The organism is Pseudomonas sp. P110(2024) (genome assembly GCF_057480795.1).
The window spans coordinates 567,438-625,108 of record NZ_JBLIYT010000001.1; the positions used below are offsets into that span (position 1 = coordinate 567,438).

The 57,671-nt window shown below is 65.2% G+C and carries 48 protein-coding genes; 35 read left to right on the forward strand and 13 right to left on the reverse strand.

All coding sequences use genetic code 11. From position 1 onward, the window contains the following. Positions 1–34 precede the first annotated feature (34 nt). The 4 genes from ligA to AC25ND_RS02720 form a co-directional block, all read right to left on the reverse strand. A complete protein-coding gene (ligA, locus tag AC25ND_RS02705; RefSeq protein ID WP_186596114.1) occupies positions 35–2,377 on the reverse strand; it encodes an NAD-dependent DNA ligase LigA in 2,343 nt (780 codons plus the stop codon). A 100-nt stretch (positions 2,378–2,477) separates the two neighbouring features. Then, entirely contained in the window at positions 2,478–3,368 is an 891-nt protein-coding gene (gene zipA, locus AC25ND_RS02710) for a cell division protein ZipA (protein WP_028692857.1), read from the reverse strand. 205 nt (positions 3,369–3,573) lie between these two features. Then, positions 3,574–7,062, reverse strand: a complete 3,489-nt coding sequence (gene smc, locus AC25ND_RS02715) for a chromosome segregation protein SMC (protein ID WP_186596112.1) — start codon at positions 7,060–7,062, stop codon at positions 3,574–3,576. A 3-nt stretch (positions 7,063–7,065) separates the two neighbouring features. Then, positions 7,066–7,725 carry a GntR family transcriptional regulator gene (locus tag AC25ND_RS02720; RefSeq protein WP_062574696.1) on the reverse strand — a complete coding sequence of 220 codons (660 nt, stop codon included), beginning with the start codon at positions 7,723–7,725 and terminating at the stop codon, positions 7,066–7,068. Between the two features lie 272 nt (positions 7,726–7,997). On the opposite strand from AC25ND_RS02720, the gene xdhA reads away from it, so the two are divergent. The 4 genes from xdhA to guaD all read left to right on the forward strand — a co-directional run bounded on the left by xdhA (position 7,998) and on the right by guaD (position 14,069). Then, positions 7,998–9,452: a xanthine dehydrogenase small subunit gene (gene xdhA / locus AC25ND_RS02725; protein WP_028692854.1), complete on the forward strand. Its 1,455-nt coding sequence runs from the start codon at positions 7,998–8,000 to the stop codon at positions 9,450–9,452. Then, complete coding sequence (xdhB, locus tag AC25ND_RS02730) at positions 9,445–11,844, forward strand: xanthine dehydrogenase molybdopterin binding subunit (protein WP_069017289.1); 2,400 nt, start codon at positions 9,445–9,447, stop codon at positions 11,842–11,844. The genes xdhA and xdhB overlap by 8 nt, the downstream gene beginning before the upstream one ends. 64 nt (positions 11,845–11,908) lie before the next feature. Beyond that, entirely contained in the window at positions 11,909–12,754 is an 846-nt protein-coding gene (xdhC, locus tag AC25ND_RS02735) for a xanthine dehydrogenase accessory protein XdhC (protein ID WP_186596102.1), read from the forward strand. Between the two features lie 10 nt (positions 12,755–12,764). Then, positions 12,765–14,069, forward strand: coding sequence for a guanine deaminase (guaD, locus tag AC25ND_RS02740; protein ID WP_062362535.1), 1,305 nt, complete (start codon positions 12,765–12,767; stop codon positions 14,067–14,069). Here guaD and aqpZ read toward each other — a convergent pair. Both aqpZ and AC25ND_RS02750 read right to left on the reverse strand, forming a co-directional pair. After that, positions 14,066–14,764, reverse strand: a complete 699-nt coding sequence (gene aqpZ / locus AC25ND_RS02745; protein WP_028692850.1) for an aquaporin Z — start codon at positions 14,762–14,764, stop codon at positions 14,066–14,068. The two genes, guaD and aqpZ, sit on opposite strands and share 4 nt — an antisense overlap. 149 nt (positions 14,765–14,913) lie before the next feature. Next, positions 14,914–15,669 carry a GntR family transcriptional regulator gene (locus AC25ND_RS02750; protein ID WP_028692849.1) on the reverse strand — a complete coding sequence of 252 codons (756 nt, stop codon included), beginning with the start codon at positions 15,667–15,669 and terminating at the stop codon, positions 14,914–14,916. Between the two features lie 358 nt (positions 15,670–16,027). Here AC25ND_RS02750 and AC25ND_RS02755 point away from each other — a divergent pair, with 358 nt between their 5' ends. Continuing rightward, a complete protein-coding gene (locus tag AC25ND_RS02755; RefSeq protein ID WP_062362540.1) occupies positions 16,028–17,377 on the forward strand; it encodes an NCS2 family permease in 1,350 nt (449 codons plus the stop codon). A gap of 153 nt (positions 17,378–17,530) precedes the next feature. After that, a complete protein-coding gene (locus tag AC25ND_RS02760; RefSeq protein ID WP_082750470.1) occupies positions 17,531–18,307 on the forward strand; it encodes an RHS repeat-associated core domain-containing protein in 777 nt (258 codons plus the stop codon). A 72-nt stretch (positions 18,308–18,379) separates the two neighbouring features. Here the strand turns inward: AC25ND_RS02760 and uraH are convergent, their stop codons facing one another. Then, a complete protein-coding gene (gene uraH, locus AC25ND_RS02765; RefSeq protein WP_028692847.1) occupies positions 18,380–18,733 on the reverse strand; it encodes a hydroxyisourate hydrolase in 354 nt (117 codons plus the stop codon). A gap of 378 nt (positions 18,734–19,111) precedes the next feature. Between uraH and puuE the strand changes: the two genes are divergently transcribed. The 7 genes from puuE (at position 19,112) to AC25ND_RS02800 (ending at position 26,136) form a co-directional block, all read left to right on the forward strand. Beyond that, entirely contained in the window at positions 19,112–20,038 is a 927-nt protein-coding gene (gene puuE, locus AC25ND_RS02770; RefSeq protein WP_486976090.1) for an allantoinase PuuE, read from the forward strand. After that, positions 20,038–20,553, forward strand: a complete 516-nt coding sequence (gene uraD / locus AC25ND_RS02775) for a 2-oxo-4-hydroxy-4-carboxy-5-ureidoimidazoline decarboxylase (protein ID WP_062362542.1) — start codon at positions 20,038–20,040, stop codon at positions 20,551–20,553. The genes puuE and uraD overlap by 1 nt, the downstream gene beginning before the upstream one ends. A 104-nt stretch (positions 20,554–20,657) precedes the next feature. Continuing rightward, positions 20,658–21,161 carry an ureidoglycolate lyase gene (locus AC25ND_RS02780; protein ID WP_011532943.1) on the forward strand — a complete coding sequence of 168 codons (504 nt, stop codon included), beginning with the start codon at positions 20,658–20,660 and terminating at the stop codon, positions 21,159–21,161. Positions 21,162–21,206: 45 nt separating this feature from the next. Continuing rightward, a complete protein-coding gene (locus tag AC25ND_RS02785) occupies positions 21,207–22,526 on the forward strand; it encodes a urate hydroxylase PuuD (protein WP_028692844.1) in 1,320 nt (439 codons plus the stop codon). 194 nt (positions 22,527–22,720) lie between these two features. After that, positions 22,721–24,076 (forward strand): nucleobase:cation symporter-2 family protein, encoded by a 1,356-nt coding sequence (locus AC25ND_RS02790; RefSeq protein ID WP_028692843.1) that lies wholly within the window; start codon positions 22,721–22,723, stop codon positions 24,074–24,076. Positions 24,077–24,217: 141 nt separating this feature from the next. Further along, a complete protein-coding gene (locus AC25ND_RS02795) occupies positions 24,218–25,003 on the forward strand; it encodes an outer membrane protein OmpK (RefSeq protein WP_028692842.1) in 786 nt (261 codons plus the stop codon). A gap of 350 nt (positions 25,004–25,353) precedes the next feature. Beyond that, positions 25,354–26,136, forward strand: a complete 783-nt coding sequence (locus AC25ND_RS02800) for an outer membrane protein OmpK (RefSeq protein WP_028692841.1) — start codon at positions 25,354–25,356, stop codon at positions 26,134–26,136. A 167-nt stretch (positions 26,137–26,303) separates the two neighbouring features. Here the strand turns inward: AC25ND_RS02800 and AC25ND_RS02805 are convergent, their stop codons facing one another. Next, the gene (locus AC25ND_RS02805) at positions 26,304–27,218 is read right to left on the reverse strand and encodes a DUF808 domain-containing protein (RefSeq protein WP_486971109.1); all 915 of its coding nucleotides are present in this window, start codon (positions 27,216–27,218) and stop codon (positions 26,304–26,306) included. A 149-nt stretch (positions 27,219–27,367) separates the two neighbouring features. Here AC25ND_RS02805 and AC25ND_RS02810 point away from each other — a divergent pair, with 149 nt between their 5' ends. Together AC25ND_RS02810 and AC25ND_RS02815 are read left to right on the forward strand one after the other, a co-directional pair. Continuing rightward, positions 27,368–27,805: a DUF3757 domain-containing protein gene (locus tag AC25ND_RS02810; RefSeq protein WP_028692839.1), complete on the forward strand. Its 438-nt coding sequence runs from the start codon at positions 27,368–27,370 to the stop codon at positions 27,803–27,805. A gap of 107 nt (positions 27,806–27,912) precedes the next feature. Next, a complete protein-coding gene (locus AC25ND_RS02815; RefSeq protein ID WP_028692838.1) occupies positions 27,913–28,524 on the forward strand; it encodes a TetR/AcrR family transcriptional regulator in 612 nt (203 codons plus the stop codon). 120 nt (positions 28,525–28,644) lie between these two features. On the opposite strand, the gene AC25ND_RS02820 is transcribed toward AC25ND_RS02815, so the two are convergent. Further along, positions 28,645–29,085, reverse strand: coding sequence for a GlcG/HbpS family heme-binding protein (locus AC25ND_RS02820; RefSeq protein ID WP_028692837.1), 441 nt, complete (start codon positions 29,083–29,085; stop codon positions 28,645–28,647). A gap of 257 nt (positions 29,086–29,342) precedes the next feature. Between AC25ND_RS02820 and gcl the strand changes: the two genes are divergently transcribed. The 8 genes from gcl to AC25ND_RS02860 all read left to right on the forward strand — a co-directional run bounded on the left by gcl (position 29,343) and on the right by AC25ND_RS02860 (position 39,031). Further along, positions 29,343–31,118: a glyoxylate carboligase gene (gene gcl / locus AC25ND_RS02825; protein ID WP_011532933.1), complete on the forward strand. Its 1,776-nt coding sequence runs from the start codon at positions 29,343–29,345 to the stop codon at positions 31,116–31,118. A gap of 54 nt (positions 31,119–31,172) precedes the next feature. Next, on the forward strand, positions 31,173–31,955 hold the full coding sequence (hyi, locus tag AC25ND_RS02830) for a hydroxypyruvate isomerase (RefSeq protein WP_028692836.1): 783 nt from the start codon (positions 31,173–31,175) through the stop codon (positions 31,953–31,955). A 180-nt stretch (positions 31,956–32,135) separates the two neighbouring features. After that, positions 32,136–33,029, forward strand: coding sequence for a 2-hydroxy-3-oxopropionate reductase (locus AC25ND_RS02835; protein WP_028692835.1), 894 nt, complete (start codon positions 32,136–32,138; stop codon positions 33,027–33,029). A 242-nt stretch (positions 33,030–33,271) separates the two neighbouring features. Next, a complete protein-coding gene (locus AC25ND_RS02840) occupies positions 33,272–34,546 on the forward strand; it encodes a glycerate kinase type-2 family protein (protein WP_186600399.1) in 1,275 nt (424 codons plus the stop codon). After that, positions 34,543–35,958, forward strand: coding sequence for a pyruvate kinase (gene pyk / locus AC25ND_RS02845; RefSeq protein ID WP_062574708.1), 1,416 nt, complete (start codon positions 34,543–34,545; stop codon positions 35,956–35,958). Before AC25ND_RS02840 ends, pyk begins: the two co-directional genes overlap by 4 nt. Before the next feature lie 208 nt (positions 35,959–36,166). Next, a complete protein-coding gene (locus AC25ND_RS02850; RefSeq protein ID WP_213883625.1) occupies positions 36,167–37,042 on the forward strand; it encodes an urea transporter in 876 nt (291 codons plus the stop codon). Positions 37,043–37,087: 45 nt separating this feature from the next. Then, on the forward strand, positions 37,088–37,909 hold the full coding sequence (locus tag AC25ND_RS02855; protein ID WP_062574710.1) for an ion transporter: 822 nt from the start codon (positions 37,088–37,090) through the stop codon (positions 37,907–37,909). 123 nt (positions 37,910–38,032) lie between these two features. Further along, positions 38,033–39,031 carry a sulfate ABC transporter substrate-binding protein gene (locus AC25ND_RS02860; protein ID WP_028692830.1) on the forward strand — a complete coding sequence of 333 codons (999 nt, stop codon included), beginning with the start codon at positions 38,033–38,035 and terminating at the stop codon, positions 39,029–39,031. 15 nt (positions 39,032–39,046) lie between these two features. Here AC25ND_RS02860 and AC25ND_RS02865 read toward each other — a convergent pair whose 3' ends face one another. After that, positions 39,047–39,976, reverse strand: a complete 930-nt coding sequence (locus tag AC25ND_RS02865) for a class I SAM-dependent methyltransferase (protein ID WP_463402414.1) — start codon at positions 39,974–39,976, stop codon at positions 39,047–39,049. 161 nt (positions 39,977–40,137) lie between these two features. Between AC25ND_RS02865 and AC25ND_RS02870 the strand changes: the two genes are divergently transcribed. The 4 genes from AC25ND_RS02870 (at position 40,138) to AC25ND_RS02885 (ending at position 46,451) form a co-directional block, all read left to right on the forward strand. Beyond that, on the forward strand, positions 40,138–40,791 hold the full coding sequence (locus AC25ND_RS02870; protein ID WP_349739020.1) for a DsbA family oxidoreductase: 654 nt from the start codon (positions 40,138–40,140) through the stop codon (positions 40,789–40,791). Next, positions 40,788–41,891 carry an efflux RND transporter periplasmic adaptor subunit gene (locus AC25ND_RS02875; RefSeq protein WP_051555770.1) on the forward strand — a complete coding sequence of 368 codons (1,104 nt, stop codon included), beginning with the start codon at positions 40,788–40,790 and terminating at the stop codon, positions 41,889–41,891. The genes AC25ND_RS02870 and AC25ND_RS02875 overlap by 4 nt, the downstream gene beginning before the upstream one ends. 36 nt (positions 41,892–41,927) lie before the next feature. Further along, positions 41,928–45,005, forward strand: coding sequence for a MexW/MexI family multidrug efflux RND transporter permease subunit (locus tag AC25ND_RS02880; RefSeq protein ID WP_028692827.1), 3,078 nt, complete (start codon positions 41,928–41,930; stop codon positions 45,003–45,005). A gap of 78 nt (positions 45,006–45,083) precedes the next feature. Further along, positions 45,084–46,451, forward strand: coding sequence for a TolC family outer membrane protein (locus AC25ND_RS02885; RefSeq protein WP_088851692.1), 1,368 nt, complete (start codon positions 45,084–45,086; stop codon positions 46,449–46,451). Between the two features lie 40 nt (positions 46,452–46,491). Here the strand turns inward: AC25ND_RS02885 and AC25ND_RS02890 are convergent, their stop codons facing one another. From AC25ND_RS02890 to AC25ND_RS02900, 3 genes are all read right to left on the reverse strand, one after another. After that, positions 46,492–46,698 (reverse strand): DUF3077 domain-containing protein, encoded by a 207-nt coding sequence (locus tag AC25ND_RS02890; protein WP_038705692.1) that lies wholly within the window; start codon positions 46,696–46,698, stop codon positions 46,492–46,494. Positions 46,699–46,730: 32 nt separating this feature from the next. Next, positions 46,731–46,970, reverse strand: coding sequence for a hypothetical protein (locus tag AC25ND_RS02895; protein ID WP_036986827.1), 240 nt, complete (start codon positions 46,968–46,970; stop codon positions 46,731–46,733). Between the two features lie 554 nt (positions 46,971–47,524). Next, positions 47,525–48,421: a LysR family transcriptional regulator gene (locus tag AC25ND_RS02900; protein WP_052896062.1), complete on the reverse strand. Its 897-nt coding sequence runs from the start codon at positions 48,419–48,421 to the stop codon at positions 47,525–47,527. 579 nt (positions 48,422–49,000) lie between these two features. Here AC25ND_RS02900 and AC25ND_RS02905 point away from each other — a divergent pair. From AC25ND_RS02905 to AC25ND_RS02940, 8 genes are all read left to right on the forward strand, one after another. Next, the gene (locus tag AC25ND_RS02905) at positions 49,001–50,188 is read left to right on the forward strand and encodes a hydroxymethylglutaryl-CoA synthase (RefSeq protein ID WP_062360730.1); all 1,188 of its coding nucleotides are present in this window, start codon (positions 49,001–49,003) and stop codon (positions 50,186–50,188) included. Positions 50,189–50,193: 5 nt separating this feature from the next. Next, positions 50,194–50,976: an enoyl-CoA hydratase-related protein gene (locus tag AC25ND_RS02910; protein WP_028692824.1), complete on the forward strand. Its 783-nt coding sequence runs from the start codon at positions 50,194–50,196 to the stop codon at positions 50,974–50,976. An 80-nt stretch (positions 50,977–51,056) separates the two neighbouring features. After that, on the forward strand, positions 51,057–53,000 hold the full coding sequence (gene asnB / locus AC25ND_RS02915) for an asparagine synthase (glutamine-hydrolyzing) (RefSeq protein ID WP_028692823.1): 1,944 nt from the start codon (positions 51,057–51,059) through the stop codon (positions 52,998–53,000). Beyond that, a complete protein-coding gene (locus AC25ND_RS02920) occupies positions 52,997–54,121 on the forward strand; it encodes an FAD-dependent oxidoreductase (RefSeq protein ID WP_028692822.1) in 1,125 nt (374 codons plus the stop codon). Before asnB ends, AC25ND_RS02920 begins: the two co-directional genes overlap by 4 nt. A 10-nt stretch (positions 54,122–54,131) precedes the next feature. Continuing rightward, positions 54,132–55,208, forward strand: coding sequence for an acyl-CoA dehydrogenase family protein (locus AC25ND_RS02925; RefSeq protein ID WP_028692821.1), 1,077 nt, complete (start codon positions 54,132–54,134; stop codon positions 55,206–55,208). 11 nt (positions 55,209–55,219) lie between these two features. Next, positions 55,220–55,657, forward strand: a complete 438-nt coding sequence (locus tag AC25ND_RS02930) for a PaaI family thioesterase (RefSeq protein ID WP_028692820.1) — start codon at positions 55,220–55,222, stop codon at positions 55,655–55,657. Between the two features lie 206 nt (positions 55,658–55,863). Next, positions 55,864–56,511, forward strand: a complete 648-nt coding sequence (locus tag AC25ND_RS02935; RefSeq protein WP_051555769.1) for an FMN-dependent NADH-azoreductase — start codon at positions 55,864–55,866, stop codon at positions 56,509–56,511. A gap of 1 nt (position 56,512) precedes the next feature. Further along, positions 56,513–57,373 carry a glutathione S-transferase C-terminal domain-containing protein gene (locus AC25ND_RS02940; protein ID WP_051555768.1) on the forward strand — a complete coding sequence of 287 codons (861 nt, stop codon included), beginning with the start codon at positions 56,513–56,515 and terminating at the stop codon, positions 57,371–57,373. The last annotated feature ends 298 nt before the right edge of the window (positions 57,374–57,671 follow it).

Here is a 57,671-nt window from a genome sequence, read left to right on the forward strand (position 1 = left end):
GGGAGCGGGCTTGCCCGGCGAAAGGCAAGCGGGTTCAGACGCCGATACCACGCTCCGCCAGGAAGCCCACGAACGCCTCCTCGTCCATCACCGCGACGCCCAGCTCGGCGGCCTTGGCCAGCTTGGAGCCGGCGCCGGGCCCGGCGACCACGCAGTGGGTCTTGCCGGACACGGAGCCCGCCACCTTGGCCCCCAGGCTTTCCAACTTTTCCTTGGCGATATCACGGCTCATGCGCTCCAGGGTGCCGGTCAGCACCCAGGTCTGCCCCGCCAGCGGCAAGCCCTCGGCGGACTTCTTCTCGCACGACCAGTGCATGCCGAAGTCCAGCAACTGGGCCTCGATGGCACGGGCCAGTTGCTGGTTGGCCTCGACCTTGAAGAACTCGCGTACGCCTTCGGCCTGCTTGGTGTTCAGGGCCTGGCGCAGGTCGATACCGTCGGCGGCGATAATCCGCTCCAGGGTGCCCAGCTTGTCTACCAGTTTCTCGGCGCCGGTCGGGCCGACCGAGGGGATGTCGAGCTTGGCCAGCATTCCGGCCAGCGTGGTGCTGGCAGCGAACTCGGCGCCCAGCTCACCCTCGTCCTGCAACTGCATGCCGCAGGCCAGCAACTGCGCGATGACTTCGCGGTTGTGCGCGTCCTCGAAGAAGTTGTGGATCTCGTGGGCAACTTCCAGGCCGATGTCCGGCAGGTAGGTCAGTACCTGCGGCAACGCCACCTGCACTCGCGCCAGGCTGCCCAGGGACCGGGCCAGGACCTTGGCGGTCTCCTCGCCGACATCGGGGATGCCCAGCGCATAGATGAAGCGCGCCAGGCTCGGACGCTTGCTCGCCTCGATGGCAGCCAGCAGCTTGTTGCTCGACACCTCGGCAAAGCCTTCCAGCGCCACCACCTGGTCGAAGGTCAGGTGGTAGAGATCGGCCGGCGAGCGGATCAGGTTCTCGTCGACCAACTGCTCGACGCTCTTCTCGCCCAGGCCGTCGATGTCCATGGCCCGACGCGACACGTAGTGAATGATCGCCTGCTTGAGCTGGGCGGCGCAGCTCAGGCGCCCCACGCAACGGTACACCGCGCCTTCGCTGGTGGTTTCCTTGCCCTTGCTGCGCTTGACCAGCTGGGTGCGCTCGACCTGCGAGCCGCACACCGGGCACTGCGTGGGCACCTCGACCGGCCGGGCGTCCTGCGGACGGCGGTCGAGCACCACCTGCATCACCTGCGGGATCACATCGCCGGCGCGGCGGATGATCACCGTGTCGCCGATGCGCAGGCCCAGCCGGGCGATCTCATCCATGTTATGCAGGGTGGCGTTGGACACCGTCACGCCGGCCACCTTGACCGGCTTGAGCCGCGCCACCGGCGTCACCGCGCCGGTGCGCCCGACCTGGAACTCGACGTCGAGCACCTCGGTGAGCTCCTCCATGGCCGGGAACTTGTGGGCGATCGCCCAGCGCGGCTCACGGGCGCGGAAGCCCAGTTCACGCTGGGAGGCCAGGCTGTTGACCTTGAACACCACGCCATCGATTTCGTAGGGCAGGCCGTTGCGGCGGGCGCCGATGTCGCGGTAGTAGTCCAGGCACTCTTCGATACCGGCGGCATGGCGCAGCTCGCGGCTGATCGGCAGCCCCCAGGTCTTGAGCTTCTCGAGGATGCCGATATGGCTGTCGCCAAAGGCCTCGGACACCTGGCCAACGCCATAGCAGCAGAACTCCAGCGGGCGGCTGGCGGTGATCTTCGAGTCCAGTTGGCGCAGGCTGCCGGCCGCGGCGTTGCGCGGGTTGGCGAAGGTCTTGCCGCCGGCTTCGGCCTGCGCGGCGTTGAGCCGGTCGAAGCCGGCCTTGCTCATGTACACCTCGCCACGCACCTCCAGCACCGCCGGCCAGCCCTCGCCCTGAAGCTTGAGCGGGATGTTGCGCACGGTGCGCACGTTGGCGCTGATGTCCTCGCCGGTGGTACCGTCGCCGCGTGTGGCGCCCTGCACCAATTGGCCATCACGGTACAGCAGGCTCACCGCCAGGCCGTCGAGCTTCGGCTCGCAGCTGTAGTCCACCGCCGCCTGATCGCCGCCCGGCAGGTCCAGGCCTTCCACCACGCGACGGCCGAAATCACGCAGGTCGCCCTCCTCGAAGGCGTTGCCCAGGCTGAGCATGGGCACTTCGTGACGGACCTGGCTGAACGCCGCCAACGCCGCGCCACCGACGCGCTGGGTCGGAGAGTCCGGGGTCACCAGGTGCGGGTGCTCGGCCTCCAGCGCCTTGAGCTCGTTGAACAGGCGGTCGTATTCGGCATCGGGCACGCTGGGTTCGTCGAGCACGTAGTAGCGGTAGTTGTGCTGGTCGAGTTCGGCGCGCAGGGCATGGATTCGGGATTCGGCGTTCATGGGTCGTCTTCTCTTGCAAAGCAAAAGAGCAGCCCCAGGCTGCTCTTTTGCTTGTGTCAGTGCGGCGCGGATCGAGGCTGGATCCGCCCGCTCGTAAACATCAGCGTTTCTGGGTCAGGGCGCGGCGCTCGAACTCGACGATGCGCTGGCGATAGTGCTCGATGGTCTGGGCGGTCAGCACACTGCGCTGGTCGTCCTTGAGTTCACCGTTGAGCTCGTGGGCCAGCTTGCGCGCGGCAGCCACCATCACGTCGAAAGCCTGCTTGGGATGGCGCGGGCCGGGCAGACCGAGGAAGAAGCTCACCGCTCGGGTGCTGAAATGGTCGATGTCGTCCAGGTCGAACACGCCGGGCTTGACCGCGTTGGCCATGGAGAACAGCACTTCACCGTGGCCGGCCATGCTCTCGTGACGGTGGAAAATGTCCATCTCGCCGAAGCGCAGGCCGCTTTCGAGGATGTTCTGCAGCAGTGCCGGGCCCTTGAAGCCACTCTCGTCACGGGAAATGACGCTGATCACCAGCACTTCCTCGGCCGGTGGCAGCTCCTTGGCCGGCGTGCTCGGCGCGGTAAAGCCGTTGGCGCGGGTGTTGTCGGCGGCGAAATCGTCGTCGCCCCCCTCGAACAGGTCGGGCTCGCGGGGCTCGGCGGCCAGGTTCAGGTCACCCTGCTGCGGCTCGCTATGGTTGCGCTTGCCGCGCTTGGCCTTGGCCGGCTTGGGTTCGCGCTCGCGCTCCCGTTCGCGCGCGGGGGCGCTCACCGACGGCAGGTCGGACTCGTCCAGCTCGGGCTCTTTGTGGGTTTCCAGCACACGCGCAGGGCCGAGCACCTCGGCGCTGCCGCTGTCGTCGTCCGGGGCGTTGGCGTAACTACGGTCCAGACGGAACTTCAACTTGCCCTTGCCGCCGCGCATGCGGCGCCAGCCGTCGAAAAGAATACCGGCGATGACAATGATGCCGATGACGATCAGCCACTCGCGCAGACCGATTTCCATGTAATCCCGTGCCTCTATAAAAAATATGCTTGAAAACAAAGGCTTCAAAGGCCTTTAACACGTGGCGCCAACTCTATGTTCTGACAGGCGTTTTACCCACGCAAAAAACAAGTGACATTAAGCTAGCACGACCAAAGGCAACTTTACACCGTCTGTCGCGTCTGCTGAGGCTTTTGCCTACATGTTCACACCCTTTCTTTACCCCTTACGCATCGACCATGGCCATAGCCTCTTCCACATCAACTGCTACAAGACGTGAACAGCCCGGCTCATGCATGGTCACCCCCATCAACTGGTCGGCCATTTCCATGGCGATCTTGTTGTGGGTGATGTAGATGAACTGCACGGTCTCGCTCATTTCCTTGACCAGGCGGGCATACCGCCCGACGTTGGCATCGTCCAGCGGTGCATCGACCTCGTCGAGCATGCAGAACGGTGCTGGGTTCAACTTGAAGATGGCGAACACCAGGGCCAGGGCCGTGAGTGCCTTCTCGCCGCCGGACAGCAGATGGATGGTGCTGTTCTTCTTGCCCGGCGGGCGCGCCATGATCGTCACCCCTGTATCGAGTAGATCTTCGCCCGTCAGTTCCAGATAAGCGCTGCCGCCACCGAAAACTTTTGGGAAAAGTGCCTGTAATCCGGCATTTATCTGATCAAAGGTATCCTTGAAGCGGTTGCGGGTTTCCTTGTCGATCTTGCGGATGACGTTTTCCAGGGTCTCCAGCGCCTCGACCAGGTCGGCGTCCTGGGCATCCAGGTAACGCTTGCGTTCGGACTGCTGTTCGTATTCCTCGATGGCCGCCAGGTTGATCGCGCCCAGGCGCTGGATACGTGCCTCGAGCTGCTCCAGGGCCTGCTCGGTGCCCTGCTCGCTGGCGTCGGCCTCGAGCGTGGCGAGCACGCCCTGAAGATCGTAGCCGTCGGCGAGCAATTGTTCCTGCAAGGTCTTGCGCCGCACATCCAACCCCTGGGACTCCAGGCGCTGCTGCTCCAGCTGGCCGCGCAGCAGTTGCGACTGCTGCTCGGCCTGGGTACGGCGCCGCTCGGCATCGCGCAGCTCGCGATCGGCCTCATCCATGTGCAGGCGCGCCTGACGCATTTCCTCGTCGACGCTCATGCGTCGTTCCAGCAGTTCCTCGAGCTTGAGGCGCAATTCTTCCAGCGGTGCCTCGCCCTCCTCCAGGTTCAGGTTCAACTGCTCCTGACGCTCGCTCAAGCGCGCGGCCTGCTGCTCCAGGCGTTCAAGCGCCTGGCGGGTCGAGTCGTGCTGGGCGCGCAGCGAGCCCAGGCGCACGGCCAGCTGGTGGGCATGGTCCTTGTGCTGGCGGGCCTCCTGACGGATGCGGTCAAGACCTTCGCGCAGGGTGTCGCGGCGCGCCATCAACAGCTCTCGCTGTTCGGTACCCTGGGCCATCAGGTCCAGGGCTTCCTGCAGCAACAGGCGCGCCTCGCCCAGTTGCTCGTGCTCCAGGGCGCGCTGCTCCTGCAGCTCGGCCAGTTCTTCCTGCAGGCGGCGGCGGCGCAGCTCCAGCTGTTCGGCACGGGCACGGCCGGCGGACAGGCGCGCCTTGAGCTCGCCATGCTGGCGGCTTTCGTCCTGGCTGCGACGGCGCAGTTGCTCGCGCTGCTCTTCCAGATCGAGCTGCTGCTCGCGCAGGCGTTGCAGCTGCTCGTCGAGCTGCTCGAGCAAGGCCTCCTGTTCCAACTGCTCCCGGCCCAGGCGCTCGATCTCCTGGCCACGGGCCAGCACGCCACCTTGGGCCTCGCCCCCTCGGCTGACCCGCAGGAAATGCCGCCCGACCCAATAGCCGTCGCGGCTGACCAGGCTCTGCCCGGCGCCCAGCGAGCCCCGCCGTGACAGGGCCTGTTCCAGGGTCTCCACCGGCATGACCTGGCCCAGCCAGGGCGACAGGTCGACGCTTCCTTCGACCTTGTCGAGCAGGCTGCCAGTAACACTCGCGCCCTGCGCGCCGGCCATCAGCAGGCGCAGCTCGCCCTGCTCCAGCGCGGCGAATTCCAGGCCTGTGAAGTCATCCAGCAGCACCGCCTGCAGATCGGCGCCCAGCACAGTTTCCACCGCCAGCTCCCAGCCGGGCTCGACCCGCAGCCCCTCGGCCAGCCGGGGACGCTGCTCCAGGCCCTGGGCACGCAGCCAGTCGGCGGCCCCGACTCCCGGCTCCAGCGCGGCCTGCTGCAAGGCTTCGAGAGACGCCAAGCGCCCGCCCAGACGCTGCAGGTCGCCCTGCTGCTGTTGCTGCGCCTGGTTGGCCTGTTGCATCTGCTCGCGCAATGCGTCCAACTGCTCGACCACCTGCCGCTCCTGCAACTGGAGGTCTTCGAGCAGCAACTCACTGCTGGCCACCTGCTCGTCCAGGTCGCAGGTCTCGGTATCTTGCGAATCGCCGCCGAGCTGGTCACGCTCCTCGCCCAGCTTGCGCTGGCGCTCGGCCAGGCGTTCCAGGCTGGCCTCCAGCTGCGCCAGGCGCGCCTGCTGCACTTCGGCCTGGCGGCGCGGCTCGGCGGAGCGGGTGTTGAAACTGTCCCACTGCTCCTGCCAGCCGTGCATGCCCAGCTCGGCCTCCTCCAGGGTCGCGGCGGCCTCCTCGGCCGCGGCCAGGGTCAGTTCCTGCTCGGGTTCGAGCATGGCCAGTTCTTCACCCAGGGTCGCCAGCAAGGTGCGGTCGTGCCCCAGGTGCGATTCGGTTTCCAGACGGCTGCGTTCGGCCTCCTTGAGGTCATCCTGCAACTGACGCAGGCGCTGCTGGCCGTGCTGGATGCTCTGCTCGACCCGGGCGATATCGCCGGCCACCGAATAGAAGCGGCCCTGCACCTGGTTGAAGCGCTCGGACAGCTCATGATGGCCGTCGCGCAGGCGCTCGATGCTGGCATCGGCGTTACGCTGCTCGGCCACCAGGGCCTCGAAGGCGATCTCCTGGTCGCCAATGACCGTCTCACGCTGACGCACCCGCTGGTCCAGGTCGCGCCAGCGCAGGGCCGCCAGACGCGCCTTGAGCTGGCGCTCCTCGGCCTTGTACTCGCGGTACTTCTCGGCGGCCTGGGCCTGGCGGTGCAGGCGCTCGAGCTGGCGTTCCAGCTCTTCGCGCAGGTCGGTCAGGCGCGCCAGGTTCTCCTGGGTGCGGCGGATGCGGTTCTCGGTCTCGCGGCGGCGCTCCTTGTACTTGGAGATGCCTGCCGCCTCCTCGATGAAGTTGCGCAGCTCCTCGGGCTTGGCCTCGATCAGCTTGGAGATCATGCCCTGCTCGATGATCGAATAGCTGCGCGGCCCCAGGCCCGTGCCGAGAAAGATATCGGTGATATCACGGCGCCGGCACTTGGTGCCGTTGAGGTAATAGGTGTTCTGCCCGTCGCGGGTGACCTTGCGGCGGATCGAGATCTCGGCGTAGGCGGCGTACTCACCGACCAGGGAGTTGTCGCTGTTGTCGAATACCAGCTCGATGCTGGCCTGGCTGACCGGCTTGCGGCTGGTGGAGCCGTTGAAGATGACATCGGTCATCGACTCGCCACGCAGGTTCTTGGCCGAGCTTTCGCCCATCACCCAGCGCACCGCGTCGATGATATTGGACTTGCCGCAGCCATTGGGGCCGACCACGGCCGCCATGTTGCTGGGAAAGTTGACCGTGGTCGGGTCGACGAAGGACTTGAACCCGGCCAGGCGGATGCACTTCAGGCGCATCGATCAGACCCGCGCCAGCGCCGCCAGCACCAGTTCGCAACTGCGCTGGCAATAGGCGGTGAGCACCTCGCGGATGCGCGGCAGGTCGCGGGCGACCACGGCTTCGAGCAGGCGGGCGAACAGCTCCAGGTAGTCGACCATGTTGGCTTGGCGCTGGTCCAGGGCCAGGTAGTAGGCGCGGCTCATCGCCGGCTGCAGGTTCTCGACGGTTTCCTGCAGGTACGGGTTGTTGGCGAACGGATAGGCGGCGCGCATCACCGCGAAGCTGTCGGCGACGAAGGCCTTGATGTCCTTGGCGGCATGGGCCTGCTTGAGGCGCTGCTGGATGTCCAGGAACGGGCGCAGGTCGCTGTCACTGCGCCAATGCTGGGCAACGGCGTTGCCCAGCAGGATGTAGAACTCGCCCATCAGGGTGCACAGGCTGCGCACGCTGTTGTCGTCCAGCTCGGTCACATGGGCCCCGCGGCGCGGCAGGATCGCCACCAGATGGCGGCGTTCGAGGATAAGCAGCGCCTCGCGCACCGAGCCACGGCTGACGTTGAGGGCCTGGGTGACCTTCTGCTCCTGGATGCGCTCGCCAGGTGCGAGTTCGCCGCGGATGATCCGCTCGGCCAGGTAGTGGGCAATTTGCTCGGAGAGGCTGTCCGGCGCCTTGAACGTCATGGTTTTCCTTCGCGATCTGGGTAGCTGTGCACAAGGGCGCGATTGTAGCGCACTTGTCCCGTGCCCGCGCAGCGGCGCGACGCGCTTTGTGCGACTGGCGGGTCAACTTTCCCACTCGGCGCGAACTATGCTTGGAGAAAGGCTCGATGAAGCGGTTCGGAAGGCCTCTGGGCAAAATCTTGACCTTTGGGTCAGAAAATTATTGACCTCAGGGTCAAGCGTTGCTTAGAGTCCGCCCGAACAACAATAAAACCATTGCGAGGCCCTCCCCCGTGATCCAGTTTCTCGTCAACCAGGAGCTGCGCAGCGAGCACGCCCTGGACCCGAACATGACGGTGCTGCAATACCTGCGCGAGCACCTGGGCAAACCCGGCACCAAGGAAGGCTGCGCCAGCGGCGACTGCGGCGCCTGCACCGTGGTCGTCGGCGAACTCGTCCAGGACGATCAAGGCAGCGACAGCATCCGCTACCGCAGCCTCAACTCATGCCTGACGTTCGTGTCCTCCCTGCACGGCAAGCAGCTGATCAGCGTCGAGGGTCTCAAGCACCAAGGTGAACTGCACAGCGTGCAGAAGGCCATGGCCGACTGCCATGGTTCGCAGTGCGGCTTCTGCACCCCCGGTTTTGTCATGTCGCTGTTCGCCCTGCAGAAGAACAGCGAGGGCCACGACCTGCACCAGGCCCAGGAGGCCCTGGCCGGCAACCTGTGCCGCTGCACCGGCTACCGGCCGATCCTTGCCGCCGCCGAACAGAGCTGCGCCCAACCCTGTCGTGACCAATTCGACGCCCAGCAGGCGCAGACCATCGCTCGTCTCAAGGCCATCGCCCCGCAACAGACCGGCGAGCTCAACAGCGGCGACAAGCGCTGCCTGGTGCCGCTGACCGTGGCCGACCTGGCCGACCTCTACAGTTCGCACCCCGAGGCGCGCCTGCTGGCCGGCGGCACCGACCTGGCGCTGGAGGTCACCCAGTTCCATCGCACCCTGCCGGTGATGATCTACGTCGGCCATGTCGCCGAGCTCAAGCGCATCGACAAGACCGCCACCCACCTGGAGATCGGCGCCGCCACCCCGCTGACCGACTGCTACACCGCGCTCAACCAGGAGTACCCCGATTTCGGCGACCTGCTGCACCGCTTCGCCTCGCTGCAGATCCGCAACCAGGGCACCCTGGGCGGCAACATCGGCAACGCCTCGCCGATCGGCGACTCGCCGCCCCTGCTGATCGCCCTGGACGCGCAGATCGTCCTGCGCCAGGGCGAGCGCCAGCGTACCCTGGCCCTGGAAGACTACTTCATCGACTACCGCATCACCGCGCGCCAGGACAGCGAGTTCATCGAGAAGATCATCGTGCCGCGCGCCAGCAATGACTGGGCGTTCCGCGCCTATAAAGTGTCCAAGCGCCTGGACGACGATATCTCCGCCGTGTGCGCGGCGTTCAACCTGAGCATCGAGAACGGCGTGGTCAGCGGCGTGCGCATCGCCTTCGGCGGCATGGCGGCGATCCCCAAACGCGCCCGCGCCTGCGAGGCCGCGCTGCGCGGCAAGCCATGGAACCAGGCCAGCATCGAGCGTGCCTGCCAGGCCCTGGCCGAGGACTTCACCCCGCTCAGCGACTTCCGCGCCAGCCGCGAGTACCGCCTGCTGACCGCGCAGAACCTGCTGCGCAAGTACTTCATCGAACTGCAAACGCCGCACATCGAAACCCGGGTGACCGCCTATGTCTAACCATCACGCCGTCAAGAGCCAGGCCGAGATGGCCGCACTGTTCAGCCAGGACCTGACCACCGGGGTCGGCCGCAGCCTCAAGCACGACAGCGCCGACAAGCATGTGGCGGGCGAGGCGGTGTACATCGACGACCGCCTGGAATTCCCCAACCAGCTGCACGTCTATGCGCGCACCGCGGATCGCGCCCATGCGCGCATCCTGCGCATCGACACCACGCCCTGCTACCAGTTCGAAGGCGTGCGCATTGCCATCACCCACGAGGACATTCCGGGGCTCAAGGACATCGGCCCGGTGGTGGCCGGCGACCCGCTGCTGGCCATCGACAAGGTCGAGTTCTTCGGCCAGCCGGTGCTTGCCGTGGCCGCCCGCGACCTGGACACCGCCCGTCGCGCTGCCATGGCCGCCATCGTCGAATACGAAGATCTGGAACCGGTGCTCGATGTGGTCGAGGCGCTGCGCAAGAAACACTTCGTGCTCGACAGCCACACCCACAAGCGCGGCGATTCGGACGCAGCCCTGACCAGCGCCCCGCACCGCATCCAGGGCAGTCTGCACATCGGCGGCCAGGAGCACTTCTATCTGGAAACCCAGATCAGCTCGGTGATGCCCAGCGAAGACGGCGGCATGATCGTGTACTGCTCCACGCAGAACCCCACCGAGGTGCAGAAGCTGGTCGCCGAGGTGCTCGACGTGCCGATGCACAAGATCGTCGTCGACATGCGCCGCATGGGCGGCGGCTTCGGCGGCAAGGAAACCCAGGCCGCCAGCCCCGCCTGCCTGTGCGCGGTGATCGCGCGCCTGACCGGCCAGCCGACCAAGATGCGCCTGCCCCGTGTCGAAGACATGATGATGACCGGCAAGCGCCATCCGTTCTACGTCGAGTATGACGTCGGCTTCGACGACACTGGCCGCCTGCACGGCATCAACTTCGACCTGGCCGGCAACTGCGGCTACTCGCCCGACCTGTCCGGCTCGATCGTCGACCGCGCCATGTTCCACTCCGACAACGCCTACTACCTGGGCGACGCCACGGTGCACGGCCACCGCTGCAAGACCAACACCGCCTCCAACACCGCCTACCGCGGCTTCGGCGGCCCGCAAGGGATGGTTGCCATCGAGCAGGTGATGGACCATATCGCCCGCCACCTGGCGCTGGACCCGCTGGCGGTGCGCAAGGCCAACTACTACGGCAAGACCGAGCGCAACGTCACCCACTACTACCAGACCGTCGAGCACAACATGCTCGAGGAGATGACCGCCGAGATCGAGGCGAGCAGCGACTACCACGAGCGCCGCGAATCGATCCGCCGCTTCAACGCCAACAGCCCGGTGCTGAAAAAGGGCCTGGCGCTGACCCCGGTGAAGTTCGGCATCTCGTTCACCGCCACCTTCCTCAACCAGGCCGGTGCCTTGATCCACATCTATACCGACGGCAGCATCCACCTCAACCACGGCGGCACCGAGATGGGCCAAGGCCTGAACACCAAGGTGGCCCAGGTGGTGGCCCAGGTGTTCCAGGTCGACTTCAACCGTATCCAGATCACCGCCACCAACACCGACAAGGTACCCAACACCTCGCCGACCGCGGCCTCCAGCGGCGCCGACCTGAACGGCAAGGCGGCGCAGAATGCCGCCGAGATCCTCAAGAAACGCCTGACCGAGTTCGCCGCCCGGCACTACAACGTCACCGAGGAAGACGTCGAGTTCCGCAACGGCCATGTACGCGTGCGCGACCAGATCGTCAGCTTCGAGCACCTGGTGCAGCAGGCCTACTTCGCTCAGGTGTCGCTGTCGACCACCGGTTTCTACCGCACGCCGAAGATCTTCTACGATCGCGCCCAGGCCCGCGGCCGGCCGTTTTACTACTACGCCTTCGGTGCGGCGTGCGTGGAGGTGATCGTCGACACCCTGACCGGCGAGTACAAGATGCTGCGCGCCGACATCCTGCACGACGTCGGTGACTCGCTGAACCCGGCCATCGATATCGGCCAGGTCGAAGGCGGCTTCGTCCAGGGCATGGGCTGGCTGACCACCGAGGAGCTGGTGTGGAACGCCAAGGGCAAGCTGATGACCAACGGCCCGGCCAGCTACAAGATCCCGGCGGTGGCCGACATGCCGATCGACATGCGCGTCAAGCTGGTGGAGAACCGCAAGAACCCCGAGGACACAGTGTTCCATTCCAAGGCCGTGGGCGAGCCGCCGTTCATGCTCGGCATCGCCGCCTGGTGCGCGATCAAGGACGCGGTGGCGAGCATCGCCGACTACCGTGTACAGCCCGAGATCGACGCACCGTCGACGCCGGAGCGGGTGTTGTGGGGCTGCGAGCAGATGCGCAAGGCGGTGGCCGCGGCTCAGCCTGCCGAACAGCAACTGGAACCCGTGACGCACTGACGCCGCGCTCCCTGTAGGCGCGACCTTGCGTTGCGCCCACAGGGGACCGAGGAGGACTGAAGACATGCACCAATGGATCAACGCCCTCGCCGACCATCAAGCCCGCGGCGAACCCTGCGTCCTGGTGACCATCATCGAGGAACGCGGCTCCACGCCGCGCAACGCCGGCTCGAAAATGGTGGTCAGCGCCAGCGCGCTGTACGACACCATCGGCGGCGGCCACCTGGAATTCAAGGCCCTGCACATCGCCCGGCAGATGCTCGAGGAACATCGCAGCACCCCGCATCTGGAGCGTTTCAGCCTTGGCGCCAGCCTCGGCCAGTGCTGCGGCGGCGCCACCGTGCTGCTGTTCGAGCCGATGACCGGCGTGCAGGCCGAGATCGCGGTGTTCGGCGCGGGCCATGTCGGCCGCGCTCTGGTACCCTTGCTCGCCGCGCTGCCCTGCCGGGTGCGCTGGATCGACTCGCGCGAGCAGGAGTTCCCCGACGTCATCCCCAACGGGGTGAGCCGGATCGTCAGCGAAGAGCCGGTCGACGAAGTCGCCGACCTGCCCGCCGGCAGCTACTGCATCGTCATGACCCACAATCACCAGCTGGACCTGGAACTGACCGCCGCGATCCTCAAGCGCAACGATTTCACCTGGTTCGGCCTGATCGGCTCGAAGACCAAGCGGGTCAAGTTCGAGCACCGCCTGCGCGAGCGCGGTTTCGACGACGCCCTGATGGCGCGAATGCGCTGCCCGATGGGCCTGGCCGAGGTCAAGGGCAAGCTGCCGATCGAGATCGCCGTGTCCATCGCCGCCGAGATCATTGCCACCTACAACGCCTGCTTCGGCCAGCACGACGCTGCCGCCAACTCAGGCCCCATCGCCCAGTTGCTGCCGTCCTCGCGACGCAGCCAGATCCTTTGACGAGAGCCCCATGAGCGCAACCCGCAAAGCCTACCGAGCCGCCATCCTGCACAGCATCGCCGACCCCGCCGAGGTCGGCCTGGAGGCGTCCTGCGAATACTATGAAGATGGCCTGCTGGTGGTCGACAACGGCCGCATCAGCGCCCTGGGCCATGCCAGCGAGCTGCTGCCGACCCTCGACGCCGATATTCCGGTGCAGCACTACCAGGACGCCCTGATCACCCCGGGCTTCATCGACACCCACATCCACTTCCCGCAGACCGGCATGATCGGCTCCTACGGCGAGCAACTGCTGGACTGGCTGAACACCTACACCTTCCCCTGCGAGAAGCAGTTCGCCGACAAGGCCCACGCCGACCAGGTGGCGAAGATCTTCCTCAAGGAACTGCTGCGCAACGGCACCACCACCGCCCTGGTGTTTGGCAGCGTGCACCCCGAGTCGGTCAACGCCCTGTTCGAGGAGGCCGAGCGCCTTGACCTGCGCATGATCGCCGGCAAGGTGATGATGGACCGCAACGCCCCCGACTACCTGACCGACACCGCCGAATCCAGCTACCGCGACAGCAAGGCGCTGATCGAACGCTGGCACGGCAAGGGCCGCCTGCACTACGCGGTCACCCCACGCTTCGCGCCGACCAGCACGCCGGAGCAGCTGAGCGTGGCCGGCCAGTTGCTCAAGGAGCACCCGGGCGTGTACATGCACACCCACCTGTCGGAGAACCTCAAGGAGATCGACTGGGTCAAGTCGCTGTTCCCCGAGCAGAAAGGCTACCTGGACGTCTACGACCACTTCGAGCTGCTCGGCGAGCGCTCGGTGTTCGCCCACGGCGTGCACCTGTGCGACGACGAATGCCAGCGCCTGGCCGAGACCGGCTCGGCCATCGCCTTCTGCCCGACCTCCAACCTGTTCCTGGGCAGCGGCCTGTTCAACCTGCCCCAGGCCGAGCGTTTCAAGGTCAACGTGGGCTTGGGCACCGACGTCGGCGCCGGCACCAGTTTCTCGCTGCTCAATACCTTGAACGAGGCATACAAGGTGATGCAGTTGCAAGGCGCGCGCCTGCACCCGTACAAGTCGCTGTACCTGGCCACCCTCGGCGGCGCCCGCGCCCTGCGCCTGGACGACCGCATCGGCAGCCTGCGCCCGGGCAATGACGCCGACTTCGTGGTGCTCGACTACAAGGCCACGCCGCTGCTGGACTACCGTCTGCAGCAGTCGAAGAACATCGAGGAGACCTTGTTCGTGCTCACCACCCTGGGCGACGACCGCACCGTACGCGAGACCTACGCCGCCGGGCGTTGCGTGCACCAGCGCTAAGGCTGTTTCGCCAGGCCTCGATAGAGCGCACCGCCGATCGCCGCGCCGATCAGCGGTGCCACCCAGAACAGCCACAGCTGCTGGACGGCCCAGCCACCGACGAACAACGCCGGCCCCGTGCTGCGCGCCGGGTTCACCGAGGTGTTGGTTACCGGGATCGAGATCAAGTGGATCAGCGTCAATGCAAGACCGATGGCGATCGGCGCGAACCCCGCCGGCGCCCGGGCATCGGTGGCGCCCATGATGATCACCAGGAACATCGCGGTCATCACCACTTCACTGGCAAAGCCTGCCGCCAAGGTGTACCCGCCGGGCGAGTGCTCGCCGTAGCCGTTTGAAGCCAACCCATTGGCCAGCTCGAAACCGGCCTTGCCGCTGGCGATGAAGTAGATCACCGCTGCGGCGAGGATCGCGCCGATCACCTGGGCGATCACATAGGGCAGCAACTCCTTCGCCGGGAAGCGCCCGCCCACCACCAGGCCGAACGACACGGCGGGATTGAGGTGACAACCGGAGATATGACCGATGGCGAAGGCCATGGTCAGGACCGTCAGGCCGAAGGCGAAGGCAACACCGAGGACACCGATGCCGACCGGGGAACTGGCGGCCAGCACCGCGCTGCCGCACCCGCCAAGGACCAACCAGAACGTGCCGACCAACTCGGCACCCATGCGCACACCCAGGGACGAACTCATGGAGCATTCCTCAAGTAATTGGACGCAACGACTGCGCAAGCCCAACTGCCTGATGAAGGTTTGCTGAAGAGAAATCTAGCAGAGCTTTGGCCGGTGGCCAGAAACGACCAGGGGCCGCAAAGCGGCCCCTGGTTCATGCAGGCAAACGATCAACCCTTGGCGGTGGCCTTGGGCTTTTTCAGCAGGTGCGAGAACACCGCGTGCAGATCGTCCGAGGCGCTCTCCTCGTCGAGGTTGAGCTTGCTGTCGATATGATCCATGTGGTGCATCATCAGGCTCACCGCCTGTTCGGCGTCACGGGCCTCGATGGCGTCGATCAGTTGCATGTGCTCGTCGTACGAGCAGTGCGAGCGGTTGCCGCTTTCGTACTGGGCGATGATCAGCGAGGTCTGCGACACCAAGCTGCGCTGGAAACTCACTAGTGGCGCATTACCTGCGGCCTCGGCCAGCTTGAGGTGGAATTCGCCGGACAGACGAATACCGGCGCCGCGGTCGCCGCGGGAGAAGCTGTCGCGCTCCTCGCGGACCATCTGGCGCAGTTCGTTGAGCTGCTCGGCGGTGGCGTGCTGCACGGCCAGTTCGGTGATGGCGCGCTCGACCATGCGCCGAGAGAAGAACACCTGGCGCGCCTCTTCCACCGTCGGGCTGGCCACCACCGCGCCGCGGTTCGGCCGCAGCAGCACCACGCTTTCATGAGCCAGGCGCGACAGGGCGCGGCGGATGATGGTGCGGCTGACGCCGAAAATTTCGCCCAGTGCTTCCTCGCTCAACTTGGTGCCCGGGGCCAGGCGCTGCTCGAGGATCGCCTCGAAGATGTGCGCGTAGACGATGTCGTCCTGGGTACCGCTGCGGCCGGCCTTGCCGGTACGCGCAGGTTTTTTCAGAGGTTGCAGCTGTTCGTTCATGGGCGCTCGAGCACAAGGGATCTGCCAGTCGGACCGTGACTGTAATGCCCGTCGACGGGGGGATGGCAAGTCCGGAAAGAAGATAATGGGCCAAGGTATGGCGCCATTGTACACAGGCTGACCCGTTTCTGCAGGTGGCCTTTTACCTATATAGCCGTTGTACGACCGTTTGTACGCACAAAAGATAAAACATTATTTGCTTTATTTGTACACAAAAGCATAATCCTGCGAGCAACTTCCTGACCCATAAGTCAACAAAATGGTCGGACGTCTGCCACACCCTCCCTCGCGAAGCCCCCAAGTGCGTCGGCTCAGGACCAGGCTTCGAACAACAAGAAAGACTTGAGGAGTACTCGCTGTGGAAAGCCGCAAATCCGAAGCACCTACGCTGGATCTCGCCCCACCGCTCGAATCGGGCTGGCTGGAGCGGATTTTCAAACTCAAGCGACACGGCACGACCGTCAGGACCGAACTGATCGCCGGGGTGACCACCTTCATCACCATGGCCTACATCATCTTCGTCAACCCCAACATCATGGCCGACGCCGGTATCGACCACGGCGCGGCGTTCGTCGCCACCTGCATCGCCGCCGCCCTGGGCTGCCTGCTGATGGGCCTGTACGCCAACTGGCCTGTGGGCCTGGCGCCGGGCATGGGGCTCAACGCCTTCTTCACCTACACCGTGGTCGGCACCATGGGCTACAACTGGGAAACGGCGCTGGGGGCGGTATTCGTCTCGGGCGTGCTGTTCATGTTCCTGACGGTTTCGCGGGTGCGCGAGTGGCTACTCAACAGCATCCCGGTAAGCCTGCGCCATGCCATGGGGGCCGGCGTCGGATTGTTCCTCGGGCTGATCGGCCTGAAGACCGCCGGCATCATCGTCGACAGCCCGGCCACCCTGGTCAAGCTGGGCTCGCTGCATGAGCCCGGCCCGCTGCTGGCGGCCGTGTGCTTCCTGTTGATCGCCATCCTCAGCTACAAGCGGGTGTTCGGCGCGATCCTGATCAGCATCATCGGCGTCACCCTGGCCGGCTGGGGCCTGGGCTTGGTCAAGTTCGGCGGGGTAATGTCGATGCCGCCGAGCCTGGCGCCGACCTGGATGGCCATGGACGTGGCCGGGGTGTTCAACGTCAGCATGATCAGCGTGGTGCTGGCGTTCCTGTTCGTGCACATGTTCGACACCGCCGGCACGCTGATGGGCGTGGCCCAGCGCGCCAACCTGGTGGCGCCGGACGGACGCATCGAGAACCTGTCACGGGCGCTCAAGGCCGACAGCACCTCCAGCGTGTTCGGCGCGGTGGTCGGCGTGCCGCCGGTGACCAGCTACGTGGAAAGTGCCGCGGGCGTGGCGGCGGGTGGGCGTACCGGCCTGACGGCCGTGGTGGTCGGCGTGCTGTTCGTTGCCGCGATGTTCTTCGCCCCGCTGGCCGGGATGATTCCGGCCTATGCCACCGCCGGCGCGTTGATCTACGTGGCGATGCTGATGATGGGCAGCATGGCACATATCGAGTGGGACGAAGCCACCGACAGCATTCCGGCGATCGTCACGGTGATCATGATGCCGCTGACCTTCTCGGTGGCGGACGGCATCGCCCTGGGCTTCATCAGCTACGTGGCGCTGAAGGCGGGTACCGGCAAGTACAAGGAAATTTCGGCCAGCCTGTGGGTGCTGTGCGCCATCTTCATTGCGAAGTTTGTGTTCCTCTGATCAGCGAGATTCATTCGACTCACCTCGGGCAGCCGCAGCGGCCCGAGGTGCCACGTTCGGCTGTGCCCTTCTGACATTTTTGATAGGTGTAAATCCGCTGCAAGCACGCTACTACTAGCAGGAAAAGCCCTCCTCGCAGGAGTATCAAAAATCATGTTTATTCACATATTGGCAACAGACTGGGCCCACTCAGTCATGCAAGCCCAGTCCATCCCAAACGCCTATACACCCTATGGAAGCAAGGTACACAGGCCAGGCGTACGGACCGGCTTCAGTGGGCAGATTCCAGACCCCAGCACCGGCCATTATCATCTGGGCAACGGTCACCGTCTGCTCCACCCCCACCTCATGCGCTTCATTAGCCCAGATCCGCTAAGTCCCTTCGGAGAAGGTGGCAGCAATAGTTACACCTATTGCGCAGGCGACCCGATCAATAAACATGACCCTACTGGCGGTGTCACTGCTTTCATCAAGGAGATGCATCAACAATTCACGACTTCGTTTTTACGCAATACCGTGCCCGGCGCCACACCGGGACGCGTCTTGGCCACGCCGGAAGCCCAGCAGATCGTCAATGCCCCAAACAAATCGTTTTTTGGAGAACGTGTCGCCGGCGCCTACATTGCAAAAGACAGTAATGGGGCCCCGCCCTTGCCCCAACATCTCCAGACTCGTTACGCAGAAACCGTGCAACAGGCGAATAGGGGGGAAATCCCCTCTGTCGTCGCCCATCTGGAGATGGCAAACACCTGGCTGAAATTCAACGGTACTCCAGAAGCGGTTGCCGCAAAAATCACACCCGGAACCATAGCAACCGCTGTAGTCGGCCACCTGCTGGGCGCAGCGACGGCTGGAGGCGCGGACATAGCTGCCTTGAAAACCGGAAGAGCATTGAATCTTTCCAGCACCGTAGAGAAAGTCAGGGAGTAAGGCTCCAGACGAAAAAAAGCCCGCCAGTGTGAGAGCGGGCCAAGGACCTACGAAGATTCTTCTAGCGACCAACTAGCTTCCACGATAGGTCGAATAGCTGTACGGCGAAATCAACAGCGGCACGTGGTAGTGCTCCTGCTGCTCGTCGATACCGAAGCGCAGCACGACCACGTCGAGGAACGCGGTGTCCGGCAGCTTCACGCCCTTGGCGCGGTAGTAGTCACCGGCGCTGAACTGCAATTGATAGACGCCGGTGCGATAGTCGTCGCCCTGCAGCAGCGGCGCGTCGACACGGCCATCACTGTTGGTCAGGGCGGTGTTCACCAGCTCCAGCTGCTGGCCTTCGACGCGGTACAGCTCGACCTTGATCGAGCTGCCCGGGCAGCCGTGCGCGGCGTCCAGTACGTGTGTGGTCAAACGTCCCATTTGCTTGTCGCCTCTTGTCGTATGCGTGGGCAAAAAATACACGGCAATCACCGGGCACGGGGCCTGCGGCGTGCGGGAATGAAGTCATTAAGACAGTTTATCGGTAAATTGTACACAATTTTTTATCCCATCCTGCGCAACCTCTACAAAACAAGCCACCAGTCGCGAAGACAAGCGCCATGCTGCCGCTCTCACCATTTACTGACCAATCGGGCAGGTTTCTTGCAAGCCATTCTCACGCGACAAATGGGAAGAAATGCGGAAAAACAGGCTTACAAAAGATTTCAGAAGTTGTATACAATCAGCCCATCCGGTGGTGCGACATCCCGACGCGGCCCGCCCCACCCACCGCATTAACGAACAAGAAGGAAGACTGCAGTGAGCGCTGACTACCCACGCGACCTGATCGGTTACGGCAACAACCCACCTCATCCGCAATGGCCGGGGAATGCCCGCATTGCGCTGTCCTTCGTGCTCAACTACGAAGAAGGTGGCGAGCGCAACATCCTGCACGGCGACAAGGAGTCCGAAGCGTTCCTTTCCGAAATGGTCGCCGCCCAGCCGCTGCAGGGCGTGCGCAACATGAGCATGGAGTCGCTCTACGAATACGGCAGCCGCGTCGGCGTCTGGCGCCTGCTCAAGCTGTTCAAGGACAGCGGCGTGCCGCTGACCATCTTCGCCGTGGCCATGGCCGCCCAGCGCCACCCTGACGTGATCCGCGCCATGGCCGAGGCCGGCCATGAGATCTGCAGCCACGGCTACCGCTGGATCGACTACCAGTACATGGATGAAGCGCAAGAGCGCGAGCACATGCTCGAGGCCATCCGCATCCTCACCGAGATCACCGGCGAGCGCCCCGTGGGCTGGTACACCGGCCGCACCGGCCCGAACACCCGGCGCCTGGTGATGGAGGAAGGCGGCTTCCTCTACGACAGCGACACCTACGACGACGACCTGCCCTACTGGGAACCGAACAACCCGACCGACAAGCCGCACCTGGTGATCCCCTACACCCTGGACACCAACGACATGCGCTTCACCCAGGTCCAGGGCTTCAACTGCGGCGAGCAGTTCTTCCAGTACCTGAAGGACGCCTTCGACGTGCTCTACGCCGAGGGCGCCGAAGCACCGAAGATGCTCTCGATCGGCCTGCACTGCCGCCTGGTCGGCCGTCCGGCGCGCCTGGCCGCGCTCAAGCGCTTCGTCGACTACGCCAAGAGCCACGAACAGGTCTGGTTCGCCCGGCGCGCGGACATCGCCCGCCACTGGCACGCCACCCACCCGTACAAGAAAGAGAACGCCTGATGACCGCCTTCAAGACCCTCAAGCCTTCCACCCTCGAGCGCGCCGCCTTCGTCGCCGCCTTCGCCGACATCTACGAGCACTCGCCGTGGGTCGCCGAGAAAGCCTACGACCTGGGCCAGCTGGCCGAGCTGGACGAGATCGAGGCGCTGCATCAGCGCATGAGCGACATCCTGCTCAGCGCCAGCCATGCCGAGCAACTGGCACTGATCAACGCTCACCCGGACTTGGCCGGCAAGGCCGCCATCCAGGGCGAGCTGACCGAGTCGAGCACCAACGAACAGGCCGGCGCCGGCATCCACCAGTGCACCGCCGAGGAGTTCGCCCGTTTCACCGAACTGAACGACGCCTACAAGGCCAAGTTCCAGTTCCCGTTCATCATGGCGGTCAAGGGCAGCAACCGGCACCAGATCCTCGCTGCCTTCGAAAAACGCATCCACAACGACCGGGATGCCGAATTCAAGGAAGCCCTGGCACAGATCAACCTGATCGCCCTGTTCCGCCTGCTGCAGCTTTGAGGACTGCGTGCCCGCCTCGCCCGAGTGCGTGACGCGTCCGCACCCAGGGCCCGGCAGGCCGGTCCACCAGAATCCAGAACAACGAACATACAAGAGAGACCCGCATGCGCACCCTGATGATCGAGCCCCTGACCAAAGAAGCCTTCGCCCCCTTCGGTGACGTGATCGAAACCGACGGCAGCGACCACTTCATGATCAACAACGGCTCGACCATGCGCTTCCACAAGCTCGCCACGGTCGAGACCGCCGAGCCCGAGGACAAGGCGATCATCAGTATCTTCCGCGCCGACGCGCTGGAGATGCCGCTGACCGTACGCATGCTGGAACGCCATCCGCTGGGCAGCCAGGCTTTCATCCCGCTGCTCGGCAACCCCTTTCTGATCGTGGTCGCGCCAGTTGGCGATGCACCTGTATCAGGCTTGGTCCGAGCCTTCCGCAGCAATGGCAGGCAGGGCGTTAATTACCATCGCGGCGTCTGGCACCACCCGGTGCTGACGATCGAAAAGCGGGATGACTTCCTGGTGGTTGATCGCAGTGGTTCTGGCAACAACTGCGATGAGCATTACTTCCCCGAGGAACAGATGTTGATCCTCAATCCCCACCAATAAGAAAGGGTCGGTCATCGAGATGGTGACTGGCGAGAGGTACATACTGTGGAAGCACACCTTCACGAATGGCTGAACCTGAGCATTCGCTGGGTTCACATGATCACCGGCGTGGCCTGGATCGGTGCATCGTTCTACTTTGTCTGGCTGGAGAACCACCTGAACCGAAGCAACCCGCGCGATGGGTTGTCGGGTGACCTCTGGGCCATCCACGGCGGTGGTATCTATCACCTGGAGAAATACAAGCTCGCGCCGCCGAAAATGCCCGAGAACCTGCACTGGTTCAAATGGGAAGCCTACTTCACCTGGATGTCCGGGATCGCCTTGCTGTGCGTGGTGTTCTACTGGAACCCGAGCCTCTACCTGCTGGCGCCCGGCAGCACCCTGAGCGGCGCCGAAGGGGTGGCCATCGGTATCGGTTCGCTGGTTGCCGGCTGGTTCATCTACGACTTCCTGTGCGACTCGCCCCTGGGCAAGCAGCCGGCGCTGCTGGGCGCCGTGCTGTTCGTGCTGATCATCGCCGCCTGCTGGGGCTTCAGCCTGGTGTTCAGCGGCCGTGGCGCCTACCTGCACACCGGCGCGATCATCGGCACCATCATGGTCGGCAACGTGTTCCGCATCATCATGCCGGCCCAGCGCCAGCTGGTGGCGGCGATCGAGAACAACCAGACGCCCGACCCGGTGCTGCCGGCCAAGGGCCTGCTGCGCTCGCGCCACAACAACTATTTCACCCTGCCGGTGCTGTTCATCATGATCAGCAACCACTTCCCGAGCACCTACGGCAGCCAGTACAACTGGTTGATCCTGGCCGGGATCGCGGTGGCCGCTGTATTGATCCGTCACTACTTCAACACCCGCCACGACAGCAACAAGTACGCCTGGACCCTGCCCGTCGGTGCCCTGGCGATGATCTGCCTGGCCTATGTGACCGGTCCCAAGCCGCTGCCAACCGCACCCGAGCAGGCCGCCGCCAAGGTCGAGTACCAGCCGCTGCCGGCCACTGCCGTCGGTGGCAAGACCGCCGCCGAACTGCGCGCAGAGGAGGCCGCCAAGCCTGCCCAGGCACCCGCTGCGGAACCTGCCCAGGCCACGGCCCAGGCGGCCACCGGCAGCTTCGACAAGATCCACACCGTCATTCAGGAACGCTGCACCGTGTGCCACTCGGCCAAGCCGACCAGCCCGCTGTTCAGCGCCGCACCTGCCGGCGTGATGTTCGACACCCCGCAGCAGATCCAGGCCCAGGCCGCGCGCATCCAGGCGCAGGCCGTCGCCAGCCAGATCATGCCGCTGGGCAACATCACCCAGATGACCGTCGAGGAGCGCAAGCTGGTCGGCGACTGGATCGCCAAAGGCGCGCAGGTCAACTGAGACACCCCACGATTGCGTGGGAGCGGGCTTGCCCCGCGATGAGGCCGGTACTCCCGGCCTCGCTTCCAAGCTCTACGTAACAAGCAAGCATCGAGCGTTCGGCTTCACGTGGGTCCCCAGCCTCCTTCACCGGAGCCTGCCACGTGAAGCCGCCCGCTTGGATCCGAGAATAAAAACAAAACTCGAGGTGCTGCATGTCCGAGTCACCCAAGGCGTACATCCCTGTTGCGCCACCACGACAGCCCCTGCCCTTGTTCCAGCTGATCCTGGTGGGTCTGCAACACGTTCTGCTGATGTACGGGGGCGCCATCGCGGTGCCGCTGATCATCGGCCAGGCGGCGGGCCTGTCCCGCGAAGAAGTCGCCTTCCTGATCAACGCCGACCTGCTGGTCGCCGGCGTTGCCACCATCATCCAATCCTTCGGTATCGGCCCCGTGGGCATCCGCATGCCGGTCATGATGGGCGCCAGCTTCGCCGCCGTCGGCAGCATGGTGGCCATGGCCGGCATGCCCGGCGTCGGCCTGCAGGGAATCTTCGGCGCGACCATCGCCGCCGGGTTCTTCGGCATGCTGATCGCGCCGTTCATGTCCAAGGTCGTGCGCTTCTTCCCGCCGCTGGTGACCGGTACGGTCATCACCTCGATCGGCCTGTCGCTGTTCCCGGTGGCGGTCAACTGGGCCGGCGGCGGCCATGAGGCACAAGCCTTCGGCGCGCCGATCTACCTGATGGTCGCCGGCCTGGTGCTGGCGGTGATCCTGCTGATCAACCGCTTCATGCGCGGCTTCTGGGTCAATGTGTCGGTACTGGTGGGCATGGGCCTGGGCTATGTGCTCGCCGGCTCCATCGGCATGGTCGACCTGTCGGGCCTGAGCGAGGCGCCGTGGCTGCAGGTGGTCACCCCCCTGCACTTCGGCATGCCGACCTTCAGCCTGGCGCCGATCCTGTCGATGTGCCTGGTGGTGGTGATCATCTTCGTCGAGTCCACGGGCATGTTCCTCGCCCTGGGCAAGGTGACCGACCGTGAAGTCACGCCGGGCATGCTGCGACGCGGCCTGCTGTGCGATGCCGGCGCGTCGTTCATCGCCGGTTTCTTCAACACCTTCACCCACTCTTCGTTCGCCCAGAACATCGGCCTGGTGCAGATGACCGGGGTTCGCTGCCGCTACGTCACGGTGATGGCCGGCGCGCTGCTGATCCTGCTCAGCCTGCTGCCCAAGGCGGCCTTCCTGATCGCTTCGATTCCGCCCGCGGTACTGGGGGGCGCGTCCATCGCCATGTTCGGCATGGTCACCGCCACCGGGATCAAGATCCTCCAGGAAGCGGACATCGCCGACCGACGCAACCAGCTGCTGGTCGCGGTCAGCGTCGGTTTCGGCCTGATCCCGGTGGTGCGGCCGGAGTTCTTCGCGCAGATGCCGCAGTGGATGGAGCCCATCACCCACAGTGGCATCGCCATGGCCACCCTCAGCGCCCTGGTGCTGAACCTGCTGTTCAACATCCTTGGCGGCGCCGACCGCGCCGCGCACAACGATGCCTGTCACCAGCATTGAGTGACCTGGGGCGGTGCCGTACCGGCCGCCCCGTTCCAACCACGCGGTAACGCTGGACCGTCGGCCCGCCGGAATGGGCCGCCCGGGGCGCTTGCGCGCCGAAAAAGCCCTTACAAAAACAATAAGTCCGGGAATCACAACATGAAGCGCATCACCACGTCCGTCCTGCTGGGCAGCAGCCTGCTGGCCACCCTCCCCGCCCACGCCGGCGAATGGCTGCAATGGCACGGCGAAAGCCTGTCCTACCTGTACGGCAAGGACTTCAAGGTCAACCCCGACATCCAGCAGACCATCACCTTCGAACATGCCAACAAATGGAAGTACGGCGACACCTTCCTGTTCGTCGACAAGATCTTCTACAACGGCAAGGCCGACCCCGGCAAAGGCGTGACCACCTACTACGGCGAGTTCAGCCCGCGCCTGTCGTTCGGCAAGATCTTCGAGCGCAACCTGGCCTTCGGTCCGATCAAGGACGTGCTGCTGGCCATGACCTACGAACGTGGCGAGGGCGACAACGAGGCCTACCTGATCGGCCCCGGCTTCGACCTGAACGTGCCGGGCTTCAACTACTTCACCTTGAATTTCTACGTGCGCAACACCGAAGGCAGCCGCCCCGGCGACAACGTCTGGCAGATCACCCCGGCCTGGTCGTACACCATCCCGGTGGGCAGGTCCGACATCCTGATCGACGGCTACATCGACTGGGTGGTCGACAACGACCAGACCCGTCGCGGCACCTACCACGCCAACCTGCAGTTCAACCCGCAGGTCAAGTACGACCTGGGCAAGGCCCTGAACCTGGGCGCCAAGCAGCTCTACGTCGGCTTCGAATACAGCTACTGGAAGGACAAGTACGGCATCGACAGCCGCGGCAACGTGGACAGCAACCAGAGCGTGGCCAGTGCCCTGGTGAAGGTGCACTTCTGAAAAACTGACCGAACGCCCAAATTTGCACCACCGTGCTCCAGGACGGAGCACTTGAGGCCCGGCGCGCAAGTGAGTAATCTGCGCGCCCCCTCGATCGGGGCGGGAAGGATCCCGCCCGCGTTTGCTGACCGCTCAGTCAATGTTTCCGGGCGGTTGGCCAACGTGTTGCCAGCGTGAAATACCCATTTCATCCGTTCAGAAAGACGTCGAGCAGGATGGTTGTGCCCAACGTGGAAAAGTTGGCGCAGCTCTTGCCAAACAGCTGTGGCCAATTGAAAAAAGCTGACCCAAAAGACAAGAACAGCGCCCGAGCGCTGACAACAGATCCAATCAAGGGAGCGACACTCGCAATGCGTATCATCAATAGCCTGATCCTCGCCGGTGGTCTGCTGGCCTGCGGCGCCAGCCAAGCCGGCGACCTGCTGCAATGGCAGAACAACAGCCTGACCTACTTGTGGGGCAAGAACTTCAAGGTCAACCCCGAGATCCAGCAGACCGTGACCTTCGAGCACGCCGATGCGTGGAAGTACGGCGACAACTTCTTCTTCCTCGACAAGATCTTCTACCAGGGCAAGAAGGACGCCAACAACGGCCCCAACACCTACTACGGCGAGTTCAGCCCACGCCTGTCGTTCGGCAAGATCTTCGACCAGAAGCTCGAGTTCGGCCCGGTGAAGGATGTGCTGCTGGCAATGACCTACGAGTTCGGCGAGGGTGATACCGAGTCCTACCTGATCGGCCCCGGCTTCGACCTGGCCATCCCCGGCTTCGACTACTTCCAGCTGAACTTCTACCAGCGCACCACCGACGGCAGCCGTCCGGGCGACAATGTCTGGCAGATCACCCCGGTGTGGTCCTACACCATTCCCGTGGGCTCGTCCGACATCCTGATCGACGGTTTCATGGATTGGGTGGTCGACAACGACGAGAACCGTCGCGGCACCTACCAGGCCAACCTGCACTTCAACCCGCAGGTCAAGTACGACCTGGGCAAGGCGCTGCACCTGGGCGAGAAGCAGTTGTACGTGGGTATCGAGTACGACTACTGGAAGAACAAGTACGGCATCAAGGACAGCGATGCCTTTACCACCGATCAGAACACCATGAGCTTCCTGGTGAAAGTTCACTTCTGATCTGATGCCAGTGTAAAGCCTGTAAGAGCGGCCTTGCGTCGCGAAAGGGCTGCGCAGCAGCCCCGACGATTTCGCATGATGCCGAGGTCCTGGGGCCGCTTCGCGGCCCTTTCGCGACACAAGGCCGCTCATACCAGGAGATCCGAGGCAAGGCCCGGTCGGGCGCCTCAGTTTGCCGGTTTTACCGCCCGCCACACCTTGCCAGCGACAGCAACCGCCGCCAGCACCACCGCCCCGGCGATCACTCCCGCCACACCATTGAGCAGTGCCCCGGTCAACGCCCCGCCCCGCCCTTCGCTGAACGCCTCGATGGCGTGATGCAGCGGCGCGATGCCGTGCACCAGGATGCCGCCGCCGACCAGGAACATGGCAGCGGTACCGACCACCGACAGGCCCTTCATCATGTAGGGCGCCGCGCGCAGGATGCCGTTACCGACCACGCGGGACAGGTTCGATGCCCGCTGCGTCATCCACAGGCCCAAGTCATCGAGCTTGACGATTCCCCCCACCAGGCCATAGACACCGATGGTCATGACCACAGCGATACCCGACAGCACAACGATCTGCTGGCTCAACGGCGCATCGGCGACGATGCCCAGGGTAATGGCGATGATTTCGGCGGACAGGATGAAGTCGGTACGCACCGCGCCCTTGATCTTGCTCTTCTCATAGGCGACCAGGTCGAGATTGGCGTCGGCCAGCGCTTGCTTGCGCGCCTCGTGCTGCGCCTCGTCCTCGGCCTTGCTGTGCAGGAACTTGTGCGCCAGCTTCTCGAAGCCCTCGAAGCACAGGTAGGCGCCGCCGAGCATCAGCAGCGGTGTCACCGCCCAGGGAATGAACGCGCTGATCAGCAACGCCGCCGGCACCAGGATCGCCTTGTTCAGCAGCGAGCCCTTGGCCACCGCCCACACCACCGGTATCTCGCGTTCGGCGCGCACACCGGTGACCTGCTGGGCGTTGAGCGCCAGGTCATCACCCAGCACCCCTGCGGTCTTCTTTGCCGCGACCTTGGTCATCACCGAGACATCGTCGAGCACCGTGGCGATGTCGTCGATCAGTACCAACAAACTACTTCCTGCCATGCACTACTCCATAAAAAGCGATCTATTCATCCTACGCCACGCAGTCCCATTCCCTGCCGATTGGGAAGATCTGGCCTGCATATCCTATGGCAGGGCATTCCTAGCATAGCGAAGCCACTCCATCGTGCTTCAGACGACAAGGAATACCCATGCTCAAACACGCACTCTCGCTCACTCTGCCTGCGCTGCTCGCAGGCAACGTCATGGCCGCAACCATGGAATTCTGCCCCGCGCCGGCCGAAATCCAGAACACCAACGGCGTACTCACCGCCAGAGCAGAAAGCGGCGATGGCCAATGGCTCGGGCTGCTGAAAGACCAGAACAGCGTCGTGATCTCGTTCGACAGCGCCATATTCTACCCATCCGATGGCAAGGTCGACGGCGTAGGCAGGCTGCGCGCCTGCACCTACAAGACTTCGGGAAAGCAGAGCATAGACATGCGCTACCGTACTGAAGTCACCCCCGACATCCCAATCCGGCTCGCCAATGCACCAGCCTGGAAGCGACATGAGGGTCCCTTCGGCATCATCTATTTCGAGTGTCGCTCGCAAGACCTGCAGGGCTGTGCATTCCGGGAAGCCAGGTAATGCCATCCATGCCGGCCAGCACGGCTGGCCGGCATGGGCGTGGGATGCTTTGTACAAGGGTTCTTGCTACCATCCGTGCTCGCAGCGTCAAAGGACCGTCCCCCACCATGAGCACCATTCGCGAGCGCAACAAGGAACTGATCCTGCGCGCGGCCAGTGAAGAATTCGCCGACAAGGGCTTCGCCGCCACCAAGACCAGCGACATCGCGGCCAAGGCCGGCCTGCCCAAGCCGAACGTGTACTACTACTTCAAGTCGAAGGAAAACCTCTACCGCGAGGTGCTCGAGAGCATCATCGCGCCGATCATGCAGGCCTCGACGCCGTTCAACGCCGACGGTGATCCGAAAGAGGTGCTCAGCGCGTACATCCGCTCGAAGATCCGCATCTCCCGCGACCTGCCCCACGCCTCCAAGGTGTTCGCCAGCGAGATCATGCATGGCGCGCCGCACCTGTCGCCACGCCAGGTCGAGCAGCTCAACGAGCAGGCCCGCCACAACATCGAATGCATCCAGCGCTGGATCGAGCGCGGTCAGATCGCCCATGTCGACCCGCACCACCTGATGTTCAGCATCTGGGCGGCGACGCAGACCTACGCGGATTTCGACTGGCAGATCGCCGTGGTGACCGGCAAGGCCAAGCTGGCCGACAGCGACTATGACGCGGCGGCGGAGACAATCATCCGCCTGGTGTTGAAGGGCTGCGAGCCCGAGGCGGCCTGATAGGGCCAATGGGGCTGCTGTGCAGCCCGTTCGCGACACAAGGCCGCTCCAGAGGTTACGCATTTCCCTGAGCGGCCTTGTGTCGCGATGGGCCGCAGAGCGGCCCCAAAATGACGAGCCTTACGCAGCAACCCCCGCATCCGCCGTCAGCCCCACCTCTTCGATCGCACTGATCGCGCACTGCTCGTCGATATCCGAGGTATCGCCGCTGATCCCGACGGCCCCCAGCACCTTGCCGTCCCGATCACGGATCAGCACCCCGCCCGGCACCGGCACCACCGGCCGCTCGCCCAGCCCGTTCAGCGCGGCATAGAACGCCGGCCGCTGCTGCGAATCCAGCGCCAGCAGGCGCGAGCCCTTGCCCAGGGCCACCGCGCCCCAGGCCTTGCCGATGGCCACCTGCGGACGCAGCAGGGTGGCGCCATCCTCACGCTGCAGCGCCAGCAGGTGCCCGCCGGCATCCAGCACCGCCACGGTCAGCGGCGCGGCGTTGATCTTGCGGCCCGCGGCCAGCGCGGCGTTCACCACGCCGACAGCGTCTTTGAGGGTCAATGCGTTCATGAAAAGGTCCTCTTCTTGTTGTGAGAAGCCCTGAGGGCAGTTGAAAACCAGCAGACAGAATAGAACACAACGAAGGCACGCTTTGTATACAATTATTTGGCTCAATCTCGCCAAGTGCGACGAAATGCCGCCTCATCGCCCAATGACCACTCAGTCAACGCCGCCGACGAAAATGGATTGACCTTTTGCGCCGAGCATGAATACACTCTGCCGCAACACAAGTTGTATACAATTACAAAATCGATGAGGCACAAACCATGAGCAAAATGAGAGCAATCGATGCAGCCGTTCTGGTCATGCGCCGTGAAGGTGTAGATACCGCGTTCGGCATTCCGGGGGCTGCCATCAACCCGCTGTACTCGGCCCTGAAGAAAGTCGGTGGCATCGATCACGTCCTCGCTCGCCACGTCGAAGGTGCCTCGCACATGGCCGAGGGCTACACCCGCGCCAACCCGGGCAACATCGGTGTGTGCATCGGCACCTCCGGCCCTGCCGGCACCGACATGGTCACCGGCCTGTACAGCGCCTCGGCCGACTCCATCCCGATCCTCTGCATCACCGGCCAGGCACCGCGCGCACGCCTGCACAAGGAAGACTTCCAGGCCGTCGACATCACCAGCATCGTCAAGCCGGTGACCAAGTGGGCAACCACCGTCCTGGAACCAGGTCAGGTGCCCTACGCCTTCCAGAAAGCCTTCTATGAAATGCGCACCGGCCGCCCGGGCCCAGTGCTGATCGACCTGCCGTTCGACGTACAGATGGCCGAGATCGAATTCGACATCGACGCCTACGAGCCGCTGCCAGTACACAAGCCACAAGCCAGCCGCGTACAGGCCGAGAAGGCCCTGGCCCTGCTCAATGACGCCGAGCGCCCGCTGCTGGTAGCCGGTGGCGGCATCATCAACGCCGACGCCAGCGACAAGCTGGTCGAGTTCGCCGAACTGACCGGCGTGCCGGTGATCCCGACCCTGATGGGCTGGGGCACCATCCCGGACGACCACGAACTGATGGTCGGCATGGTCGGCCTGCAGACCTCGCACCGCTACGGCAACGCCACCCTGCTCAAATCCGACCTGGTGTTCGGCATCGGCAACCGCTGGGCCAACCGCCACACCGGCTCCGTCGACGTCTACACCGAAGGCCGCAAGTTCGTGCATGTGGACATCGAGCCGACCCAGATCGGCCGCGTATTCACTCCGGACCTGGGTATCGTTTCCGATGCTGGCAAGGCACTGGACGTGTTCCTGGAAGTAGCCCGCGAGTGGAAAGCCGCCGGCAAGCTCAAGTGCCGCAAGGCCTGGCTGGAAGACTGCCAGCAGCGCAAGGCCACCCTGCAGCGCAAGACCCACTTCGACAACGTGCCGGTCAAGCCGCAGCGCGTGTACGAAGAGATGAACCAGGTGTTCGGCAAGGACACCTGCTACGTCAGCACCATTGGCCTGTCGCAGATCGCCGGCGCGCAGTTCCTGCACGTGTACAAGCCACGCCACTGGATCAACTGCGGCCAGGCCGGCCCGCTGGGCTGGACCATCCCGGCCGCCCTCGGCGTGGTCAAGGCCGATCCGAAGCGCAAGGTCGTCGCGCTCTCCGGTGACTACGACTTCCAGTTCATGATCGAAGAACTGGCGGTGGGCGCGCAGTTCAACCTGCCGTACGTCCACGTGCTGGTGAACAATGCCTACCTCGGCCTGATCCGCCAGGCCCAGCGTGGCTTCGACATGGATTACTGTGTACAACTGGCCTTCGAGAACATCAACGCCACCGACGCCGCCACCTACGGTGTCGACCACGTCGCCGTGGTCGAAGGCCTGGGCTGCAAGGCCCTGCGCGTGTTCGAACCGGCCGACATCGCTCCTGCCCTGCTCAAGGCGCAGAAGATGGCCGAAGAGTTCCGTGTGCCGGTGGTGGTCGAAGTGATTCTCGAGCGCGTGACCAACATTTCCATGGGCACCGAGATCAACGCGGTTAACGAGTTCGAAGACCTCGCCCTGGTCGGCAACGACGCGCCGACCGCCATCTCGCTGCTGGACTGATCGCCTGACGCCCCCGCGCCTTGCGCGGGGGTCTTCAACGCAAGGAGACGACTTATGCCTCGCTTCGCCGCCAACCTGTCCATGCTGTTCACCGAACAGGACTTCCTGGCCCGCTTCAAGGCCGCCGCCGACGCTGGTTTCAGCGGTGTCGAATACCTCTTCCCGTACGATTTCAGCGCCGCCGAGATCAAGCAGCAGCTCGACGCCCACGGCCTGACCCAGGTGCTGTTCAACCTGCCGGCCGGCGACTGGTCCAAGGGTGAGCGCGGCATCACCTGCCACCCCGACCGCGTCGAGGAGTTCCGCGCTGGCGTCGACAAGGCCATCGAGTACGCCAAGGTGCTGGGCAACACCCAGGTCAACGCCCTGGCCGGCATTCGCCCCGAGGGCCTGGACTGCGCCACCGTGCGCAAGACCTTCGTCGACAACCTGCGCTACGCCGCCGACAAGCTCAAGGCCGCCGGGATCCGCCTAGTCATGGAAATGATCAACACCCGCGACATCCCGGGCTTCTACCTGAACACCACGAAACAGGCCCTGGAGATCCAGGCCGAGGTGGGCAGCGACAACCTGTTCCTGCAGTACGACATCTACCACATGCAGATCATGGAAGGTGACCTGGCCCGCACCCTGGAAACCAACCTGAAGCTGATCAACCACGTGCAGCTGGCCGACAACCCGGGCCGCCACGAGCCGGGCACCGGCGAGATCAACTACCGCTTCCTGTTCGAGCACCTGGACCGCATCGGCTACCAGGGCTGGGTGGGCGCGGAGTACAAGCCCAAGACCACCACCGAGGCGGGCCTGGGCTGGCTCAAGACCCACAACGCAATTTAAGACCCACGCGGAACTGTTGTAGGAGCGGCCTTGTGTCGCGAAAGGGCGGCGCAGCAGCCCCCGGCAATCTTCCGGCGTGACTGAGATCGTGGGGCCGCTACGCGCCCCTTTCGCGACACAAGGCCGCTCCTACAGGGGCCTGGTCGCCTGTTCATACAAATACAAAGAGGCAGAACTCTCATGGCTAAAATCGGTTTCCTCGGCACCGGCATCATGGGCAAGCCCATGGCCCAGAACCTGCAAAAGGCAGGTCACAGCATCTTCGTTTCCACCCACCACGACGCGGCACCGGCCGACCTGATCGCCGCCGGCGCCGTGGCCCTGGCCAACCCGAAAGAGGTTGCCCAGGAAGCCGAGTTCATCATCGTCATGGTCCCGGATACCCCGCAAGTCGAGAGCGTCCTGTTCGGTGAGAACGGCGTCGTCGAAGGCGTCGGCCCGAACAAGGTGGTAATCGACATGAGCTCGATCTCCCCCACCGCCACCAAGGCCTTCGCCGAGAAGATCAAGGCCACCGGCGCCGCCTACCTGGACGCCCCGGTGTCCGGCGGCGAAGTCGGCGCCAAGGCCGCGACCCTGAGCATCATGGTCGGCGGCTGCCCGAAGGCCTTCGAGCGTACCCTGCCGCTGTTCGAAGCCATGGGCAAGAACATCACCCGCGTCGGCGGCAACGGCGACGGCCAGACCGCCAAGGTGGCCAACCAGATCATCGTCGCCCTGAACATCCAGGCCGTCGGCGAAGCGCTGCTGTTCGCCGCCAAGAACGGCGCGGACCCGGCCAAGGTGCGCGAAGCACTGATGGGCGGCTTTGCCTCGTCGAAGATCCTCGAAGTGCACGCCGAGCGCATGATCAAGGGCACCTTCGACCCGGGCTTCCGCATCAACCTGCACCAGAAGGACCTGAACCTGGCCCTGCAAGGCGCCAAGGAGCTGGGCATCAACCTGCCCAACACCTCCAACGCCCAGCAAGTGTTCAGCACCTGCGTGGCGCTGGGCGGCGGCAACTGGGACCACTCGGCGCTGATCAAGGGCCTCGAGCACATGGCCAACTTCTCGATCCGCGACGACAAGTGATTTGAATCCGGGGGCTGCTGCGCAGCCCGCTCTACAGGCGGTACGCAATCCCCTGTAGGAGCGGCCTTGTGTCGCGAAAGGGGCGCAAAGCGCCCCCACGATTCCAGATCCAACACCGCTTGACCTGCAACCACAGGTCCAGTGGTGACACCGAGCAACACCCGCCCCTGGTTCGGCCTGCACGGAGGCAGTTCCAGGGGCGTTTTCGATTGTGCAAAACAACAAGAATCTGGGAGCCTGCCATGTCGGTCGATCCACAAAAACTCCTGCGCGAGCTGTTCGACACAGCCATCGCCGCCGCCCACCCCCGTCAGGTCCTCGAACCCCACCTGCCCGCCGACCGTAGCGGCCGGGTCATCGTCATCGGTGCCGGCAAGGCCGCCGCCGCCATGGCCGAAGTGGTCGAAAAGAGCTGGCAAGGCGAAGTCTCTGGCCTGGTGGTCACCCGCTACGGCCATGGCGCCAGTTGCCAGAAAATCGAAGTGGTCGAAGCCGCCCACCCGGTCCCCGATGCCGCAGGCCTGGCCGTGGCCAAGCGCGTGCTCGACCTGGTCAGCAACCTGAGCGAAGACGACCGCGTCATCTTCCTGCTGTCCGGCGGCGGCTCGGCCCTGCTGGCCCTGCCCGCCGAAGGCCTGACCCTGGCCGACAAGCAGCAGATCAACAAGGCCCTGCTCAAATCCGGCGCCACCATCGGCGAGATGAACTGCGTGCGCAAGCACCTCTCGGCGATCAAGGGCGGCCGCCTGGCCAAGGCCTGCTGGCCGGCCACCGTCTACACCTACGCGATTTCCGACGTACCCGGTGACCTCGCCACGGTCATCGCCTCCGGCCCCACCGTGGCCGACCCGAGCACCTCGGCCGACGCCCTGGCGATCATCAAGCGCTACAACATCGACGCGCCCAAGGCCGTCATCGACTGGCTCAACAACCCGGCCTCCGAGACCGTCAAGGCCGATGACCCGGCCCTGGCGCGCAGCCACTTCCAGCTGATCGCCAGGCCCCAGCAGTCGCTGGAGGCCGCCGCGGTGAAAGCCCGCCAAGCCGGCTTCAGCCCGCTGATCCTCGGCGACCTGGAGGGCGAGTCGCGCGAGGTGGCCAAGGTGCATGCCGGCATCGCCCGGCAGATCGTCCTGCACGGCCAACCGCTCAAGGCCCCCTGCGTGATCCTCTCCGGCGGCGAGACCACCGTCACCGTGCGCGGCAACGGTCGTGGCGGGCGCAACGCCGAGTTCCTGCTCAGCCTCACCGAAAGCCTCAAGGGCCTGCCGGGTGTGTACGCCCTGGCCGGCGACACCGACGGCATCGACGGCTCGGAGGACAACGCCGGCGCCTTCATGACCCCGGACAGCTACGCCTGCGCCGAGGCCCTGGGCCTGTCGGCCAGCGATGAGCTGGACAACAACAACGGCTATGGCTACTTCGCCGCCCTCGACGCGCTGATCGTCACCGAGCCGACCCGCACCAACGTCAACGACTTCCGTGCCATCCTGATCCTCGAGACTCCGCAATCATGACGCCTGATAAAAAAGTCAAAATCCTCGCCACCCTCGGGCCTGCGATCAAAGGCATCGATGACATCCGCCAACTGGTCGAGGCCGGGGTGAACATCTTCCGTCTCAACTTCAGCCACGGCGAGCACGCCGACCACGCCCTGCGCTACCAGTGGATCCGCGAAGTCGAGCAGCAGCTCAACTACCCGCTGGGCATCCTCATGGACCTGCAGGGGCCGAAGCTGCGGGTCGGCCGCTTCGCCGACGGCAAGGTCCAGCTGCAACGCGGCCAGGCCCTGCGCCTGGACCTGGACAAGACCCCGGGCGACAGCCGCCGGGTCAACCTCCCACATCCGGAGATCATCGCCGCGCTGGAGCCGGGCATGGACCTGCTGCTCGATGACGGCAAGCTGCGCCTGCGCGTCACCGCCAAGCACGGCGACGCCATCGACACCGAAGTGCTGGCCGGTGGCGAGCTGTCCGACCGCAAGGGCGTCAACGTACCCCAGGCGGTGCTGGACCTCTCCCCGCTGACCGAAAAGGACCGCCGCGACCTGGCCTTCGGCCTGGAGCTTGGGGTGGACTGGGTGGCGCTGTCGTTCGTCCAGCGTCCTGAAGACATCGTCGAGGCGCGCCAGCTGATTGGCGAGCGCGCCTACCTGATGGCCAAGATCGAGAAGCCCTCGGCGGTCGAGCAGTTGCAGGCCATTGCCGAGCTGTCCGACGCGATCATGGTCGCCCGTGGCGACCTGGGCGTGGAAGTGCCGGCCGAAAGCGTGCCGCAGATCCAGAAAGGCATCATCGGCACCTGCCGCCAGCTGGGCAAGCCGGTGGTGGTGGCCACGCAGATGCTTGAATCGATGCGCTTCTCCCCGGCCCCGACCCGCGCCGAGGTCACCGACGTGGCCAACGCCGTGGCCGAAGGTGCCGATGCTGTGATGTTGTCGGCCGAGACCGCCTCGGGCGACTACCCGCTGGAAGCAGTGCAGATGATGAGCAAGATCATCCGCCAGGTGGAGAACGGCCCGGACTACCAGGCCCAGCTCGACGTCGGCCGGCCCAAGGCCGAAGCCACGGTGTCCGATGCCATCAGCTGCGCGATCCGTCGCATCAGCGGCATCCTGCCGGTGGCGGTGCTGGTCAACTACAGCGAGTCGGGGGCCTCGACCCTGCGCGCCGCCCGCGAGCGGCCACGGGCGCCGATCCTCAACCTGACGCCGAACCTCAACACGGCGCGCCGCCTGAGCGTGACCTGGGGCGTGCACTCGGTGGTCAACGACCGCCTGCGCCAGGTCGACGAGGTGGTCTCCACGGCGCTGGAGATCGCCCAGGCGCAAGGCATGGCCAGCCGTGGCGACACGCTGCTGATCACCGCCGGTGTGCCTTTCGGCAAGCCGGGTTCGACTAATACGCTGCGCATCGAGACCTTGGTCTGAGATCGCCGGGGGCGCTGTGCGCCCCTTTCGCGACACAAGGCCGCTCCCACAGGGATCACACCCAGGCCTGAACACACGATCCCTGTGGGAGCGGCCTTGTGTCGCGAAAGGAGGGCGCAGCCCTCCCCGTACACCGATGCAACAGAACTGCGGATAACCCGAGGCCCAAAGAGGCCCACCGCTCCCCCACCCACCTTGCCGACTGCCCATGTACACCAAGAATTTCGTCAACCCGTGCCCGGACTGGGCCACGGCCTTGCTCAACGGCTTCAGCCAGGTGCTGCTGCTGCGCAACCCCCTGTGCGGCCTGTGCTGCCTGCTGGCCATTCTGCTCACCGCGCCCGACCTGGTCGGCGGCGCCCTGCTCGGCGCCCTGGCCGGCCTGCTCACCGCCCAACGCCGCGGCTACGACCGCGCCGACCGCCAGGCCGGGCTGTATTGCTACAACGGCGTGCTGATCGGCATCCTGATCAGCGCCGTGCTGCCCTGGTCGGCGATCCTGCCGCCGCTGATCATCGCCGCCGGCGGTCTGTCGAGCATACTCACCCACCAGTGGCGCAAGCGCGGCGGCAAGCTGCTGGTCGCCTACACCGCGCCCTTCGTGCTGCTGGGCTGGGCCACCCTGCTGCTGGCCGAGCCATCGGCCAACGGCTATGTCGAGGCAGACCCTGTGTATGCCCTGCTGCGCGGCGTGGGGCAGATCTTCCTGCTCGACAAGCCCATGGCCGGCCTGCTGATCGTCATCGGCATGTACTTCGCCAACCCCTATGCCGCCACCTGGGCGGTGATCGGCTCGGCCATCGGCGGCGGGGTCGCGCTGCTGGCCGGTGAAGCGCAAGGGGCCTGGTTGGGGCTTTATGGCTTCAATGCGGCACTGGCCGCGCTGGCCTTCAGCCGCCAGGGTGAGAAACCCTGGGTGACCTTGCTCGCCATCGCCTGTGCCTTGCTGCTACAGCCACTGTTCAACCTGCTACCGCTCGCCGGGCTGACCGCGCCGTTCGTCACCGCCTGCTGGCTGATGCACCTGGGCAACCATCTGGCCCAGCTCAACCAGCGCCGTAACGCGCCTCGCTTGCACAGCTGAAACACAGCCCCTAGGCTCTGCCCATTCGCACAATGGAACGCGCCCATGGACAACCCTTCGAGCCTGCGCGAGCGGCTCTACGTCATCGTCTTCCAGACCGACACCGTCGCTGGAAGACGCTTCGACAAGATCCTCCTGCTGATCATCCTCGCCAGCCTGGTCACGGTGATCCTCGACAGCATCGACGAAATTCACCAGAACTACGCCGGGCTGCTGGCCGGCATCGAGTGGGGCTTCACGGCGATCTTCCTCGCCGAGTACATCACCCGCCTGTACTGCTCGCCCAAGCCGCTGCGCTATGCCTTCAGTTTCTACGGGCTGGTCGACCTGCTGGCGATCGTGCCCGGGATCATCGCCCTGTACTACAGCGACGCCCAGTACCTGCTGATCATCCGGGTGATCCGCATGCTGCGGATCTTCCGCGTGCTCAAGCTCAGCCCCTATCTGAAGCAGGCCCACTACCTGCTGGCGGCGCTGCAGGGCAGCAAGCAGAAGATCATCGTGTTCCTGGTCAGCGTGTCGACCCTGGTCACGGTGTTCGGCACGCTGATGTACGTGATCGAAGGGCCGGAGCACGGCTTTACCAGCATTCCCAAGGGCATCTACTGGGCCATTGTCACCCTGACCACGGTAGGCTTCGGCGATATCGTGCCGAAGACGCCGCTTGGACAGGTGCTGTCGTCGCTGGTGATGATCACCGGTTACTCGATCATTGCCGTGCCCACCGGCATCTTCACCGCCGAACTGGCCAATGCCCTGCGTGGCGAGCAGTTGCAGCATGACTGCCCGACCTGCGCCAAGCACCACCACGAGCATGGCGCGGCGTTCTGTTCGCGCTGTGGCAATGCGTTGTTTCCGAAGCAATAGGCAGCGTCCCAAGGCGGGGCAAGCATAAGCAAAGAGCCATTTGATCTTTAGCGACCAAAGCGCCAAACGCTATAGTCGCTGGCATATCGCCAACCCTTTGAATCAGAACAAGGAATGCCCCCAGTGAAAAAACTCTTCAGCGCCTCGCTGCTCGCCGCGGGCCTGGCCCTGGGCAACCTCGCCCAGGCCGCCCCGACCCTGCTCAACGTCTCCTACGACGTGATGCGCGACTTCTACAAGGACTACAACCCGGCGTTCCAGAAGCACTGGGAGGCCGAGCACAAGGAGAAGGTCAATGTGCAGATGTCCTTCGGCGGCTCGAGCAAGCAAGCGCGCGCGGTGATCGATGGCCTGCCGGCCGACGTGATCACCATGAACATGGCCACCGACATCAACGCCCTGGCCGACAACGGCAAGCTGGTGCCGGACAACTGGGTGAGCCGCCTGCCGAACAACAGCGCGCCGTTCACCTCGGCCACCGTGTTCATCGTGCGCAAGGGCAACCCCAAGGCGCTGAAGGACTGGCCGGACCTGCTCAAGGACGGCGTGCAGGTGATCGTGCCCAACCCCAAGACCTCGGGTAACGGCCGCTATACCTACCTCTCGGCCTGGGGCTACGTGCTCAAGCAGGGCGGTGACGAAACCAAGGCCCGCGACTTCGTCGGCAAGCTGTTCAAGCAGGCGCCGGTCCTGGACACCGGTGGCCGCGCCGCCACCACCACCTTCATGACCAACCAGATCGGCGACGTGCTGGTGACCTTCGAGAACGAGGCCGAGATGATCGCCCGCGAGTTCGGCCGCGACCAGTTCGAAGTGATCTACCCGAGTGTGTCGGCCGAGGCCGAGCCGCCGGTGAGCGTGGTGGACAAGGTGGTAGCCAAGAAAGGCACCCAGGCCGTGGCCGAGGAATACCTGAAGTATCTGTGGTCGCCCGAGGCCCAGGAAATCGCCGCCAACAACTACCTGCGCCCGCGTGACGCCACCGTGCTGGCCAAGTACACCGACCGCTTCCCGAAAGTCGACTTCCTGTCCGTTGAAAAAACCTTCGGCGACTGGCGCACCGTGCAGAAGACCCACTTCAATGACGGTGGCGTGTTCGACCAGATCTATACCAACAAGTAACCGCCCTTCGCCGGGTCAGGCCTGCTGGCGGAACACCAGCGCCTTCAGGCCACCCTCCGGATCCGCATCCGGAAACTCCGGCGGATTCTTAAGCCGCTCGACAAACACCAGCCCCGGCGCCTGCTCGGCCATCCCCTCGATGAGAAACTGCGGCCCGATCCCCGGATCGTTGACGCAGGCCAGCACCGTACCGCCTTCAGTCAACAACTCCGGCAAACGCCGAAGGATCTTGGCGTAGTCCTGGGTCAGCACGAAGCTGCCGCGCTGGAAGGTCGGCGGGTCGATGATGATCAGGTCATACGGCCCGTACTTGCGCACCTTGCCCCATGACTTGAACAGCTCATGCCCCAGGTACGCGACCCGCGAGGCGTCATGGCCGTTGAGTCGGTGATTGTCGCGGCCCCGGGACAGCGCCGACTTGGCCATGTCCAGGTTGACCACCTGCTCGGCGCCGCCGGCGATCGCCGCCACCGAAAAGCCGCAGGTGTAGGCGAACAGGTTGAGTACGCGCTTGCCGGCCGCCTGCTCGCGTACCCAGCGTCGGCCATAGCGCATGTCGAGGAACAGGCCGTTGTTCTGGCGCACGCCCAGGTCGAGCAGGTACTTCAGGCCATCCTCGACCACCTCGCGCTGCTGGCACGGCTCGCCCCACAACCACTGGCCAGGGCTGTCCGGCAGGTAGCGGTGCTGCAGCAGGATGGCCTGGCCGGTCCACTGCGGGCGCTCGGCCAGCGCCATCAGCATCGCTTCGAGCTCGGCCAGCTGGCCCTCGGGCGGCTCGCGGAACAGCGCCACCAGCAACACACCGTCGAGCCAGTCGACGGTAATCTGCTCGAGCCCCGGCCAGCAACGGCCGCGGCCATGGAACAGGCGGCGAGTCTCCCGGGGGGCGGGATCGAGGGCGGCGAGCAGGTGCTGCTCGAGGGTGGCGATGGCTGGGCTCATGTCGGCTACGGTCAGGCAAAAGCGCCATTCTACCCGCTCAAGGCCGGGCCGGGCGGTCATCAATGAAGGGGATGAGAGGGTTTGCGGCACTTTTGTCGCTTTTTTCTTGCCGGGGCGCTGTGGATAGTGCGGCCATCCCTCCCTGAAACCGGATCACTGCCATGTCACCCCTGAAAGTCGAATTCTTCCACGATGTCGTCTGCGGCTGGTGCTTCGTCCTCGCCCCGCGCCTCAAGCAGTTGCAGGACGAACTCAACCTGGACATCCAGCACCGCAGCTTCATCCTGCAGACCAGCCGCGAGGCGATGGTCGAGCGCTTCGGCTCGATGCCCAAGGCCAAGGAAACCATCCTCAGCCACTGGCTGTCGTGCTCGCGCGCCGAGGACGTCAAGCGCATCAACATCGAAGCCATGCGCCAGCAGGACTTCGAATACCCCACCGGCCTGCTCTCGGGCCTCGCCTGCCAGACCGCCAAGGCGCTGGGCGGCAACGAAGGCCACGAGCGTATGTTCGACCGCCTGCAGGAAGCCCACCTGGTGCAGGCCCGCAACATCGGCGACCGCGCCACCGTGCTGGCCGTGGCCGCCGAGGCCGGCTTCGACCCGCAGGCCTTCGCCACGGCATTCGACCAGCAGGCCCCGCAGATGCTCGAGGAAGAACTGGCCCTGGGCCGGCGTCTGGGCATCAGTTCGGTGCCCAGTCTGGTGATCGATGGCCGTTACCTCATCCCCGGCGCCCTGAGCCTCGAGCAGCTGCGCCAGACCTTCATCCAGGTCCGTGCCAACCAGAACCAGGCGCAAGGAGCCGCCCAATGAAAAACCGTTACTGGATCGCCGCCGGCACTTCCCTGTCGTTGCTGGCCATGGCCCTGCTGCCCGCCCCGGCAGTGGTGGCCAACGACGCCCCCGCCGCCCAGGCCAACGCCACCCCGGTGGCGGTCGCCCGGGTGCAGTCCGGCCCCATGCCGCAGGTGCTCAGCGCCGTCGGCACCCTGGAGGCGGTGCACCAGGTCAATGTCTCGCCGGAAGTCGGCGGGCGCATCACCGCGCTGGAGTTCACCGCCGGCAAGGCCGTGGCCGCCGGCCAAGTGCTGGTCAAGCTCAACGACGCGCCCGAGCGCGGCGAGCTGGCCAAGCTGCAGGCCCAGGCCAAGAACGCCAAGCTGGCCCTGGAACGCACGCGCAAGGTGCTGCCGCTGGCCTCCACCCAGGCCCAGCTGGACCAGGCCCAGGCCAACTATGACCAGTTGCTCGGCGAGATCGCCCAGGTCCAGGCGCAGATCGCGCAGAAGACCATCCGCGCCCCGTTCGCCGGCGTGCTGGGCATCCGCAAGGTCAACCTCGGCCAGTACGTCAGCCCCGGCGACAGCCTGGTGACCCTCACCGAGCTGTCGCGCCTGCACGTCAACTTCCCGCTGCCCGAGCAGTCCGCCGCCGCCCTGCAGGCCGGCCAGGCCATCACCCTCAAGGTCGATGCCTGGCCGCAGCAGCGCTTTGTCGCCGCGGTGACCACCCTGGAGCCGCAGATCGACCCGGGCGCCCGCTCCATGCAGGTGCAAGCGACCCTCGACAACCCCGGCCAGCAACTCAAGCCGGGCATGTTCGCCAACGTCAGCATCGAGCTGCCGAGCCACGCCGATGTGCTCAGCGTGCCGGAAACGGCGATCAGCTACAGCGCCTACGGCAACTCACTGTACGTGCTGCGCGAGAAGGACGGCGCGCTGCGCGTGGAGCAGGTGTTCGTCAAGCTCGGCGCGCGCCGCGACGACCGCGTGGTGGTGCTCGATGCGCTGACCCCGGGCGACCGCGTGGTGGTGTCCGGGCAGATCCGCCTGAGCAACGGCATGCCGGTGCGGGTCACCGACGACACCCTGGCCGCCAGCACCACGCGCAAGCCGGACCTGGCCCAGCAGTAATGGGTTTGCGTGCCACTGAAAAGGACCTGTAGCACCATGAAATTCACCGACCTGTTCATCCGCCGCCCGGTACTGACCCTGGTGGTCTGCGCGATGATCGTCATGCTTGGCCTGCTGGCGCTGCTGAACCTGCCGATCCGCCAGTACCCGCAGCTGGAAAGCGCGACCATCACCATCACCACCGAATACCCCGGCGCCCGCTCGCAGCTGATGCAGGGCTTCGTCACCCAGCCCATCTCGCAAGCCGTGGCCTCGGTCGACGGCGTCGACTACCTGAGCTCGACCTCGACCCAGGGCAAGAGCGTGATCAGCGTGCGCCTGAAGCTCAACGCCGACTCCAACAAGGCCCTCACCGAGATCATGGCCGCCGTCAACCAGGTCAAGTACCGCCTGCCCGAAGGCGCCTACGACTCGGTGGTGGCCAAGTCTTCCGGCGAAGGCACGGCGGTGATCTACGTCGGCTTCTCGAGCAAGGACATTGGCCTGCCGGCGATCACCGACTATATCTCCCGCGTGGTGCAGCCGCGCCTGGCGGCCATCGACGGCGTGGCCGAAGCGCAGATCCTCGGCGGCCAGAAGCTGGCCATGCGCCTGTGGCTGGACCCGGCGCGCATGGCCGCGCGCAACCTGTCGGCCAGCGACGTGGCCGAGGCCATCCGCCAGAACAACTTCCAGGCCGCCCCCGGCCAGACCAAGGGCCAGTACGTCTCGGCCAACATCAACATCAACACCGACCTGACCAGCGTCGACCAGTTCCGCCAGATGGTGGTGCGCCGCGACGGCGACACGCTGATCCGCCTGAGCGACATCGGCACCGCCGAGCTCGGCGCCACCTCCTATGACACCAGCGGCATCATGGACGGCGAGCCGGCGGTGTTCATCGGCCTGCACGCCACCCCCGCCGGCAACCCGCTGACCATCGTCGGCGCGGTGCAAGAGATGATGCCGCAGATCCGCGAGACCATGCCGCCGGGCATGACCGCCAACATCGTGTTCGAGGTGGCGCGCTTTATCCAGGCGTCCATCGATGAAGTGGTCAAGACCCTGATCGAGGCCGTGGTGATCGTCGCCGTGGTGATCTTCCTGTTCCTCGGCTCGCTGCGCAGCGTGCTGATCCCGCTGGTGACCATCCCGCTGTCGCTGATCGGCGCGGCGGCGATCATGAGCCTGTTCGGTTTCAGCATCAACCTGCTGACCCTGCTGTCGATGGTCCTGGCCATCGGCCTGGTGGTGGACGACGCCATCGTCGTGGTGGAGAACGTCCACCGCCATATCGAGGAAGGCAAGTCGCCGTTGCAGGCAGCCTTGGTCGGCGCCCGCGAGATCGCCGGCCCCGTGATCGCCATGACCCTGACCCTGGCCGCGGTGTACGCCCCGATCGGCCTGATGGGCGGGCTGACCGGCGCGCTGTTCAAGGAATTCGCCTTCACCCTCGCCGGCGCCGTGGTGGTGTCCGGCGTGGTGGCGCTGACCCTGTCGCCGGTGATGAGCGCCTTCCTGCTCAACCGCCAGGCCAGCGAAGGGCCGATGGCCCGTGGCGCCGAGCGCTTCTTCCAGTGGCTGGGCAAGGGCTACGGCCGCGTGCTGGACGTCTCCCTGCACCACCGCTGGCTGACCCTGGCAATTGCCGCGGCGGTATTCGTCAGCTTGCCGATCCTCTACCTCGGCGCCCAGCGCGAGCTGGCGCCGGTCGAGGACCAGGCCCAGGTGCTGGCGGTGGCCAAGGCCCCGCAGTACGCCAACATCGACTACACCGAGATGTACGCGCACCGCATGGACCGCCTGTTCGCCACCTTCCCGGAAACCGACATCACCTGGGTGGTCAACGGCAACGACGGCCCGCGCACCGCGTTCGGCGGCGCCAACCTGAGCACCTGGGAAAAGCGCCAGCGCAGCGCCGACCAGTTGCAAGCCGAGATCCAGAAAGCCGTGGGCGAGATCGAGGGCGTGGCCATCTTCGCCTTCCAGCTGCCGCCGCTGCCCGGTTCCACCGGCGGCCTGCCGGTGCAGATGGTGATCCAGAGTTCCCAGGACCACCGCGTGGTGTTCGACGCCATGGACAAGATCAAGCAGGCGGCCATGGCCAGCGGCCTGTTCGCCGTGGTCGACTCCGACCTGGACTTCAACAGCCCGCTGGTCAACATCAACATCGACCGCAGCAAGGCCAACGACCTGGGCATCAGCATGCAGGCCATCGGCGACGCCCTGGCGGTGCTGGTGGGCGAGAACTACGTCAACCGCTTCGCCCTCGACGGCCGCTCCTACGACGTGATCCCGCAGGTGGCACGAGCCCAGCGCCTGTCGGCGGAAATGCTGGTCGGCCAGTACGTCAAGGCCGCCAACGGCGCCCAGGTGCCGCTGTCGACCCTGGTCAGCTTCGACATGTCGATCGAGCCCAACAAGCTGACCCAGTTCAACCAGCTCAACTCGGCCACCCTGCAGGCGGTGCCGGCGCCGGGCGTGAGCATCGGCGACGCGGTGCAGTTCCTCGCCGCCCAGGCCAATGCCCTGCCCACCGGCTTCAGCCATGACTGGCTGTCCGATGCCCGCCAGTTCGTCCAGGAAGGCAGCGCCCTGGTGGTGACGTTCATCTTCGCCATCCTGGTCATCTACCTGGTGCTGGCGGCGCAGTTCGAAAGCCTGCGCGACCCGCTGGTGATCCTGGTCAGCGTGCCGATGTCGGTGTGCGGCGCGCTGATCCCGCTGTACCTGGGCTACGCCACGGTAAACATCTACACGCAGATCGGCCTGGTGACCCTGGTCGGCCTGATCAGCAAGCATGGCATCCTCATGGTCGAGTTCGCCAACGAGCTGCAGCAGGCCGACCAGCTCGACCGCCGCACGGCCATCGAGCGCGCCGCGCAGATCCGCCTGCGGCCGATCCTGATGACCACCGCGGCCATGGTGGTGGGCCTGGTCCCGCTGCTGCTGGCCAGCGGCGCCGGTGCCCACAGCCGCTTCAGCCTGGGCCTGGTGATCGTCATCGGCATGCTGGTCGGCACGCTGTTCACCCTGTTCATCCTGCCCACCGTGTACTCGCTGCTGGCCAAGGACCACCGCGCCAGCGAAGACCCACGCCTGCAGGAACTGGCCGCCTACACCCAGCCGGCCTGACCCCTTCGCCCGCCCTCCCCTGTGGCAGCCGTGATCGGCTGCCCCTGGGAGCGGCCGGCCCGGATAAAGAGAAACGACATGCTACGTAAGACCCTTCTGCCCCTGCTGTTCCTGGCGCCCCTGGCCCAGGCCGTTGCCGCCGAGCGTGCGACGCTGATGTCGGTGTACGCCCAGGTGGTCGAGCACAACAGCGACATGGCCGCCGCCCGCGAGAACTACCTGGCCCGCCGCGAGGCCGTGCCCCTGGCCCGCGCCCGCCTGCTGCCGCAGGTGGCCCTGGATGCCGAGGCCGGCGACGTGCGCAGCGACCGCCACCGGGTCGAGCAGCGCAGCGGCAGCCTGTACCGCCTGAGCCTCGACCAGCCGCTGTTCGACCTCAGCCGCTGGTTCGACTTCAAGGCCGCGCAGTCCGAGAACGAACAGGCCGAACTGGACTTCTCGGCGTTCCAGCAGCAACTGATCCTCGACACCGCCAGCCGCTACTTCGACACCCTGCTGGCCGAGGACAACCTGGCCACCGCCAAGGCCGAGCTGCGCGCCTTCGACCGCCAGTTGCAGCAGACCCGGCTGAGCTACGACGCCGGCCTGTCCGACCAGAACGACATGCTCTCGGCCCAGGCCAGCTTCGACCGCGCCAGCGCCAACCTGATCGACAGCCAGCGCCGCAGCGAAGACGCCTACCAGGCGCTGATGCGCCTGACCGGGCAGGCGCAACCGGCATTGGCCGGGATCCGCCACAGCCTGCCGGTGCAAGCGCCGGTGCCCGCGCGCGCCGAGGCCTGGGTCGAACAGGCCATGGCGCAGAACCTGCGCCTGCGCGCCAGCCAGGCCGCCGTCAGCCAGGCCGGCCAGACCCTGCGCAGCAGCAAGGCCGATCACCTGCCGACCTTCAACCTGGCCATGGGCTACGCCGAGGGCGACAGCGACCTGATGGATTCCAGCGCGCACTTCGGCCAGCGCTCCGGCAACCAGCGCGACAGCTCGGTGATGGTGCAGATGAAGCTGCCGCTGTTCAGCGGCGGCGGCACCAGCGCGCGGGTACGCCAGGCCACCCATGAGCTGGCGCGCACCGAGTACGGCCGCACCAGCCTCGAACGCGAGGTGCTGGAAGGGTCGCGCAACGCCTTCCGCGCGGTGGTCAGCGATGTCGAGCAGGTGCGCGCGCGGCGCCAGAGCATCATCTCCAGCCAGGGCTCGTTGCGGGCCACCGAGGCGGGGTATGAGGTGGGCAGCCGCAACATCGTCGATATCCTCGATGCCCAGCGCGACCTGTACAACGCGGTGCGCGACTACAACGTCTCGCGCTATGCGTACATCGTCGACAGCCTGCGCCTGAAGCAACAAGCCGGCAGCCTGAGCCCGGATGACCTGCGTGAGCTGGCGGGGTATCTGAAGCTGGACTACGAGCCGGAGCGGGATTTCCTGCCGAGTGATTTGCGCGGGTGAAGCATTGGGATCGTCGGGGCCGCGCAGCGGCCCCAACGTTTTATCGAGTCCTGTTGTTCATCCCCAACTCCATATCATCAATCAACGCCTTGGCCATGGCACTCAACATGCGCGCTGCGCTGCCCGCCATCAGGTCGCCTTCCATCTCGGCCTCGCAGGTGAGGTGGCGAATGCAGCCAAGCAGCACCGACAACTCGCTGAAGGCATCCGCGAAGGGAATGCCCGGCTCGACCTTGAACAGGTCCATGCAGCGGGTCCGGCCTGCGGTACGTGCGTTGGTCATGGCTGCACCTCTGGCTTGTGTTCGAGCAAGGCACAGGCCAGCTGGCCGAGGTAGTCGCTGGCGGCGAACAGACGGTCCTGGGCTTCGCCAGGGTCGGTCTTGAAGTAGATATCGAGGACATCGGAAATGGCGGTGGCCACTTCGACGGCGGCAGCCATGGCTTCTTCGCGGGTGAGGGTCGGGCGGATAGCGATGAAGGGGGCTAGACGGGGTGGGTCTGGGACGATCTTTTTCATGGTCAACACTCCTGCGCAGTTCAAGAATGCTGCCCTCCGGCGCCTTTCTCACGGGACAAAGGGTGGCAGCCGTGCACGGGGTGAGAAACCGAGGCGCAAGAGAAACTCGGCCAGACCGAAGTCTGCCCGGGCACGGCTGCCATAACTGGATTGCCGATACTTTACGCCTCGGGTTCTCACACCCGGTCACCTGATATGGCGACCCCGTGAAGTTATCCGTGGGGTATTTCCCCGACAACGCAGCAGCTTCCGGCAGGCGCGTAGGATAGTTCCCAAGCTTTGCCGGCTGAAGCATTTGGTTTCAGGTTCGGAAACATCTGACAGTGTTCGAGATGGCCGGGGCTGCTGCGCAGCCCTTTCACGACACAAGGCCGCTCCCACAGGGACCGCGCCATGGCAGAACCGGCACATATCCTGTGGGAGCGGCCTTGTGTCGCGAAAGGGCCGCGTAGCGGCCCCGGCGAGCTAAAGCCAAACGCTGACTCAGAACACCTTGAACGGCGGGGACCTGGAATCGACACCGCAATGAAACGCACATCAAGCTGCCCCAACAATCACCCCGGCCGATACTCCCGACACCGCTCCCGCAGTATCTGCGCCAGCAACCGCACCTCGGGACTGTGCCGGTACTCCTCGGGATACCCCATGTACATCGGCACCTCCCGCTCCCGCTGATGCTGCAGGTTGACCCGCACCAACCGCCCTTGCGCCAGCCCCTGCTGCACCCGATGCTCCGGCAACCAGGCAAAGCCCATCCCCCGCTCGACGAAGCTCTCGGCCGCCGCCAGGCTGCTCACCGTCCAGCGCTGCGAGGTCCCCAGCCAGCCGCTGTTCTGCGAATTGCGCGTGCCGGAATCGCGGATCACCACCTGCCGGTGGTTCTTCATGTCGTCCAGGCTCAACTCCCCCTGCGCCGCGCTCAGCGGGTGGCTGGCCCCCACCACGCAGACCAGCGAGACATTGAGCAGGAACTCCTGCAGGTAACCGGAAGGCAGGCTGCTGGCGATGCCCAGCTCGACCTTGCCATCCTCCAGCAGCTCGCGGGCCCCGGACAATGCCGTTTCGTACAGGCGGATACGGTGATCCTTGTACTCCAGGGCAAACTCCTGCAATGCCTGTTGCAGCAATTCGATGGGGAACAGCACATCCACCGCCAGCGCCTGCTCGGTAAACAGCCCCGGCTGGTACTGGTTGGCCAGGTGCTCGAGCTTCTGCGCCGCCCCCAGCAGGTGCTTGGCCTGGGGCAGCAGGGCCTTGCCCAGGGAGGTGAGTACGGCCTTGCGGCCTTCGATGATGAACAGCTCCTGGCCCAGGAGCATTTCCATGCGGTTGACCGAGTGGCTGATGGCCGACTGCGACTTGTACATGTGCTCGCCGGCCTGCTGGAAACCGCCGCACTCGACCGTGCAGACGAACGCGCGCCACTGATCGAGACTGATCTTGGAAAACACCATCACCTCCTTGTGTACCCGAAAACCGGGCGACGAATCCTGTGTCCTGCGGCGTTGTACCACAGCTGCGCACGACACATGAAGACCATGCCGCGATGCACGCACTTTTTGTCACTATTCGCCCAGGCCACTTCGTGCGACAACAACGTCCCGGACAGTGTCCGGCACTAATGGATGAATAATGGACAAGGAGCGTCCCCCATGCAGAGATGCACACGCGATACGGCCTAAACCAACAGCCGGAACAACACGGCAAAGTATGCGGCGATAACGCCATAAAATTTTCATATTAATTTAATTGAAAATTTTAATTGCCATATTGTTCAACACCCTCTCCCAAACCTTTATGGAAGCCGCGTGGCAGCACGGGGCCTGCGCCTGCGCGCACTAAAAAACGCATAACTTAATAGCCAAAAAAACCATGAACAGGCGTCATCAATCCCATCGGAATTATTCGCTTTTTTTGGCAAAAGCTTCAGCCGCAATAATTAAATGGCCAGCAGGGACTGGCACCGGAACAACAAGACCGGTTGTGTATTTTGGGATTTTTTCAACAGTGAAAAATAATTGGGCATACACATGAAAATCGGCATTGATGATATTGGGCTGTCTGTACCGCAACACTTTTTCGCACTGGAGGAACTTGCCGAACGGCATGGTATCGATCCGCAGAAGTACCTGGTCGGCATCGGCCAGGAGTTCATGGCCGTGCCGGCCCCTGACGAAGACATCGTGACCCTGGCGGCCAACGCCGCCCTGCCGCTGCTCGATGACGCCACCCGCGCCTCGATCGCCACGGTGATCCTCGCCACCGAGAGCGGCATCGACCAGTCCAAGGCCGCCGGCCTGTTCGTCCACAGCCTGCTCGGCCTGCGCGCCGACTGCCGCGTGGTGGAGTTCAAGCAGGCCTGCTACGGCGCCACCGCCGGCTTGCAGATGGCCCGCGCACTGGTCGCCCAGCGTCCTCACGAGAAGGTGCTGGTGATCGCCACCGACATCGCCCGCTACGAGCAGAACTCCGAGGGCGAATGCACCCAGGGCGCCGGCGCCGTGGCCATGATCGTGGCCGAGAACCCGCGCCTGCTGGAGCTGCACCCGCACCAGGGCCGCTACAGCCTGGACGTCTCGGACTTCTGGCGGCCGAACCTGCGCAGCACCGCGCTGGTCGACGGCAAGCTGTCGATCGAGGTCTACCTGGAGTCGCTGCGCAACGCCTGGCAAAGCTACCGCGCCGACGGCGGCCTGGGCCTGGAAGACATGAGCTTCCTGTGCTTCCACCAGCCGTTCACCAAGATGGCGAAGAAGGCTTTCTCGGTGTTCGAGGCGATCGAGCCTGAAGCAGCCAAGGCCCTGGGCGAGAAGGCCTACTCCACCAGCCAGCTGTACGGCAAGGCCATCGGCAACTGCTACACCGCCTCGCTGTACATCGCCCTGCTGTCGCTGCTGGACAACAGCGACGAGGACCTGACCGGGCGCAACATCGGCCTGTTCAGCTACGGTTCGGGCAGCGTCGGCGAGTTCTTCAGCGCCACCGTGGTGCCGGGCTACCAGGCCCATTCGCGGCGCAAGGCGCATGCGCGCATGCTGGCCAGCCGCACCCGCCTGGGCCATGAGCAGTACAGCAGCTGGTTCTACGGCGACAACCACCCGGCCGTGGCCGACTACAGCACCCCGTACGTCACCGGCGGCGCGTTCCGCTACGGCGGTTGCGAGGGCTATCGCCGTCAGTACGAGAGCACCGCCCTGTCCCTGAAGATGGCGAGCTGACGACCATGAGCGACGTGCTGCTGAGCTGGCCGCAACCTGCGGTCGCCTGCCTGACCCTGAACCGTCCGCATGCCGGCAACGCCCTCGACGAGGCCCTGCTCGGGGCCTTGCACGAGCAGCTGCAGGCCCTCGCCGAGCACCCGGGGCTGCGCGCCCTGGTGCTCGACGGCGCCGGCGAGCACCTGTGCACCGGGGCGGACCTGGAGTGGATGCGCCGCAGCCGCGAGTTCGACCATGCGCGCAACCTGGAGGACGCCAGCCTGCTGGCCAACGTCCTGCAGCGCCTGGACGATTTCCCGGTGCCGGTGCTGATGCTGGCCCGCGGCGCGGTGTTCGGCGGGGCTTTGGGCCTGCTGTGCTGCGCCGACCACGTGCTGGCCGCCGAGGATGCGCGGTTCTGCTTCAGCGAGGCGCGCCTGGGCCTGGCCCCGGCCTTGATCAGCCCCTACGTGGTGCGCGCCATGGGCGTGCGCCAGGCACGGCGCTACATGCTCTCGGCCGAGGTGTTCGGCGCCGAGGACGCGCTGCGCCTGCAGCTGGTCCACCGCCTGGTGCCCGCCGCCGAGCTGGCGCAGGCCCGCGACCGCTGGCTGGCCACCCTGCTGCAGACCGGCCCCCAGGCCAGTCGCGAGATCAAGCAGATGCTGGCGCGCCTGGCAGGCCGCGACCACCTGCTCGACGAGCAGGGTTGCAACCTGCAGCTGATCGCCCGCCTGCGCACCTCCAGCGAGGGCCAGCACGGTCTTGCCGCCTTCTTCGAACGCAGCCGCCCCGACTGGGCGCAATGAACCCTGGGTGCGCGGACCACGAAGCCCGCGCCGTTCCGGCGTCGCCGACGACGCCCGACCTATGAGAAAAGGATTTTGCCATGTGTGGTTTCATCGGTGTCTACCAGTCCAAACGCAACAGCATCAGCGACCAGTCGATCCTCGACGCCCTGGCCGCCATCAACCACCGCGGCCCGGACGAGCACAGCCTGTGGCGTGACCCGGGCGAGCGCGCCGTGCTCGGCCACACCCGCCTGAGCATCATCGGCCTGGACAACGGCATGCAGCCGATCGTCGCCGACGAAGGCGACCTGGCGGTGATCGTCAACGGCGAGTTCTACGACCACGAGCGCATCCGTGCCGAACTGCAGGCCGAAGGCGCGATCTTCAAGACCGCCTCGGACAGCGAAATCGCCTTGCACCTGTACCGCCGCTCCGGCATGGCCGGGCTCAAGGAGCTGCGCGGCGAGTTCGCCATGGTCCTGTTCGACCGCCGTCGCCGCCTGATGCTGGCGGTGCGCGACCGCCTGGGCATCAAGCCGCTGTTCTACACCCAGCATGAAGGCAACTGGTACTTCGCCTCCGAGATCAAGGCCCTGCTGGCCGCCGGCGTCAACCCGACCTGGGACGAGAACGCCTACGCCAGCCGCGCCTTCTACCTGCGCGACCACACCCTGTTCGAAGGCGTGCGCAGCGTACAGCCGGGCTGCTGGGTGATGGTCGACCACGGCGGCCTGCACAGCGGCCGCTACTGGGACATGGAATTCGCCCGCCGCGACACCCCGGCGCCGAGCGACGAGGCCGGCATGATCGAATCCGTGCGCGCCGCCATCGAAGAAGCGGTGCGCCTGCGCCTGCGCGCCGACGTGCCGATGGGCGTGTACCTGAGCGGCGGCATCGACTCCTCGGCGATGCTGGGCATGGCCACCGCCCTCAAGGGCGAGCCGCTGGACGCCTTCAACCTGTCGTTCACCGACATGGACGACTACGACGAGAACCGTTTCGCGCGCATGGCCGCCGAGCACAACGGCGCGCGCTTCCACACCATCGAGATCACCCAGGACGACCTGGCGGACAACTTCGAGCAGGCCGTGTGGCACAACGAGACGCCGTTCTTCAATGCCCACGGCGTGGCCAAGTACATCCTCAGCAAGGAAGTGCGCAAGGCCGGCCTGAAGGTGGTGCTGACCGGCGAAGGCGCCGACGAAGTGTTCGCCGGCTACCCGCACTTCCGCCGCGACATGCTGCTGTACAACAACGAACAACAAGACCCGAAAGTCATCGACCTGCTGCGCCAGCGCATCCAGGCCAACGAGCAGGGCTACACCAACGCGCACATGCCCCACGACATCCACTGGATGGTCGACCAGCTCAAGCACGGCGTGTCGTGGCTGGACAACCAGGCCGGCTGGTTCAAGGCCCTGGAGAGCCTGTACCGCGGTGACTTCCGCGACCACTTCACCGGTGTCGACCCGTATCGCCAGTTCTTCGACCGCCTCGACCACGGCAAGCTCGCCGACCGCGACCCGGTGCACAACTCCATGTACCTGTGGGCCAAGTCGTACCTGCCGAACTTCGTCCTCACCACCCTGGGCGACCGCATGGAGATGGCCAACAGCATCGAAGGCCGCGTGCCGCTGCTCGACCACCACGTGGTCGAACTGGCCTGCCAACTGCCGGTGTGGATGAAGGTGCGCGGCGCCACCGAGAAGTACGTGTTCCGCGAAGCCATGCGCCCTTACCTGCCCAAGGCCCTGTACGAGCGCAAGAAGCACTACTTCCGCGCCCCGCCGGCCACCCTGCAGCAGCAAGGCCGCCTGTGGCAACTGGTGCAGGACACCCTGCACAGCCGTGACCTGGACGCGCTGCCGTTCTTCGACGCGGCCAAAGTCCGCACCCTGCTCAAGCAGCTGCCGACCCTCAGCGCCCAGGAACAGGGCCTGCTCGACCCGATGCTGATGGAGCTGACCAGCCTGTGCCTGCTGCAACGCCGCTACCGCATGAGCGGCCAGAGCTGGAACACCTTGAACGAGGTGGCCGCATGAAGATCGCGATCATCGGCGCCGGCCTCAATGGCTTGGCCTGCGCCCTGATTCTCAAGCGCTTCGGCCTCGAGGCCACGGTGTACGAGCGGGCCAATGGCCCGCGCGACTCGGGCACCGGTATCTACGTCTGGCCCCAGGGCGTACAGGTGCTGCGCTTCCTGTTCAACGACACCGGGTTCATCGGCCGCGGCAAGGCCATCGAGTTCCTCGACACCCATGGGCGCGACGGTCGCCTGATCCACAGCCAGCCGGTGCGCCCGGACGGCCTGGGGATCCCGGCGCCGGCGGTGATGTTCCCGCGTCCCGAGCTGTTCGGCCTGCTGCGCGAACGCCTGGCCCCCGGGCAGATCCGCTACCAGATGGGCTGCGAGAAGGTGGAGAAGGTCGGCGAACAGGCGCGGGTCACCTTCAGCAACGGCGAACAGGAAGACTTCGACCTGGTGATCGGCAGCGACGGCGTCGGCTCCACCGTGCGCCAGTGCCTGGAGCCGGGCCTGACGCCCTACGACACCGGGCTGGTGGCCAGTCGCGGCATGGTCGAGTTCGACTCGCCGCTGCTGCTGCCCGACCGTTGCCAGATCTTCGCCTCGGAGTTCTCGCGGGTGGTCACCTACCCGCTGGCGGCCGACCGTCCGTACCGCTACTGGTTTGCCGCCTACCAGCACCGCAACCAGCCGCTGCTCGACCGCGACGGCCTGGTGCGGCTGTTCGCCGACCTGCCGCCGGATGTGGTGCGGATGATGGAGGCCACCGAGCACGAGCAGATCCTCACCCACAAGATGATGGCGCTGACCGGTGCCGGCTGCTGGCAGAACGGCCGCGTGGTGATGCTCGGCGACAGCATCCACGCCATGCTGCCGACCCTCGGCTACGGCCTGACCCTGGGCCTGGAGAACGCCTTCATGCTCGCCCAGGCCCTGGTCGGCTGCTGCGACGAGCGCCTCGACAGCGCCCTGCAGCGCTACGAGATCCGCGCCGCCGAGCGCTCGCGGGTGATGCTGGAAGTGATGCGCGACATGACCGACCTGTACTACTTCGAGGAGGACAGCGCCATGACCTCCTCGCGGATCCGGCCGATCGTCGAGCGCTTCCACGACCTGGCCCTGACCACGGTGTTCTGAGGAGATCGCCATGAGTGAAGCATACCGCCAGCGCCTGCAGGCCTTCGTCAGCGAGCGCATCACGCCGAACGTGGCGGCCTGGGAGCAGCTCGGCGCCTACCCGGCCACGCTCAACCGCGAGGCCGGCGCCGCCGGCCTGCTCGGCCTGGGCCACGACCACCGCCAGTTGCCGGACGACCCGCGGGCCGTGGCGGTGCTGATCGAGGAGCTGACCCGCAGCGGCGCCCAGGGCATCACCATGGGCCTGGGCTCGCACTTCGTCAGCCTCAAGGCAGTGCAGGCCACCGGCCACCCGATCGTCCACGACCTGGTGCCGGCGGTGCTCGACGGCCGCCAGAGCATCGCCCTGGCGATCACCGAGCGCCAGGCCGGCTCCGACCTGCGCGCCCTGGAGTGCCGGGCCACGCGCCAGGCCGATGGCTACCGGCTGAACGGGCACAAGGCGTTCATCTGCAACGCCACCCGTGCCGACTGGCTGCTGATGGTCGGCCACTGCGAGGACGGCCTGGCGCTGTTCCTGGTCGAAGGCTCCGCCGCCGGCATCCGCCACACCCCGCGCCAGGCCCTGGGCTGGCGCTGCCTGCCGCTGGCCGACCTGGAGCTTGTCGACGTGCCAGCGCTGCGCCTGACCGGCAAGGGCGGCGTCGGCCGCCTGCTGCAGGCCAGCCTGCAGCAGGAGCGGCTGAACCTGGCGGTAATGGCCATCACCAGCGCCGACATGGCCCTGCAGGCCGCCATCGACTGGTGCAAGAGCCGCCAGGTCGGCGGCAAGCCGCTGTTCGACAAGTCGGTGATCCGCCAGCGCCTGGCCGAGCACTACGCGCAGCTGACGGTCAGCCGCCAGTTCGTCGACACCTGCGTGGCCCGCCAGGCCGAAGGCACCCTGGACGCGCACCAGGTGGCCATCGCCAAGAACAGCGCCGTGCAGACCCTGGAAACCCTGGCCCGCGACGCCGTGCAGTTGCATGGCGCCCACGGCTGCGTCGAGCCCTCGCTGGTCGAACGCATCCACCGCGACGCCCGCCTGCTGGCCATCGGCGGCGGCACCCACGAAATCATGCTGGAAATCATTGCCCGGCACCTGTGAAGGATCACACCATGAGCACCATCAGCGACCACGCCGCCGCGCACTCGCGCGCGCTGCTCGAACACGCCTACCAGCGCTACTGCGGGCTGGAAATGCTGGAACAGTCCCCCGGCCAGTGCACCTGCCGGCTGACCGTCACCGATGCCATCGACAACCTGAGCCAGACCCTGCACGGCGGGGTGATCTACTCGATGCTCGACGTCACCAGCATGCTCGCCACCCTGCCCCTGCTGGGGCCGGACGAGTACGCCCTGACCAACAGTTTCAACACCCTGCTGCTGTCGGCCACGCCGCGCGACACCGAGGTGTTGTTCCACGCCAAGGTGATCCGCGACGGTCGCAACCTGATGTTCACCCAGGCCGAGGCCTGGCGGGTCAACGCCGACGGCAGCCAGACACGCATCGCCAGCGCGCAGCTGAGCAAGTTCAGGCTCAAGCGCGAGTGGTAATGGCGTAATCACCCATCACGTTCATCGCGGGGCAAGCCCGCTCCCACGCGAATTGTGGGAGCAGGCTTGCCCCGCGCTCGTTCCAGCCCAGAGCCCCTGGCGATACATGACAACCTTAAGGGTAATACCCTGATTATCTGCGCTTTTCACTCCCGCCCGATTGCTCAAGACTGGCTATCACACACATCACAGAAAGGATTCGCGCAATGAATCACAAGGTCCTGGTCATCCGCTCCTCGATCAAGTCCGATGGCGGCTTCTCCGGCCAACTGGTGGACAACTTCCTCAAGCAGCTCAAAGAGGTCAACCCCGAAGCGTCGGTGGCGGTACGCGACCTGCACGCCCAGCCTATCCCGCACCTCAATGCGGTGACCATGGACGCCCTGTTCGGCGGTGACGCCAGCAGCATCGAGGCAGCCGCGGCGCTGAAGCTGTCCAACGAACTGATCGAAGAGATCCAGGAAGCCGACCGCGTGGTGATCGGCCTGCCACGCTACAACTTCGGCGCACCGTCGATCCTGCACACCTGGGTCGACTACATCGTGCGCGGCGGCGTCACCTTCACCTACGTCGACGGCGCCCCGGTCGGGCTGCTCGACGACAAGCCGGTGCACGTGCTCAACGCCAGCGGTGGCATCTACAGCCAGGGCACCGACACCCTGGCTGGCTGGCTGTCACAGACCCTGGGCTTCGTCGGCCTGAACAGCGTCGAGTTCATCTACGCCGAAGGCCTGGGCATGGGCGAAGAGAGCCTGGCCGCAGGCCTGGCCGCCGCCAACCTGAAGATCCAGCACAGCATCGCCGCCCTCGGCGAACGCCCATGCCCAAGCCTGGCCACCGCCGTAGGAAGGTAAGATGACCCGCAGCCAAGACAACCCGTCGGTCCAGGAGCTGTTCCTCAGCGAACTGGTGGCCGAACCCAACCGCTACCACCTGTACATTTCCCACGCCTGCCCGTTCTCGCACCGGGTGCACCTGGTGCAGAGCCTGCTGGGCCTGGAAGACGCGCTGGACGTCACCTCGGTGGCGGCGCGCCGCCACGACCAGGGCTGGGAGTTCGACGAGCACGACCAGGACCCGCTGCACAAAGACGTGACCCTGCTGTCGAGCCTGTACGAGCGTTCGCGCCCGGGCTTCACCGGCAACCAGTCGGTGCCGGTGCTGTGGGACCGCCAGCAGAACCGTATCGTGCACAACGATTCGGCGGAGCTGGCGCTGCAGATGGCCACCCGCCTGCTGCCCCTGGCCAAGACCCCGATCGACCTGGTGCCCGACCGCTCCAGCTGCGACATCGTCGAGCTCAACCAGTGGCTGCACACCAACATCAACCGCATGGTCTACCACATGGGCTTCGCCCCGGACCAGGAGAGCTACGACCAGGCCTTCCAGCAGTTCTTCGCGGCCATGGACACCCTCGAGCACCGGCTGCGCAAGCAGCCGTATCTGGTGGGCGGCAAGCTGAGCCTGTCGGACCTGTTCCTGCTGCCCACGCTGATCCGCTATGAGGCGGTGTACTACGTGCACTTCAAGACCAACCACAAGACCCTGGCCGAGTACCCGGCGCTGTACCAGTACCTGGTGCGCCTGACGCAGATCCCGGCGATCTACCGCACCATCGACATGGCGCATATCAAGCTGCATTACTACTACTCGCACAACCACATCAACCCGACCCGGATCGTGCCCCAGGGGCCGGCGTTGAGCTGGTTGAACTGAGCTGTTGGCGTTTGCGGAGCAGGACCGCTTTGCGGTCCTTTCGCGGCAAAAGGCCGCTCCTACAGGAGGCCGCATCCCCCTGTACGAGCGGCCTTTTGCCGCGAAAGGGCTACAAGGCAGCCCCGGCGGCTTGAACTCGAGAGCAAACTTCAAGCATCTTGAACGCGTAGCTTACAGATGAGTGCGATTAAGCATTGTACGAAAAGTAGTATGGTGTTTTCAGGCCACTTCAAGATCCACCAATCCTCCAGTAGACTGCGCACTTTGGCCGGATTAACCCGCCACGCCATGAGATCTG

Coding starts and splice junctions, on each gene's coding strand:
- ligA (WP_186596114.1), bottom strand. CDS start 2,377: ATGAACGCCGAATCCCGAATCCATGCCCTGCGCGCCGAACTCGACCAG.
- zipA (WP_028692857.1), bottom strand. CDS start 3,368: ATGGAAATCGGTCTGCGCGAGTGGCTGATCGTCATCGGCATCATTGTC.
- smc (WP_186596112.1), bottom strand. CDS start 7,062: ATGCGCCTGAAGTGCATCCGCCTGGCCGGGTTCAAGTCCTTCGTCGAC.
- AC25ND_RS02720 (WP_062574696.1), bottom strand. CDS start 7,725: ATGACGTTCAAGGCGCCGGACAGCCTCTCCGAGCAAATTGCCCACTAC.
- xdhB (WP_069017289.1), top strand. CDS start 9,445: ATGTCTAACCATCACGCCGTCAAGAGCCAGGCCGAGATGGCCGCACTG.
- xdhC (WP_186596102.1), top strand. CDS start 11,909: ATGCACCAATGGATCAACGCCCTCGCCGACCATCAAGCCCGCGGCGAA.
- guaD (WP_062362535.1), top strand. CDS start 12,765: ATGAGCGCAACCCGCAAAGCCTACCGAGCCGCCATCCTGCACAGCATC.
- aqpZ (WP_028692850.1), bottom strand. CDS start 14,764: ATGAGTTCGTCCCTGGGTGTGCGCATGGGTGCCGAGTTGGTCGGCACG.
- AC25ND_RS02750 (WP_028692849.1), bottom strand. CDS start 15,669: ATGAACGAACAGCTGCAACCTCTGAAAAAACCTGCGCGTACCGGCAAG.
- AC25ND_RS02760 (WP_082750470.1), top strand. CDS start 17,531: ATGTTTATTCACATATTGGCAACAGACTGGGCCCACTCAGTCATGCAA.
- uraH (WP_028692847.1), bottom strand. CDS start 18,733: ATGGGACGTTTGACCACACACGTACTGGACGCCGCGCACGGCTGCCCG.
- uraD (WP_062362542.1), top strand. CDS start 20,038: ATGACCGCCTTCAAGACCCTCAAGCCTTCCACCCTCGAGCGCGCCGCC.
- AC25ND_RS02780 (WP_011532943.1), top strand. CDS start 20,658: ATGCGCACCCTGATGATCGAGCCCCTGACCAAAGAAGCCTTCGCCCCC.
- AC25ND_RS02790 (WP_028692843.1), top strand. CDS start 22,721: ATGTCCGAGTCACCCAAGGCGTACATCCCTGTTGCGCCACCACGACAG.
- AC25ND_RS02795 (WP_028692842.1), top strand. CDS start 24,218: ATGAAGCGCATCACCACGTCCGTCCTGCTGGGCAGCAGCCTGCTGGCC.
- AC25ND_RS02800 (WP_028692841.1), top strand. CDS start 25,354: ATGCGTATCATCAATAGCCTGATCCTCGCCGGTGGTCTGCTGGCCTGC.
- AC25ND_RS02805 (WP_486971109.1), bottom strand. CDS start 27,218: ATGGCAGGAAGTAGTTTGTTGGTACTGATCGACGACATCGCCACGGTG.
- AC25ND_RS02810 (WP_028692839.1), top strand. CDS start 27,368: ATGCTCAAACACGCACTCTCGCTCACTCTGCCTGCGCTGCTCGCAGGC.
- AC25ND_RS02815 (WP_028692838.1), top strand. CDS start 27,913: ATGAGCACCATTCGCGAGCGCAACAAGGAACTGATCCTGCGCGCGGCC.
- AC25ND_RS02820 (WP_028692837.1), bottom strand. CDS start 29,085: ATGAACGCATTGACCCTCAAAGACGCTGTCGGCGTGGTGAACGCCGCG.
- gcl (WP_011532933.1), top strand. CDS start 29,343: ATGAGCAAAATGAGAGCAATCGATGCAGCCGTTCTGGTCATGCGCCGT.
- hyi (WP_028692836.1), top strand. CDS start 31,173: ATGCCTCGCTTCGCCGCCAACCTGTCCATGCTGTTCACCGAACAGGAC.
- AC25ND_RS02835 (WP_028692835.1), top strand. CDS start 32,136: ATGGCTAAAATCGGTTTCCTCGGCACCGGCATCATGGGCAAGCCCATG.
- AC25ND_RS02840 (WP_186600399.1), top strand. CDS start 33,272: ATGTCGGTCGATCCACAAAAACTCCTGCGCGAGCTGTTCGACACAGCC.
- pyk (WP_062574708.1), top strand. CDS start 34,543: ATGACGCCTGATAAAAAAGTCAAAATCCTCGCCACCCTCGGGCCTGCG.
- AC25ND_RS02850 (WP_213883625.1), top strand. CDS start 36,167: ATGTACACCAAGAATTTCGTCAACCCGTGCCCGGACTGGGCCACGGCC.
- AC25ND_RS02855 (WP_062574710.1), top strand. CDS start 37,088: ATGGACAACCCTTCGAGCCTGCGCGAGCGGCTCTACGTCATCGTCTTC.
- AC25ND_RS02865 (WP_463402414.1), bottom strand. CDS start 39,976: ATGAGCCCAGCCATCGCCACCCTCGAGCAGCACCTGCTCGCCGCCCTC.
- AC25ND_RS02870 (WP_349739020.1), top strand. CDS start 40,138: ATGTCACCCCTGAAAGTCGAATTCTTCCACGATGTCGTCTGCGGCTGG.
- AC25ND_RS02875 (WP_051555770.1), top strand. CDS start 40,788: ATGAAAAACCGTTACTGGATCGCCGCCGGCACTTCCCTGTCGTTGCTG.
- AC25ND_RS02880 (WP_028692827.1), top strand. CDS start 41,928: ATGAAATTCACCGACCTGTTCATCCGCCGCCCGGTACTGACCCTGGTG.
- AC25ND_RS02885 (WP_088851692.1), top strand. CDS start 45,084: ATGCTACGTAAGACCCTTCTGCCCCTGCTGTTCCTGGCGCCCCTGGCC.
- AC25ND_RS02890 (WP_038705692.1), bottom strand. CDS start 46,698: ATGGACCTGTTCAAGGTCGAGCCGGGCATTCCCTTCGCGGATGCCTTC.
- AC25ND_RS02895 (WP_036986827.1), bottom strand. CDS start 46,970: ATGAAAAAGATCGTCCCAGACCCACCCCGTCTAGCCCCCTTCATCGCT.
- AC25ND_RS02905 (WP_062360730.1), top strand. CDS start 49,001: ATGAAAATCGGCATTGATGATATTGGGCTGTCTGTACCGCAACACTTT.
- AC25ND_RS02910 (WP_028692824.1), top strand. CDS start 50,194: ATGAGCGACGTGCTGCTGAGCTGGCCGCAACCTGCGGTCGCCTGCCTG.
- asnB (WP_028692823.1), top strand. CDS start 51,057: ATGTGTGGTTTCATCGGTGTCTACCAGTCCAAACGCAACAGCATCAGC.
- AC25ND_RS02920 (WP_028692822.1), top strand. CDS start 52,997: ATGAAGATCGCGATCATCGGCGCCGGCCTCAATGGCTTGGCCTGCGCC.
- AC25ND_RS02925 (WP_028692821.1), top strand. CDS start 54,132: ATGAGTGAAGCATACCGCCAGCGCCTGCAGGCCTTCGTCAGCGAGCGC.
- AC25ND_RS02930 (WP_028692820.1), top strand. CDS start 55,220: ATGAGCACCATCAGCGACCACGCCGCCGCGCACTCGCGCGCGCTGCTC.
- AC25ND_RS02935 (WP_051555769.1), top strand. CDS start 55,864: ATGAATCACAAGGTCCTGGTCATCCGCTCCTCGATCAAGTCCGATGGC.
- AC25ND_RS02940 (WP_051555768.1), top strand. CDS start 56,513: ATGACCCGCAGCCAAGACAACCCGTCGGTCCAGGAGCTGTTCCTCAGC.